This window comes from Microcoleus sp. AT3-A2 (assembly GCF_036705685.1).
In the GTDB taxonomy this organism is placed as follows: Bacteria; Cyanobacteriota; Cyanobacteriia; order Cyanobacteriales; family Microcoleaceae; genus Microcoleus.
The window spans coordinates 115,343-173,013 of sequence record NZ_JAUBVF010000006.1 but is presented as its reverse complement, the minus strand read 5'-3'; the positions used below and the strand labels follow the sequence as shown (position 1 = coordinate 173,013).

The 57,671-nt window shown below is 46.3% G+C and carries 49 protein-coding genes and 1 tRNA gene (2 of these 50 running past the window's edge); 27 read left to right on the top strand and 23 right to left on the bottom strand.

Annotation, left to right across the window (positions count from 1 at the left end):
- Nucleotides 1–922, top strand: partial view of a C39 family peptidase gene (locus QUB37_RS06305; protein ID WP_333160168.1) — the 3' portion only. It extends 1,733 nt beyond the left edge of the window; the window shows 922 of its 2,655 coding nt (coding positions 1,734–2,655); its start codon lies beyond the left edge, outside the window; the stop codon is at nt 920–922.
- Nucleotides 923–1,018: 96 nt separating this feature from the next.
- Here QUB37_RS06305 and QUB37_RS06300 read toward each other — a convergent pair whose 3' ends face one another.
- Both QUB37_RS06300 and QUB37_RS06295 read right to left on the bottom strand, forming a co-directional pair.
- A complete protein-coding gene (locus tag QUB37_RS06300) occupies nt 1,019–1,921 on the bottom strand; it encodes a PEP-CTERM sorting domain-containing protein (RefSeq protein WP_333160166.1) in 903 nt (300 codons plus the stop codon).
- Nucleotides 1,922–2,867: 946 nt separating this feature from the next.
- Nucleotides 2,868–3,083, bottom strand: coding sequence for a hypothetical protein (locus QUB37_RS06295; protein ID WP_333159210.1), 216 nt, complete (start codon nt 3,081–3,083; stop codon nt 2,868–2,870).
- Between the two features lie 562 nt (nt 3,084–3,645).
- Between QUB37_RS06295 and QUB37_RS06290 the strand changes: the two genes are divergently transcribed.
- From QUB37_RS06290 to QUB37_RS06250, 8 genes are all read left to right on the top strand, one after another.
- A complete protein-coding gene (locus QUB37_RS06290) occupies nt 3,646–5,577 on the top strand; it encodes a ferredoxin--nitrite reductase (RefSeq protein ID WP_445300007.1) in 1,932 nt (643 codons plus the stop codon).
- A gap of 91 nt (nt 5,578–5,668) precedes the next feature.
- On the top strand, nt 5,669–6,991 hold the full coding sequence (locus QUB37_RS06280; RefSeq protein ID WP_333160164.1) for a CmpA/NrtA family ABC transporter substrate-binding protein: 1,323 nt from the start codon (nt 5,669–5,671) through the stop codon (nt 6,989–6,991).
- Between the two features lie 176 nt (nt 6,992–7,167).
- Nucleotides 7,168–8,037 carry a nitrate ABC transporter permease gene (gene ntrB, locus QUB37_RS06275; protein WP_333056182.1) on the top strand — a complete coding sequence of 290 codons (870 nt, stop codon included), beginning with the start codon at nt 7,168–7,170 and terminating at the stop codon, nt 8,035–8,037.
- Between the two features lie 160 nt (nt 8,038–8,197).
- Nucleotides 8,198–10,222, top strand: coding sequence for a nitrate ABC transporter ATP-binding protein (locus QUB37_RS06270; protein WP_333160161.1), 2,025 nt, complete (start codon nt 8,198–8,200; stop codon nt 10,220–10,222).
- A 107-nt stretch (nt 10,223–10,329) separates the two neighbouring features.
- The gene (locus QUB37_RS06265) at nt 10,330–11,928 is read left to right on the top strand and encodes a nitrate ABC transporter ATP-binding protein (protein WP_333160159.1); all 1,599 of its coding nucleotides are present in this window, start codon (nt 10,330–10,332) and stop codon (nt 11,926–11,928) included.
- 374 nt (nt 11,929–12,302) lie between these two features.
- Nucleotides 12,303–14,474: a nitrate reductase gene (locus tag QUB37_RS06260; protein ID WP_333160157.1), complete on the top strand. Its 2,172-nt coding sequence runs from the start codon at nt 12,303–12,305 to the stop codon at nt 14,472–14,474.
- Between the two features lie 743 nt (nt 14,475–15,217).
- Nucleotides 15,218–15,532: an RNA-binding protein gene (locus tag QUB37_RS06255; RefSeq protein ID WP_333143949.1), complete on the top strand. Its 315-nt coding sequence runs from the start codon at nt 15,218–15,220 to the stop codon at nt 15,530–15,532.
- Between the two features lie 360 nt (nt 15,533–15,892).
- On the top strand, nt 15,893–16,351 hold the full coding sequence (locus QUB37_RS06250; RefSeq protein WP_333160155.1) for a phosphate-starvation-inducible PsiE family protein: 459 nt from the start codon (nt 15,893–15,895) through the stop codon (nt 16,349–16,351).
- A 69-nt stretch (nt 16,352–16,420) separates the two neighbouring features.
- Here QUB37_RS06250 and rimM read toward each other — a convergent pair whose 3' ends face one another.
- The 3 genes from rimM to QUB37_RS06235 form a co-directional block, all read right to left on the bottom strand.
- Nucleotides 16,421–17,062 carry a ribosome maturation factor RimM gene (gene rimM, locus QUB37_RS06245; protein ID WP_333160172.1) on the bottom strand — a complete coding sequence of 214 codons (642 nt, stop codon included), beginning with the start codon at nt 17,060–17,062 and terminating at the stop codon, nt 16,421–16,423.
- A 134-nt stretch (nt 17,063–17,196) separates the two neighbouring features.
- Nucleotides 17,197–17,829 carry a response regulator gene (locus QUB37_RS06240; RefSeq protein ID WP_015179099.1) on the bottom strand — a complete coding sequence of 211 codons (633 nt, stop codon included), beginning with the start codon at nt 17,827–17,829 and terminating at the stop codon, nt 17,197–17,199.
- Nucleotides 17,830–17,967: 138 nt separating this feature from the next.
- Complete coding sequence (locus tag QUB37_RS06235) at nt 17,968–19,242, bottom strand: molybdopterin-binding protein (protein WP_333160153.1); 1,275 nt, start codon at nt 19,240–19,242, stop codon at nt 17,968–17,970.
- Nucleotides 19,243–19,359: 117 nt separating this feature from the next.
- Between QUB37_RS06235 and QUB37_RS06230 the strand changes: the two genes are divergently transcribed.
- From QUB37_RS06230 to cobO, 3 genes are all read left to right on the top strand, one after another.
- Nucleotides 19,360–19,977, top strand: a complete 618-nt coding sequence (locus QUB37_RS06230) for a hypothetical protein (RefSeq protein ID WP_333160151.1) — start codon at nt 19,360–19,362, stop codon at nt 19,975–19,977.
- A gap of 156 nt (nt 19,978–20,133) precedes the next feature.
- Nucleotides 20,134–20,712 carry a Uma2 family endonuclease gene (locus QUB37_RS06225; protein ID WP_333160149.1) on the top strand — a complete coding sequence of 193 codons (579 nt, stop codon included), beginning with the start codon at nt 20,134–20,136 and terminating at the stop codon, nt 20,710–20,712.
- Between the two features lie 58 nt (nt 20,713–20,770).
- Nucleotides 20,771–21,397 carry a cob(I)yrinic acid a,c-diamide adenosyltransferase gene (gene cobO, locus QUB37_RS06220; protein ID WP_333160147.1) on the top strand — a complete coding sequence of 209 codons (627 nt, stop codon included), beginning with the start codon at nt 20,771–20,773 and terminating at the stop codon, nt 21,395–21,397.
- Nucleotides 21,398–21,447: 50 nt separating this feature from the next.
- Here the strand turns inward: cobO and QUB37_RS06215 are convergent, their stop codons facing one another.
- The 7 genes from QUB37_RS06215 to ribBA all read right to left on the bottom strand — a co-directional run bounded on the left by QUB37_RS06215 (nt 21,448) and on the right by ribBA (nt 33,565).
- Nucleotides 21,448–23,985 (bottom strand): CHASE4 domain-containing protein, encoded by a 2,538-nt coding sequence (locus tag QUB37_RS06215; protein ID WP_333160146.1) that lies wholly within the window; start codon nt 23,983–23,985, stop codon nt 21,448–21,450.
- A 322-nt stretch (nt 23,986–24,307) separates the two neighbouring features.
- Nucleotides 24,308–24,805, bottom strand: a complete 498-nt coding sequence (locus QUB37_RS06210; protein WP_333160144.1) for a hypothetical protein — start codon at nt 24,803–24,805, stop codon at nt 24,308–24,310.
- A gap of 391 nt (nt 24,806–25,196) precedes the next feature.
- Nucleotides 25,197–26,201, bottom strand: coding sequence for an RNA polymerase sigma factor, RpoD/SigA family (locus QUB37_RS06205; protein WP_333160142.1), 1,005 nt, complete (start codon nt 26,199–26,201; stop codon nt 25,197–25,199).
- Nucleotides 26,202–27,075: 874 nt separating this feature from the next.
- On the bottom strand, nt 27,076–28,806 hold the full coding sequence (locus QUB37_RS06200; RefSeq protein WP_333160140.1) for an ATP-binding protein: 1,731 nt from the start codon (nt 28,804–28,806) through the stop codon (nt 27,076–27,078).
- Nucleotides 28,807–28,872: 66 nt separating this feature from the next.
- Complete coding sequence (locus tag QUB37_RS06195) at nt 28,873–30,168, bottom strand: transposase (protein ID WP_333160138.1); 1,296 nt, start codon at nt 30,166–30,168, stop codon at nt 28,873–28,875.
- A 189-nt stretch (nt 30,169–30,357) separates the two neighbouring features.
- On the bottom strand, nt 30,358–31,797 hold the full coding sequence (locus QUB37_RS06190) for a pentapeptide repeat-containing protein (RefSeq protein ID WP_333160135.1): 1,440 nt from the start codon (nt 31,795–31,797) through the stop codon (nt 30,358–30,360).
- Nucleotides 31,798–31,825: 28 nt separating this feature from the next.
- Nucleotides 31,826–33,565 carry a bifunctional 3,4-dihydroxy-2-butanone-4-phosphate synthase/GTP cyclohydrolase II gene (gene ribBA / locus QUB37_RS06185; protein WP_333160133.1) on the bottom strand — a complete coding sequence of 580 codons (1,740 nt, stop codon included), beginning with the start codon at nt 33,563–33,565 and terminating at the stop codon, nt 31,826–31,828.
- Nucleotides 33,566–33,972: 407 nt separating this feature from the next.
- Between ribBA and QUB37_RS06180 the strand changes: the two genes are divergently transcribed.
- The 3 genes from QUB37_RS06180 (at nt 33,973) to QUB37_RS06170 (ending at nt 36,020) form a co-directional block, all read left to right on the top strand.
- Nucleotides 33,973–35,346 (top strand): DUF4339 domain-containing protein, encoded by a 1,374-nt coding sequence (locus tag QUB37_RS06180; RefSeq protein ID WP_333160131.1) that lies wholly within the window; start codon nt 33,973–33,975, stop codon nt 35,344–35,346.
- Between the two features lie 111 nt (nt 35,347–35,457).
- The gene (locus tag QUB37_RS06175; protein ID WP_333160130.1) at nt 35,458–35,724 is read left to right on the top strand and encodes a hypothetical protein; all 267 of its coding nucleotides are present in this window, start codon (nt 35,458–35,460) and stop codon (nt 35,722–35,724) included.
- Nucleotides 35,721–36,020: a type II toxin-antitoxin system RelE/ParE family toxin gene (locus QUB37_RS06170; RefSeq protein WP_333160128.1), complete on the top strand. Its 300-nt coding sequence runs from the start codon at nt 35,721–35,723 to the stop codon at nt 36,018–36,020. The genes QUB37_RS06175 and QUB37_RS06170 overlap by 4 nt, the downstream gene beginning before the upstream one ends.
- A 158-nt stretch (nt 36,021–36,178) precedes the next feature.
- On the opposite strand, the gene QUB37_RS06165 is transcribed toward QUB37_RS06170, so the two are convergent.
- Nucleotides 36,179–36,325 carry a hypothetical protein gene (locus QUB37_RS06165; RefSeq protein ID WP_333160126.1) on the bottom strand — a complete coding sequence of 49 codons (147 nt, stop codon included), beginning with the start codon at nt 36,323–36,325 and terminating at the stop codon, nt 36,179–36,181.
- Nucleotides 36,296–36,368: transfer RNA gene (locus tag QUB37_RS06160), tRNA-Phe, on the bottom strand. The genes QUB37_RS06165 and QUB37_RS06160 overlap by 30 nt, the downstream gene beginning before the upstream one ends.
- Before the next feature lie 133 nt (nt 36,369–36,501).
- On the opposite strand from QUB37_RS06160, the gene QUB37_RS06155 reads away from it, so the two are divergent.
- Nucleotides 36,502–39,165 carry a phospholipid carrier-dependent glycosyltransferase gene (locus QUB37_RS06155; RefSeq protein ID WP_333160124.1) on the top strand — a complete coding sequence of 888 codons (2,664 nt, stop codon included), beginning with the start codon at nt 36,502–36,504 and terminating at the stop codon, nt 39,163–39,165.
- A gap of 66 nt (nt 39,166–39,231) precedes the next feature.
- Nucleotides 39,232–40,185 (top strand): cobalamin-binding protein, encoded by a 954-nt coding sequence (locus tag QUB37_RS06150; RefSeq protein ID WP_333160122.1) that lies wholly within the window; start codon nt 39,232–39,234, stop codon nt 40,183–40,185.
- Between the two features lie 124 nt (nt 40,186–40,309).
- Here QUB37_RS06150 and QUB37_RS06145 read toward each other — a convergent pair whose 3' ends face one another.
- The 6 genes from QUB37_RS06145 to QUB37_RS06120 all read right to left on the bottom strand — a co-directional run bounded on the left by QUB37_RS06145 (nt 40,310) and on the right by QUB37_RS06120 (nt 44,533).
- A complete protein-coding gene (locus tag QUB37_RS06145) occupies nt 40,310–40,918 on the bottom strand; it encodes a fasciclin domain-containing protein (protein WP_333160120.1) in 609 nt (202 codons plus the stop codon).
- Nucleotides 40,919–41,083: 165 nt separating this feature from the next.
- Complete coding sequence (locus tag QUB37_RS06140) at nt 41,084–41,866, bottom strand: MBL fold metallo-hydrolase (RefSeq protein WP_333160117.1); 783 nt, start codon at nt 41,864–41,866, stop codon at nt 41,084–41,086.
- A 265-nt stretch (nt 41,867–42,131) separates the two neighbouring features.
- Nucleotides 42,132–42,719, bottom strand: coding sequence for an aminodeoxychorismate/anthranilate synthase component II (locus tag QUB37_RS06135; protein WP_333160115.1), 588 nt, complete (start codon nt 42,717–42,719; stop codon nt 42,132–42,134).
- Nucleotides 42,720–42,897: 178 nt separating this feature from the next.
- Nucleotides 42,898–43,410 (bottom strand): diacylglycerol kinase family protein, encoded by a 513-nt coding sequence (locus QUB37_RS06130; RefSeq protein WP_333160113.1) that lies wholly within the window; start codon nt 43,408–43,410, stop codon nt 42,898–42,900.
- A gap of 161 nt (nt 43,411–43,571) precedes the next feature.
- The gene (gene ybeY / locus QUB37_RS06125) at nt 43,572–44,108 is read right to left on the bottom strand and encodes an rRNA maturation RNase YbeY (RefSeq protein WP_333160111.1); all 537 of its coding nucleotides are present in this window, start codon (nt 44,106–44,108) and stop codon (nt 43,572–43,574) included.
- 206 nt (nt 44,109–44,314) lie between these two features.
- Nucleotides 44,315–44,533: a DUF3285 domain-containing protein gene (locus QUB37_RS06120; protein ID WP_333062727.1), complete on the bottom strand. Its 219-nt coding sequence runs from the start codon at nt 44,531–44,533 to the stop codon at nt 44,315–44,317.
- Nucleotides 44,534–44,967: 434 nt separating this feature from the next.
- Between QUB37_RS06120 and QUB37_RS06115 the strand changes: the two genes are divergently transcribed.
- Together QUB37_RS06115 and QUB37_RS06110 are read left to right on the top strand one after the other, a co-directional pair.
- Entirely contained in the window at nt 44,968–45,786 is an 819-nt protein-coding gene (locus QUB37_RS06115) for a hypothetical protein (RefSeq protein ID WP_333160108.1), read from the top strand.
- A 99-nt stretch (nt 45,787–45,885) separates the two neighbouring features.
- Nucleotides 45,886–46,821 (top strand): DUF1350 family protein, encoded by a 936-nt coding sequence (locus tag QUB37_RS06110; RefSeq protein ID WP_333160106.1) that lies wholly within the window; start codon nt 45,886–45,888, stop codon nt 46,819–46,821.
- Here the strand turns inward: QUB37_RS06110 and QUB37_RS06105 are convergent.
- The 3 genes from QUB37_RS06105 to QUB37_RS06095 form a co-directional block, all read right to left on the bottom strand.
- The gene (locus QUB37_RS06105) at nt 46,818–47,024 is read right to left on the bottom strand and encodes a DUF4058 family protein (RefSeq protein ID WP_333160105.1); all 207 of its coding nucleotides are present in this window, start codon (nt 47,022–47,024) and stop codon (nt 46,818–46,820) included. The genes QUB37_RS06110 and QUB37_RS06105 overlap by 4 nt on opposite strands.
- A 162-nt stretch (nt 47,025–47,186) precedes the next feature.
- Nucleotides 47,187–49,016, bottom strand: coding sequence for a threonine--tRNA ligase (thrS, locus tag QUB37_RS06100; protein WP_333160103.1), 1,830 nt, complete (start codon nt 49,014–49,016; stop codon nt 47,187–47,189).
- On the bottom strand, nt 49,009–49,158 hold the full coding sequence (locus tag QUB37_RS06095; protein ID WP_333160101.1) for a hypothetical protein: 150 nt from the start codon (nt 49,156–49,158) through the stop codon (nt 49,009–49,011). The genes thrS and QUB37_RS06095 overlap by 8 nt, the downstream gene beginning before the upstream one ends.
- A 277-nt stretch (nt 49,159–49,435) precedes the next feature.
- On the opposite strand from QUB37_RS06095, the gene QUB37_RS06090 reads away from it, so the two are divergent.
- The 8 genes from QUB37_RS06090 to trpE all read left to right on the top strand — a co-directional run.
- Nucleotides 49,436–49,765 (top strand): DUF2605 domain-containing protein, encoded by a 330-nt coding sequence (locus QUB37_RS06090; protein ID WP_333160099.1) that lies wholly within the window; start codon nt 49,436–49,438, stop codon nt 49,763–49,765.
- Nucleotides 49,766–49,923: 158 nt separating this feature from the next.
- Entirely contained in the window at nt 49,924–50,235 is a 312-nt protein-coding gene (locus tag QUB37_RS06085) for a DUF2973 domain-containing protein (protein ID WP_333160097.1), read from the top strand.
- A 487-nt stretch (nt 50,236–50,722) separates the two neighbouring features.
- Nucleotides 50,723–51,919 carry a transposase gene (locus QUB37_RS06080; RefSeq protein WP_333160095.1) on the top strand — a complete coding sequence of 399 codons (1,197 nt, stop codon included), beginning with the start codon at nt 50,723–50,725 and terminating at the stop codon, nt 51,917–51,919.
- 129 nt (nt 51,920–52,048) lie between these two features.
- Entirely contained in the window at nt 52,049–54,037 is a 1,989-nt protein-coding gene (locus QUB37_RS06075; RefSeq protein WP_333160093.1) for a DICT sensory domain-containing protein, read from the top strand.
- Between the two features lie 812 nt (nt 54,038–54,849).
- Nucleotides 54,850–55,350 (top strand): peptidoglycan-binding protein, encoded by a 501-nt coding sequence (locus tag QUB37_RS06070; RefSeq protein WP_333160091.1) that lies wholly within the window; start codon nt 54,850–54,852, stop codon nt 55,348–55,350.
- A gap of 299 nt (nt 55,351–55,649) precedes the next feature.
- The gene (locus QUB37_RS06065; protein WP_333160170.1) at nt 55,650–56,075 is read left to right on the top strand and encodes a photosystem I reaction center subunit II PsaD; all 426 of its coding nucleotides are present in this window, start codon (nt 55,650–55,652) and stop codon (nt 56,073–56,075) included.
- A gap of 163 nt (nt 56,076–56,238) precedes the next feature.
- A complete protein-coding gene (locus QUB37_RS06060; RefSeq protein ID WP_333160089.1) occupies nt 56,239–57,099 on the top strand; it encodes a GNAT family N-acetyltransferase in 861 nt (286 codons plus the stop codon).
- 131 nt (nt 57,100–57,230) lie between these two features.
- On the top strand, nt 57,231–57,671 hold the start of the coding sequence (gene trpE / locus QUB37_RS06055; protein WP_333160087.1) for an anthranilate synthase component I. It continues 1,107 nt past the right edge of the window; 441 of the gene's 1,548 nt are visible here — the first part of the coding sequence; it begins with the start codon at nt 57,231–57,233; the stop codon falls past the right edge of the window.

Here is a 57,671-nt window from a genome sequence, read left to right as displayed (position 1 = left end):
AATAACTTTAGGCAGCACCTATGCCATTACTGGTTATGCCTGCATTTTGGGGCATTTCCGAGTAACTCTCGCCGAATCTATTCCCGGTTTCGGCAATATCGGATTTATTTATTGGCAGGACGTTAAAATTAAAAAAGACGGCAAAGAAGTTCCCTTTGACCCCGATGCTTTGACGATGACAATCCTGCAAGCAACTGTCTTTAAAAAACAGCCGGTAGATTCTGCTAGCCTGAGCAGTACCGAGAAAACTACGCTGCCTTTAGGTCGAGTTTATGGCGTGAACAGCTACGGTGCAGAAGGATCTCACCTGAAAGTTTCCCTGACTGAAGAACTGCCGAATTTGGGCAATACAGGTTATGTTTTTCCTAGTTTTGTTCAGTTCAAGCGGGGAGATAAAATTTTCGATCCGGTTCCGAACAATGTGGAATTGAACGTGCCGTATTTTTCCCAGCGGGACAATCCGCGTTTTGACTGGTCTACTTGCAACGTAACTTCGATCGCGATGGTACTTTATTACTACGGCATTCGTTCTGAGGGGGGCGGACAGTTGGAGGATGAGTTGTTGCAGTGGTGTTTCGATTATGCCGGCCAGGGTTCTCAAACCGATCACAGCGTGCTTTCGGCGCTGATTCAGGCTTACGGGTTTAAGACGAGTTTTAGTACGACTCGCACGTGGGCCCAGGTGCGATCGGAATTGCTGAATCGGCGGCCAGTAGTTTTAGCAGGAGATTTTACTGCGGCCGGTCACATTCTTACTGTAATTGGCTACAATTCTCAAGGTTATATAGTGCAAGATCCTTGGGGAAATGCACTCACTGGTTACAGCGATACTGAAGGGAGAAAGTTGATGTATCCCTACAGTTACGTCAATCAAGTTGCTGGGCCAGATGGGAATGTTTGGGCGCATTTTATCTCTCGATAGTCTACTCTACTGTTTGCAATTTGTGAGGCACTACGGCTATTCGTAAGGTGTGCATAACAGCTATTCGTAAGGTATTTAATGCACACCCTACCTAACTTAGGAAATCTTGCGCTGAATTTTGCGTTTCGCTGCGCCAATACCTAAAAAGCTCAATCCTACTAAAGTACCGAAGATAGTAGCAGGTTCTGGCACTGGTTCAGCAGAACCTTGTTCAAAAGAGCCTTTAATGGCGATCGCATCGTTAGCGCACTCGGCAAAAAAGTTAGCAATATAGTTCCCCGAAGGCATTGAGGATTTATTAAAACTGAATCCAATTGTTTGAGAACCCACGGCATTAAACTGAGCGAAATTAAGACCGAGGACACTCAAAGTTGCTGGCGTTAAAAAATTGATCTCTCCTACTTTTGTACCCGTAACTATGGAGTTGAGAATAGTCGAGTTTCCTGTTTGTTGAAAATATGGGTCTGTGGCCGCTAAATCGCCCATTGATGGGGTTCCGCCTTGAGATGCCACTACCGTATTGAATTGGTTTAAATTGCTAAAGCCAGAGTTAGTTTGGGTGACGTTTTTAGCAGTAACGTTACTGTAAACGCCTGTTGTCGCCACGCCGGAGTCATTTCCTTCGGCAAAGCGGATACCAAACAAGCTGCTGTTTGCGTTAGCTATATTGAAATTTTGACCGGAAAAATTGAAGAATAAATCGCCGTAGTTGATGTTGCCTCTTTGAGCTAGTGGGTCGGCATATCCTGCTAAACTTAGATTAGAATTGATGGCGATAAAAGCTGTATCTGATGTTTCTTTGATGGCGATGCCGTAAAATTCAAATTCCCCGCCACCAATTTGGGGCCCTGTCACGCCGTCGTTGAAGGAATCGATCGCATAATTCCAGCCGTTAGATAGCGTTGCTGCTGTAGCTTTTTGTTGCTGTAGTGCGAAAATGGCACAGAAAATAGCCACTGAGTAAGTCCAGTGGATGCTGTTTTTAGCAATGGATTTCATAAAATGCTCCCTGGGAATCATTGTTAAATTGTCCAGTCTGCTCGCTCGACTGTTTTTAATTTTTATTTAGTAAATCATACATTCGGGCCGAATTCCTTAAAGTTTTGCTACATATTTGGTCAGGCTAAATCCTATCAACTAGATTGGTTAAAACAACGAACTCATGCGAGTAGCTAAATACAGCAATCCTCACATCAGTTGTAAAAATATGTAGGGGTAGTGCTAAAAGTGCCTACCTCAGCCTGCATCGGGGCAACCGGGCGTGGGGAGAGCCCCCTACAAGAATTACACAAATCATTTAGGATTGCTATATAGGACTGACGCAGGCACAGTATTATAGTGGGGCTGCATAAGTGCTGTAGGTGCAAATAAACCGACTACCGGGTTTGGGCGGTTGAGAACAGCAATAAACTGCCGGCTAGTCCACATATAGGCGGTATCCGCCTCTACAATATCTTATAGTTTTTTCATGCCGATCGACTTAATTGATTTTTTATCAATTACTAATTAATTTTGACAATTGGGGGCGTGATGTTGTTGTAGATGCCGAGCCCGGATTCTATTAATAATTCGATTGTTTGATTAATAATTTTCATAAATAGTCTTTCATCCCCAGCGCTGTTCAATAATTATAATTACGTTGGTTGGGATGACTTCATTCCTCCAACTCCTCAAATGCCGATCGCGCACAACAATTTTACTAATTTTACCATCAGCGTTCAACCCAACAGGCTCTCATGAATCAGCACTTTTTCTGTAAGTGCCGCACAAAGCGAGAATTGGAGAATCAAAAAAAATCATACGGCAAGAACGATCGCACGTTTTTAGAACACCGAAGAAACTTCCGGTTCTACATCCGCTGCAGGCATCGTGGGTCCCTTCTAACTCGGCCGATGGTTTCTGCACTCTTATGCGCTGCATAAATCAATCAAATTTTTAAATGCTGTTAATATATCGCCGACAGTTCGTTGACTATCTTGACTCTTCCCTTGATCACAGAACGCAGCAGGCGGTTGATCGAATGTCTGTATTCATCGTCGAGAGAGTCGTCCAAAACAGCGGCCATCAAGCCGTAGCGATCGGCTAAAGTCAAACAACCTGTATCCGTAACAGAGGCAAGCATTTCGGAAATAGCGCCGGGGATAAGTTGAACTAAAAGCATGAGACGTTCACTGAATTCGATACTTATATCATCTCTCGTTCTCCAAAAATTAATAGTGACGCTGGCATAGCACATAATGTGATGTTTTGAGGCAAACTGTGTGACAGCGACCGCTCTAATTTTGTGACTATCTCGTTTTAAGTCTGCGATCGCACTCACAACCTTAATCTTAGATATTCCAATTTCCCCCTCTTCCGTCCTAAATCTAAAGATTTAGAGAGATTTTTCGGTTTTAGGGGTGTCTTTACCCATTACCGATGTATAAAACGCATGAGCTCTATGCGAAATATTCATAAAACTCAATCTTTTGTAAAAATAGCTACGAATATTTACAATCGTGGGCTTTACATTAGCTCATAACAAAGGTGCATCGAAACAGAGCGATCTACCGAATCATCGGTAGCAACTATAACCATAAATAGTTTGGCGACGTTCGAGCCAGCGCCCAGTCAAACTCAAGTTTACAGAAGACCAACCATGCTTAAAAGAAATTCCATCTAGTAACTAAATATACAGTTTTAAATCCATACAGTCACTAAGGTTAGCAGGAAACACACACTTTATGCTCCAAGTCAATACCTCCCCACAAGCCAGCAGCGAGGGTAAACCGATGACCCAAACAATAGAACCCAAAGCCCAAGCGAGCCTGAATAAGTTTGAAAAACTCAAAGCCGAAAAAGATGGCTTAGCATTAACAGCCGAACTCGACCACTTCGCCGCGATCGGCTGGGAAGCAATGGACGAAACCGATCGCGAGCACCGCCTCAAATGGCTCGGCATCTTCTTTCGGCCAGTCACTCCTGGCAAATTCATGATGCGGCTGCGCTTGCCCAACGGCATCATTACTAGCAATCAAACCAGAACGCTAGCAGAAATCGTCCAACGCTACGGCGAGGACGGCAGCGCCGACATCACCACCAGACAAAACCTGCAATTGCGCGGAATTCGCATCGAAGACGTACCCGACATCTTCCGCCGCCTCAAAGAAGCGGGCATGACCAGCATCCAGTCTGGCATGGACAACGTGCGTAACATCACGGGTTCCCCAGTCGCTGGCATGGACGCCGACGAACTGATTGATACGCGGGAACTGGCGAACGAAGTCCAAGACATGATTACGAATAGCGGCGAAGGCAACCCCGCGTTTTCCAATTTGCCGAGAAAGTTTAATATTGCGATCGCAGGCTGCCGCGACAACTCAGTCCACGCAGAAATCAACGACATCGCCTTCGTACCCGCTTACAAAGACGGCAACATCGGCTTTAACGTTTTAGTCGGCGGTTTCTTCTCCGCCAAACGCTGCGAAGCTGCAATTCCTCTCAACGCATGGGCAAGTCCCAGCGACGTTGTAGATTTGTGCAAAGCAATTTTAACTGTGTTTCGCGATCAAGGCCCGAGAGCAAACCGCCAAAAATCGCGGCTGATGTGGCTGATTGACGAACTCGGAATCGAACAATTCCGAGCCGCAGTCGAACAAGAATTAGGGCGCACTTTGCCCGCCGCCGCGCCCAAAGATGAAATCACCTCGGACAAACGCGACCACATCGGCATCTACCCCCAAAAACAATCAGGGCTCAACTATGTAGGGCTGCACGTTCCAGTCGGACGGCTGCAGGCATCGGATTTGTTCGATTTGGCGAGAATTGCCGAGGTTTACGGCAGCGGCGAACTCAGGCTCACCGTCGAAGAAAACGTCATTATTCCCAACGTTCCCGACTCGCGGATTGAATCGCTGGTCAATGAACCGCTGTTGCAGCGTTTTTCGATCAACCCCGCACCTCTAACGCGAGCATTGGTTTCCTGTACCGGCGCTAAGTTTTGCAACTTCGCCCTCATCGAAACCAAAAGCCGATCCGTGGCAATGATTGAGGAACTCGAAGTCGAACTGTCAGTTCCCAAACCGGTCAGAATTCACTGGACGGGTTGCCCCAATTCCTGCGGTCAACCCCAAGTAGCAGACATCGGTTTGATGGGAACAAAAGTTCGCAAGAACGGCAAAACCCTCGAAGGTGTAGACATTTACATGGGAGGCACAGTCGGCAAAGACGCTCATTTGGGTACTTGCGTCCAAAAAAGCATCCCTTGCGAAGACCTCAAACCAGTGCTGCGCCAACTGTTAGTCGATAACTTCGGGGCCGTTCCCAATCCATCTCAAGAAAATGTAGTTTCGCTGAACCGGCAACTACAACTGACGGTTGATAGGGACGAAACGGCAGTCCCGGCAGCCAAACCTCAGACATCTACTGTCATTTTCGCTCGATCGGGCAAAGAAGTTGCTTGCAGCGAAGATGAGTTCATTCTCGATGTTGCCGAACGGGCCGGAATCGAACTTGACAGCAATTGCCGGTCGGGAAGCTGTGGCACTTGCCAGCAAAAACTCCTAGAAGGCCAAACAGTCTACGACAGCCAACCCGACGCGGCCCGAGACTTAGAACCAGGGTTCATTTTAACTTGCAGCGCACGGGCGATCGGCAGAGTGTCGATCGACGCCTAATCTCATCATGTGAGATGCGATGCCAAGGTCGCGAATCAATCTCACATCTCACATTTCCAAGATCTCAAAGTACAACAACAATTCAAGACAAATGAGCAACCTTTCTAGAAGAAAATTCATCATCACCGCTGGAGCAACAGCAGCCGGCACCCTCCTAGCCCACGGTTGCAGTTCCGGTCCCACCACCTCTAACGCAACTCCCGGCGGCGCTTCGCCCACCGCCGCCCCAGCAGTCAACATCAACCCCGCCGACGCCCCAGAAGTTACCGCAGCCAAACTCGGATTCATCGCCCTCACCGACGCAGCACCCTTAATCATCGCCCAAGAAAAAGGGTTATTTGCCAAGTACGGCATGAAAGACGTACAAGTTACCAAACAAGCATCTTGGCCAGTTACTCGCGACAACTTAGAACTCGGTTCCGACAAAGGCGGCATTGACGGCGCCCACATTTTATCCCCGATGCCTTACCAAATGACATTAGGCACTGTTACCAAAGGCAATCAGCCAGTGCCGATGTACATTCTCGCCCGGTTAAATACTAACGGTCAGGCAATTTCGCTCAGCAAAAAATACCAAGATTTAAAAGTAGGTACAGACAGCGCACCCCTGAAAGCAGCTTTTGGCAACCAAAACCTTCCTGTTGCTATGACTTTTCCCGGCGGCACCCACGACTTGTGGCTGCGCTACTGGCTAGCAGCCGGCGGTATTAATCCAGATACAGATGTTTCCGTGATTCCCATACCCCCGCCCCAAATGGTAGCGAACATGAAATCTGGCAGCATGGAAGCCTTTTGCGTAGGCGAACCTTGGAATGCTCAGCTAGTTACTCAAAAGGTAGGATACACCGCCTTAATAACTGGAGAAATGTGGAAAGATCATCCTGAAAAAGCTTTAGGTTTAAGAAAAGATTGGGTTGACAAAAACCCCAAAGCTGCCAAAGCACTTACAATGGCCGTACTGGAAGCCCAGCAGTGGTGCGACAAGCCAGAAAATCACGATGAAATGTGCCAAATCATCTCTCAAGATAGGTGGTTAAAAGTTCCAGTAGCAGATATTATCGGTCGCTCTAAAGCTCAAATTGACTACGGTACCGGCCGCATTGAAGCCGCCAGCCCTGTGGCGATGAAATTCTGGGCTGATAATGCTTCTTATCCCTACAAGAGTCACGATGCTTGGTTTGTCGCTGAAAATATTCGCTGGGGTTATATCCCGGCAACTACCGACATCAAAGCCACGGTTGATAAAGTTAACCGCGAAGATATTTGGAAAGCAGCAGCGACAACACTTGGCGTCCCCGCCGCCCAAATTCCTACTACCACTTCTCGCGGTGTCGAAACCTTCTTTGACGGTGTGAAGTTTGACCCAGAAAAACCCGAAGAATATCTGAAGAGTCTGGCAATCAAAAAAGCATAATTAGTGAACAGTTGACTGTTGAATGCTGACAGTTGACTGCTGATAGTTGACAAACCTCTAAAAGTGATGGTGTTGGACAGAGTGGAACGGATAGTTCGTTCCACAAACCAAACCTGTTGAACTCTGTTCAAAGTATCTAGAAATAATCGATTATTCACAAGACGGCACAAACAAAAATGGCAACAAACCTCGCTGTTACTAAAAGCAAAAATCCAGTAAATTTCGTTCTGGATCAGGTTCAAAAAAACCGCAGAAAAATCATCCGCCCGCTGGTAGCAATTGCAGTTCTGCTCATAATCTGGCAAATCCTCTGCAACAGTCCAGAGTCGAGCTTGCCAGGACCAATCAAAACTGTCCAAGAAAGCTGGAATCTGATTATCAATCCTTTCTTCGACAACGGCGGTACAGACAAAGGCTTGTTCTGGCAAATTTTGGCTAGCTTGCAGCGGGTGGCGATCGGCTTTACTTTGGCAACAGTTCTTGGCATCAGTTTAGGAATCCTGATCGGCACAAACTCCCTAATGTTCGATGCTTTAGATCCGCTGTTTCAAGTATTCAGAACTATCCCGCCCCTAGCTTGGCTGCCGATCGCCCTGGCTGTATTTCAACAGTTCAATCCCTTTGAAGGCATGGGGGTGAAAGCTAACGAAGTTTCTGCACTCTTCGTAATTTTAATTACAGCAATTTGGCCGATTCTAATTAACACCACAGTAGGCGTTCAACAAATACCCCAAGACTACAGAAACGTCGCCCGCGTCTTGCGCCTCCCCAACCAAAAATACTTCTGGAAAATCCTGCTTCCTTCTTCTGTTCCTTACATCTTCACTGGCTTGAGAATTGGGATCGGTTTGTCTTGGCTGGCGATCGTAGCTGCGGAAATGTTAGTCGGCGGCGTCGGCATCGGCTTCTTCATCTGGGACGCTTACAACAGTTCTCGACTCAGTGCAGTGATTATAGCAGTGCTTTATGTAGGAATCGTCGGTTTGATTTTAGACAGAATCGTTGGTTTCATCGCTTCCAAAGTTGTTCCCGAAGAACAGAAATAGGATTTGGGCATCGGGCATCGGGCATCGGGCATGGCGAATGGGGAATGGTTGCCAACTACAAACTGGTAGAAATGAGTTGTAAATTAATGCCCAATGCCCAATGCCCAATGCCCAATTAATAATCAGCATCATACAAATTACAAACTAACCTAAAATTACCATGTCAGTATTTGTTGAAGTAGACCACGTTGACCGCGTATTTAACTTGCCCAATGGAGAGCAATACATCGCTCTTAAAAATATCGAACTGAAAATTAAAAAAGGAGAATTCATCACCTTAATCGGCCACTCGGGCTGCGGCAAATCTACACTGCTAAATATCATCGCCGGTCTCGACAAAGCAAGTCAGGGCGGGATTACTTTAGAAGGGCGCGAAGTCCGCGATCCAGGCCCCGACAGAATGGTGGTGTTTCAAAATTACTCGCTGCTACCTTGGCTGACGGTGCGCGAAAATATCGCTCTAGCAGTCAATGAAATTTACAGCGGTAACTCTCAAGAAGATCGCGAGTTGGTGATCGAACACCACATTAAATTGGTCGGACTCGGACACGCCGCCGACAAACGTCCAGGCGAAATTTCTGGGGGGATGAAACAAAGAGTTGCGATCGCCCGTGCCCTGGCGATTCGCCCGAAATTGCTGTTGCTAGACGAACCCTTCGGCGCCCTAGATGCTTTAACTCGCGGCGGTTTGCAAGACCAGTTGATGAAAATTTGCGAAGAAAGTAAAGTCACCAGCGTGATGGTAACTCACGACGTGGATGAGGCTTTATTACTGAGCGATCGCATTGTGATGCTCACCAACGGCCCGGAAGCCCAAATCGGGCAAATCCTCGAAGTGAACATTCCCCGCCCCCGCAAACGCATGGAAGTTGTCAACCATCCGAGTTACTACGCCCTGCGTAACGAAATGGTTTACTTCCTCAACCAGCAAAAGCGGGTCAAACAGCGCAGGGCCCAACAACAACCCGCTGTCATCGCCCGCAACGGCCTGGAAAAAATAAACCTGGACATCGGCTTTATTCCCCTCACCGACTGCGCCCCCTTAGTAGTAGCCAAAGAAAAAGGATTCTTCAAAGCACACGGCTTGGAAGAAGTCACTCTCAGCCGCGAACCTAGCTGGAAAGCGATTGCCAAGGGAGTCACCGAAGGACGGCTTGACGCGGCGCAAATGGTTGCAGGAATGCCGATCGGGATGCTGTTGGGCCTGGATGGTGAAGCCCCTGTGCCCGTCTGTAGCGCCATGACGCTTTCTCGCAACGGCAATTCGATTATTTTCAACAAAGACCTTTACAGACAAGGCATTCGGACATTAGAGGATTTCAAAGCTGCGATCGCCAAGAGTCCCGATAAAGTTCACACCTTGGGCATGGTACACTCCGCCTCCATGCACAATCTGCTGTTCCGCTACTGGCTGGCAGCCGGCGGCATCGACCCCGACCTCGACGTGGGCTTGACCGTGATTCCGCCCCCGCAGATGGTATCGAATTTAAAAGCAGGCAACATTGACGGCTACTGCTCAGGCGACCCCTGGAACTCCCACGCAGTCAACAGTGGCACGGGTTTTGTCATGGCCCGTTCCCTCGATATTCTGCCCGGACACATCGAAAAAGTTCTCGGTGTTACCGAAGATTGGGCTCAGAAATATCCTCAAACCCACCTCGCCCTAGTCAAAGCGCTTCTGGAAGCCTGCGACTACTGCGACGACCGCCGCAACCGCGAAGAAATCCTAGGATTGATTAGCCAAGAACAATACATCGGCGCCGATCCCAAAGACATCCGTCCGGGGTTCCTCGACCCGTACAACTCCGGTACAGAGGCAGAACCAGAAATGCTCTACAGTTTCAACCAGTTCTACGTTGACAAAACCAATTGTCCAGACCGCCTAGAAATGGTGTGGGTGATGGCGCAGATGGCTCGCTGGGGGCTGATCCCGTTCCCAAAAAACTGGGTGGAAGTGGTCGATCGAGTTTTGCGGCCCGATGTTTTCGGTCAAGCAGTGCGCGAATTGGGTTTGCCGGATATTGCCAGAGATCGCCGGACGATCGAGCTATTTGACGGCACTGTGTTTAATCTCGACGACCCGATCCACTATCTTCAAAATGTCAAAATTAAGCGCGCCGTCCGCATTGAAGAAATCTTAATTGAACAAATAGGCAGTCAGTGTTCCATCAAACTGCTAGCATAGCCAGCCAATAGGAAGAGGGAATGAGGAGCAAGAAATCAGGAAACAAGACTCCACATTTCCCCCTTCCTAACTCCATAATTTCAAATTATCAATCGAAAGCTGTCGTCATGTCTAATTCCTCAACCCAAAATCCAAATCCTGAAAATATGCAAACTCTAAAAACCCCCCAAACAACCAAAATTCAAACGCCTAAGCAAGACTTTCTTACTATTAAAGACGTATCGAAAGTCTACGAAACTCCTAAAGGCCCTTACGTGGTTCTCGACGGTGTAAACCTGACTATTAATGAAGGCGAATTTATTTGTTTGATCGGTCACTCTGGCTGCGGCAAATCAACTTTGCTGAATATGATTGCGGGATTCAACGGGCCGACAAACGGAGAAGTAGCCCTGGAAGGTTCGCAGATTACTGAACCAGGGCCCGATCGCATGGTGGTGTTTCAAAACTACTCCCTGCTACCGTGGCTGACTGCTACAGAAAATATTCACCTCGGCGTTGAAAATGTTTACCCGGAAAAGTCCGCAGACGAACACAATACGATCGTCCAGGAACACTTGGAATTAGTGGGGCTGACCGAAGCTTGTAACAAAAGACCGGGCCAATTGTCCGGGGGGATGAAACAGCGGGTGGCGATCGCCAGAGCTCTGGCAACTCGTCCTAAACTGTTGATTTTGGACGAACCTTTCGGAGCTCTAGACCCGATTACCCGCGAAGAGTTGCAGGAAGAATTGCTGAAAATTTGGCGGAAGGAAAAAATTACCGTCATTATGATTACTCACGATATTGATGAGGCTTTGTTTTTGGCCGATCGCATCGTGATGATGACCAACGGGCCTGCTGCTTCCATCGGCGAAGATATGCACGTTCCGTTCAGCCGTCCCCGCAACCGGGCGCGGATTATGGAAGACCCGAAATATTACGAACTTCGCAACTTTGCTTTGGAGTTTCTGTTTTCTCGCTACGCCCACCACGAAGAAGGTGAAGAAACGGACTCGGAGACAGAAGCCGTCGCGCTACCGATGCCATTACCTGCTAGCAAAAAGCCTGCGGTTGCTGACAGGCCTCTTGCACCTGCACCTTTTGTGCATCATACTGCGGAACCCCCAGAAGCCTCGTCGATCAAACGCGGCATCCTGGCAGTCTCGTGGTTCGTAGCAATGTTTACTTTAGCTGCCGTCAATATGTCTGTTGTTTCCAGCCAGCTAAAGCAAGCGAAACTAGCAGAAACTGCACCGCAGGCGCCGAATGCCGGGGCGGTTGTGAGTTCTCCCCCCAGCCCGCAAATCGCAGCAAGTTCGATCGCACCGAATCCTAGCCCTGCACCCATCGCTGCTGCAAGTCCTGCACCCATCGCTGCTGCTGCAAGTCCTGCGCCCATCGCTGCTGCTGCCACATCACAGATTTCTGACCAAGCCCAACTCGATGCGATCGGAAAGCAGTTGTATGCACAAATCGACCAAAAATGGAGAACAACTCCGACATTTACCGAAAGCTTGACTTATCGGGTCAAAGTAAAACAAAACGGCGATATCCTACAGTTCGATCCCACAAATAAAGCAGCTAAAGATTTCGTCAAAGAAACTCCTCTGCCGGTTTTGCAAACTCCTGCCGGTGCCGCAGCAGGCGCTGCTGAAAAAACTGCTGAATTCCAAGTAACTTTTAGCCCCAGCAACGGCGGCGTATTAGAAGTTAAAACAAAGAAATAGGCGACATAATACTCCCGGACTAAATCTCAGATTGGTATTAACAACCCGGTCAAAAGTAAGACCTGCGCGCTATTTGAGTCCTGCAAAAATTCTTCCTCGCTCCCCTAGGTGGGGGTGACAAGATTTAGGGCTGGAGTACCTCTGTTTAAGAGGGATTTAGGAGCCGCGATCCACTGAGTAAAAACCAGATGGCTCGCGAGTTTGAGTAAGATAGCGGTTTATTTTAAGTCAGGGTATTGTCCGTTGCTGTGAAGCATTTTTGCGGTAAGTTAGTAATGATTAAAACATTATTTGCAGGAGCCCTCAGTTCCGACTATAATGACGAATTACCAATTACCCATTAGCTTTCAAAAATTAGCATCTAAAATCACCAGATGGAAACTATAAAAACTCTTTGCCCATACTGCGGTGTAGGTTGCGGTCTAGAAGTTGTTCCCGACAAAAAACAAAGTTGGAAAGTGCGGGGCGATCGCAATCACCCATCAAGTCAGGGCATGGTTTGTATTAAGGGAGCAACCGTAGCAGAGTCCATTCGGAGCGATCGGCTACTGTATCCGATGATGCGAGATACTCTCGACCAACCGTTCCGCCGCGCTAGCTGGGACGAAGCTCTTGATGCAATTGTTAACCGAATCCAAACAATTCGCAGCACCAGCGGCCCCGATGCTTTGTGCGTTTACGGTTCGGGTCAATTCGCAACAGAAGATTATTATATTGCCCAGAAACTGATGAAAGGTTGTCTGGGTACTAATAATTTTGATGCGAATTCTCGCTTGTGTATGTCTTCAGCAGTCTCTGGATACGTTCAAAGCTTTGGCTCGGACGGGCCACCTTGCTGTTACGACGATTTAGAATTAACTGATTGCGCTTTTATTATCGGTAGCAATACAGCAGAATGCCATCCGATCGTATTCAATCGATTAGCAAAATACCACAAAAAAAATCCAAATGTCAAGATGATTGTGGTAGATCCAAGGCGGACTCCGACTGCGGAAGCGGCGGATTTGCACTTAGCAATTAAACCAGGTACGGATATAGATTTGCTTAACGGAATTGCATATTTGCTGTTACGCAGGCAAGCAATAGATTCTGAGTTTATTGAAGAATGCACGGCTAATTTTTCAGATTTTGCTGAGGTTATTAGCAGCTACACGCCGGAGTTTGTAGCCTCGCGCTGCGGCATTACTGTCAGCGAGTTAGAAATGGCGGCAAACTACTGGGAACAGTCGCAGCGCGTTTTGTCTCTGTGGTCGATGGGAATGAACCAGTCGTCGGAAGGTACGGCAAAGGTGCGATCGCTGATTAATTTGCACTTGATGACCGGTCAAATCGGCAAACCGGGATGCGGCCCGTTTTCCCTCACCGGCCAGCCAAACGCGATGGGAGGGCGGGAAGCCGGAGGACTGTCTCACTTGCTCCCAGGCTACCGATTTGTGAAAAATGCTGAACACAGAACCCAAGTCGAGGAGTTTTGGGGAATCGCACCGGGAAGTATTTCCCCGAATCCAGGCCGCACAGCTTGGGAGATGATTACCGGTTTGGAAACTGGCGAAGTCGAGTTGCTGTGGATTGCAGCGACTAATCCGGTGGTGAGTATGCCGGATTTGGAGCGCACTAAAGCCGCTTTGCTGCGATCGCCCTTTACTATTTATCAAGAAGCTTACTATCCCACTGAAACCTCCGCCTACGCTCACATCCTGCTGCCGGCAACGCAGTGGAGCGAAAAAACCGGAGTAATGACGAATTCCGAACGCCGCGTTACCTTTTGTCCCGGTTTCGACACTCCCTCCGGGGAAGCCCGTGACGACTGGAGAATTTTCGCCGAAGTGGGACGGCGGTTGGGTTTTGCTGAACACTTTGCTTTCGAGAACAGTGCGGAGGTTTTTAAAGAGTACGTGCAGTTGACGCGGGGCCAGCCTTGCGACATGACTGGCCTCAGCCACGAATACATCCGCCAAGAAGGGCCGCAGCAGTGGCCTTGCCGGGAAAACGAGCCTGTGCATCCAGCGAACGAAGCGAAACGGCTGTATACTGACAGGCGTTTTCACACTCCTGACGCACGGGCGAGATTTTCGGCCTATCACTCGCGGGGACTGGCAGAACCTCCCGATCCGAATTATCCGTTTGTGTTGACGACAGGGAGAGTTTACGGACACTGGCACACGATGACGCGGACGGGTAGAACAGAAAAAATTAATCAATTGCACCCCGATCCGTTTTTGGAAATTCATCCCCGCGATGCTGCCAAATTGCAGATTAAGGAGGGGGATTTGCTGGAAGTTCGATCGCGCCGCGGCAAGGCGCAGTTTCCGGCCAAAGTCACAAAGGCGATCGCCCCAGGTACGCTATTTGTACCGATGCACTGGGGTTCTCTGTGGGCAGAAGTGGCTGAAGCCAATGCCCTGACTCATGCTGCAAGCTGTCCAGATTCCAAACAGCCCGAGTTAAAAGCTTGTGCGGTGCAGTTGGTGCTGGTTGGGGCAGAAACTGCCGCAGAAGTTGAGGAATTTAATTGGGCAAAATCCACCCTCGCCGTCACTTCTTGAGCAGCCGTCCAACTAGGGGATGTTACCAAGAAATTGGGTCTAAAGCCCCGTCCTTCTAGGACGGCTTTAATTAATTATCAACTTTTGTTAAGTGTTTTCTTGAACTTTCTTGCATTGTGTTCATTGTATAGCGCAATAACTATACTACAGGTAGAATAACCGCCGATACACATGAGACACCACGCTCAAACGACTGGTGGGAAAACAATAATGGTTAGTGGGTGGCGAAAACCACGAAAAACATAGCTGGGCTAACTAATGTAAGCCAAAATCAGAGACTAAACTTTTTATTTCTAAAATGTACTGTGGGGCACACAGAAACAAGAGAAGCAATTCTCGAAAGCTTGGGGAGACAAACCCTCGCTCGGCTATCTAAATTAAGCTCGATATTGGGTTCTTTTGAACGGATACCTGGTTTAAACACTGCCGCAAGGATAGATAAGTTTTAAGGTATGTCGCAGAACCAAGAATCCCCTCGCCTTCAAGCAGGGGAATGTCAAAAATCACCGAAGAACCAGCGGGAAGCCGCGGGCGATCAACATGGGGGGGGGTTTTCCTTCGGGAGAACGTCTTCTGGCGAAAGCCTTCTGCCTTCTTTTTAATTAATCGAGTCAGACAATTGCAGTTTGCACCCATAGGTGCTATAATTGTTTTACAAGGCTTTATTTTCGGCAGTACAGTTCGTTCTATCGGCGTTCCTCCGGATTTAAATCTCTACACCCTCTGATTCTGGAGAATGTTCAATGTCAATCTATGTCGGCAATTTATCCTACGAAGTAACGCAGGAGCACCTCAACCAAACTTTTGGAGAGTACGGTACAGTAAAGCGCGTTCAGTTGCCTGCTGACCGGGAAACAGGTCGGATGCGGGGCTTCGCTTTTGTAGAAATGTCTACTGAAGCCGAAGAAGCCGCAGCCATTGAGGCTCTTGACGGTGCTGAGTGGATGGGTCGCGACCTTAAAGTCAACAAAGCAAAACCCCGTGAAGAACGTGGTTCCAATTCTGGTGGTGGTAACTGGGGCAACAACGATCGCGGTGGCAATTCTCGTCGCTACTAAACCACCCGAGCTAAATTTTTAGCTATCTTGTATATTGCGTCGGAGCAAGCTGGGAGTCAACAATCATTCTCTGTTGAGAATAGATAGTTATTTCAGTGGTAGCACCGCGCCTTAAAAGCCTCAAAATATTGCTAGACAATAGTTTGAGGTTTTTTTATGGCAAAAATTATTAATCAGGAGGTCGATGGCGTGCGATCGATCCCTAGCTGACACGAAAAACTAGAAAATATAAGAGGCAGAGAGAGTCGCCTTCCCCAGTGCCCGGGTGGCGCCGTAAAACCAAGCAATCACAGAGTTTTGCCCTTGCAAAGTGTACCGAACAATGACAGAATCATTAAGAATCAAGACTAAATCACTTTTATGCTGAAAAAAATATTTAAGCAAATTTCCAAGTCAGGCAGTGATGAAAATTTTCTGCATTTTACAGAAAGTGTAGAAGTAGCAATATCGAAAATTTTATCACTGGCGATGATTTGGGTAATTCTCCTCAGCGTTTGCGATTTGCTGATTTTTTTAGCAAAAGAATTTGTAAACCACAGTGATAATTTGTTAAAAGACACGTTGTTTGTCATATTTGGGTTATTTTTAAATGTTTTAATTGCTCTAGAAATATTGGAAAATATTACAGCTTATCTGAAAAAGCACGTAATTCAAGTAGAGCTAGTTATTGTAACTTCTTTGATAGCAGTATCTCGAAAAATCATCATTCTTGACCTAGAAAAGAAAACAGCAGCCGACTTGATTGGTTTGGCTACTGCAATTTTCGCGCTTTCCATTAGTTACTTGATAGTGCGGTTCACAAATAGAGGAAATAATTAATATTGGGAAGTGGGGATGGCGAATTTTTAATGAAAAATATCCTATCCGGTCGCTCGACCGGACATGATATTATTCCAACAAACCAGGAGGAGGCACAATTTCAATTCTGCCTTGTTCTAAGTCAACAACTGGCACAATCTCTTCCACAAAAGGAATCAATATTTTTGTTGATTTAGGCTCTTTAACGCGAATTTTCCGTGGTTTGCGGGTATTTCTGGGGTCAGCATTTGCTTTGGGAGTTTCAGGCTGTTTCGGCTTTTCCAATTCTGCGGCGACAGTTTCCGGCGGTGTTAGATTCGTTTCTACTTCTAAAAGGTCGTTACCTGCGGGAATAATATCACTTACCTTGCCTAAGATTTCCCCGGTTAACTGGTTAAAAACTTCCATACCGATCAAATCTTGGACGTAAAACTCATCAGATTCAAGGTAAGGTCGATCGGTCTTTTCAACAAACAACTTACAGCCCCGCAGCGCCTCAGCACCATCGCGGTCTTCCACACCCTCTACCTCTACAGCATACAGCCCTTTGCCCGGAATGTAGCGACCGCCCAAAAACTCGATCGGTTCCGGTTCACTTTTGTTAGGGCGCAAAATCCACCGCTTTCCCGGTTCGATAAACCTTTCAGGGAAATCCGAATCGGGATAGACTCGCACTTCCCCGTCCAAACCTTGAGCTGCTACAATTTTACCGATTTCTATCCATTCAGACATAAACTTTTTGGGAATTGGGAATTGGGAATTGGCAATTGGGAATTGGGAATTGGGCATGGGGCATTGGTAGCAGAAAAGCCTTGGTAGCAAACAACAAATAACTAATGACTAATCACTGATGACTAATGACTTCTTTACACCAATCCAGTTCTCAGCGCTACCACTGCGGCTTGCACGCGGTCATCCACTGCCAACTTATTCATAATACCGCGAACGTGAGTTTTAATAGTATTTGGACTCAAGTAAAGCGCCGCTGCTATTTCTGGATTGCTATTACCTTCCACCATTAATTTTAACACCTCCAACTCCCGCTGCGACAACTGACCAAAAGTAGTTGTAGAGGCAGGTATGGGGGGTTTCAGGTGTTCGATGACAGTCCGGGCAATTTGAGGGTCAAGATATGTAGCGCCCTCTGCTGCGGCTGCAATCGCTGCTAACAGCCTGTCTACGGAAGCACCTTTAATACAATAAGCATCAGCCCCGCTAGAAAGGGCAGCAATAATTTCAGTTTCTGCCGTGTGAGAAGTTAACATTACTACTCGAACTTCTGGCAGTTGTGCTTTAATTTGCTGCGTCGCTGCTATGCCGTCGAGTCGTGGCAAACCGATATCCATTACAATAATATCAGGTTTGAGTTTCAGTGCGGCTGCTACGCCTAAATAGCCGTCTTCTGCTTGTCCTACTATTTCTATTTCTGGGGAATCGGCTAAAACTTGCTCTAATCCCAGTTGCATCATCGGGTCATCTTCAACAATTAAAATTTTCATAATACGAAGGAAGTTCGGCAACGAGCAATGTACGGGATGTAACGGATGTCAGGAAGAAGGAAGAAGGAAGAAGGAAGATTACTTAGTTGTTAATATTTTACAGGAACTTATACCGAACCAATAACAAATAACAAATAACTAATGACTAACTTTTAAAACCTCCACGAATTCGCCTGGTACAATCCAGGTGTCCGTTGGTGGCAAAACTGCTAAACCACTTGTATTTGCGAGGTTAATTAAATTCGCTGAATTTTGGCTGCCACTAGCAGGTTCAAATTCCCACACTCCGGCAACTAAATGCAGTTTACCCCAAACATAAGTTTCGCGCTTGCCCTGCGATCGCAATTCAGCATTACACCTAGCTTTGAGAAACTCCGGCCCCCAAGCATCCGGGGCAAGCCCAGACATCTTTCTCAAAGCAGGCACAACAAACCGCCAACAGCAGACTAAAGCCGAAACCGGATTTCCCGGCAAACCAAAATAGAGACAATCCGAACTCAAACTCGGCGAATCATCATTTTTTTCACCTCGTTTAAACTCAGCAACAGTTAAAGGTTTCCCCGGCTTAATCGCCACAGAACTAATGTGAACTTTTCCTCCCAAATCTGCCAAAATTTTCTCGACATAATCGTAGTCTCCTACCGAGACGCCGCCCGTAGAAAGCACCACATCCGCTGTTGCAACAGCGTCGGATATCGCCTTGTTTAACGCTTCTTCATTATCAGGAACAATGCCCAATCGAATCGGTTCAAATCCCATTTGTGCCAACAAAACTGTCAAAGCATACTGATTCGAGTCTACCAGTTTCCCCGGTGTCAAAGGTTGGTCAGGCGATACCAATTCGTCACCCGTAGAAAAAATTGCCACCCGCAGTCGCCGATAAACGGGAACTTGAATGCACTGGGCAGTTGCTAACACCGCCATTTCAGGGGCATTGATAACTGTACCGGGAGTTAGCAAAGTTGTTCCTGCTTGATAAAAAGCGCCTCCCGGCCTGACAAATGCTTGCGGTTTTTCAGGAGAAACTAAGATAAAAATACGATCGCCCTCACGCCTTGTTTCTTCCTGCATTACCACCGTATCAGCACCCTCTGGCATCATACCACCCGTAAAAATTCGCGCCGCTTGCCCCGATTGCAAGGTATTTTGAGGCTGATATCCGGCTGGAATCTCTTCTACTACTTCGAGTACCGCTGGTTTTTCGGCGCTGCAATTTTCCACATCCGCAAACCGCACCGCGTACCCATCCATTGCTGAATTATCCCAATAAGGAAAATCCAGGGAACCAGTGACGGGTGCCGCCAAAATGCGCCCCGATGCTGCCAGCAAGTCTACAGTTTCTACATCCCGCTGACTGTCGAGGGGTTGCGCCAAATTTAGAACGATCGATTCTGCTTCTTTCACTGACAGCATGACTGTCTCCTTGTTTTGATAACACTCATGATTAAGTTTAGCAAAATATCCAGAGATATTGGTGATATAATTTTTTTGTATTTGGGCAGTCAACCTAATTTTTGGTGTTAATTGCTTATGACTCTTTCTCGTTTGGTTGTTAGACTCAATTGTTTATCCTTATTTGTGGTGGCGATACTGATATTTTTAACTCAACTTTCAGGGTTAAAAGTCAGCGATTTATTCTTGCCGCCTTATTCTTATCCCCATCCCAATGTCGCCTTGTTAACTCGGACTTTCCAAATTTTATGTTCTGTACCCGTCATTGTTTGTACTTTCACCTATAAATTAGCTCAAAGTATTCAACCGCGCACTTCAGAAAATCGATTTATTCTGTTTTCGGCTTTGTTAACAGGTGGATTTTTACTAAATGAAATTTACAGAATTCATATATATATGGTGGCCGGGGGAATTCCTAAGCTAGGAGTAAGTCTTTTATACGCCGTTGTTTTGTCCTCCTACGGATGGTTTTTTCGGCGAGAACTAAAGTTGACTCCCTACCAAATATTGTTAGCGGGTGTAGGCTTGTTGTTTTTTGCGATCGGCGTGGATTCCCTACATTTAAAAAACAAAATATTCTCCAGTTTACTAGAGGGAGTACCTAAACTATTTAGCGAAATTAACATTGCATTTTATTATTGGTATGTCTGTAAGTGTTTCCTCCAAAAAGCTTTTTATAAAAATATTGATGGCTAGTTATAAGTACATGATATAATGAGTAAAAGTGCATCAAAAAATATTCCTAAAATCCTCTTAACCATTAATATTTACAGCATCTGCATCGATCGGCATTGAGCTGCATTTATATACATAATCTGGCTTAAAAGTCCCAACGCATCCTGATAAAATACCATGATAGCAGTTACCCTCAACTTCAACTCCATAGTTAAACTAACCGACGACCAATTTTATCAATTGTGCCGCGAAAACCCCGATGTCAAATTTGAACGCAACGCCAAAGGAGAAATAATCGTTATGTCACCCACAGGAGGAGAAACCGGAAATTACAATTCAGAAATTAATGCGGATTTTGTGATGTGGAACAGACAAACTAAACTGGGAATTTGTTTCGATTCTTCAACTTGCTTCAAACTGCCAAGCGGTGCAAACCGTTCTCCCGATGTCTCTTGGATTGAAAAATCAAGATGGGATGCACTCACTCCCGAACAAAAACAAAAATTCCCTCCCATTGCCCCGGATTTTGTCTTAGAGTTAATGTCGCCGACAGACAGCCTCAAAGATACTCAAGATAAAATGCAAGAATACATGAATAATCAAGTCAAACTAGGCTGGTTAATCAACCGCAAAACCCGGAGAGTCGAAATCTATCGCCAAGGACAAGAAATAGAAGTTTTGGAATGTCCAACAGAACTTTCAGGAGAAGATGTTTTGCCCGGTTTCGTGCTAAACTTGAAAACACTGTGGCAATAACTAGACATCTTCCATCTATCAACGTTTATTTGCGTTTATCGGCGGTTTTAAAAAAAATATGGAAACCAATACAGAAACTACTGGCTTAACAGCGGAACAACACAAACAGAAAATGCAGCGGCGCCAAGAAGTGCAATCACAGCGAATCGCTAACTCTTCCAAAGAAAAAGGTTTAATTATAGTCAATACGGGTAACGGTAAAGGCAAAACCACGGCTGCCTTGGGAATGGTTGTGCGATCGCTCGGTCATGGATACCGCGTCGCCATAGTACAATTTATCAAAGGCGCCTGGGAACCCGCAGAGAAAGCCGTTTTTCAACTCTGGGAAAAACAGCTAGAATTTCATGCAATGGGAGAAGGCTTTACCTGGGACACGCAAGACCGCGATCGAGATATCGAAACAGCTCAAAAAGCCTGGGAAAAATCCCTAACTTTTATCTGCAATCCCGAATTTAAATTAGTTCTTCTAGATGAAGTCAATATAGCATTAAAACTAGGTTATTTGCAAGTCGAGCAAGTGCTTTCCGGGTTAGACCAAAAACCCGAAGAAACCCACATTATTTTAACAGGCAGAGGCGCCCCGCCAGCGTTAATTGAACGGGCCGACTTGGTGACAGAAATGACTTTAGTTAAGCATCCATTCCGAGAACAAGGGATTAAAGCTCAAGCAGGTATTGAGTATTAATGTTGTTTGTAGTCAATACTTTGGCGTCCATCTAAAATTTCAAAAAAGAGCTATGCTGGCAACATCAGAGTAAAAGTTGACCCCTTGCCAAACTCGCTACTCACAGTAATTTCTCCCCCCAGCATTTGAGAGTATTTCTGCGCTATTGCCAAACCCAAACCCGTACCTCCGTACTTGCGGGTAGTCGAAGCATCAGCTTGCGTAAAAGGTTGAAATAATTTTTGTAGTTGTTCAGGAGTTATCCCAATTCCCGTATCAGAACACTTAAAAATTAACTGTTCAGATTCCCAACTATTTTCGTCATTTTTAATTTTTTCAACGCTGAGTGTAACTGTTCCTTTATGAGTAAACTTAGCTGCATTACTGAGCAAATTAAACAAAATCTGAGTAAACTTAATTTGATCGGAATACAATTCGCCAATATTATTAGGACACTCTACATTCAGGCGATTAGTGTTTCGCAAAAATAGCGGTTCAACAGTTCTCGCTACATTTTGAACTGTCTCCGACACGTCAAAAGTTTCTAATTCAAGTTCCGCATGACCGGCTTCAATCTTCGACAAGTCGAGAATATCATTAATTAAGGAAAGTAAAAGCTGGCCTGAATGGTGAATTCTCTCCAAATCCGACACAAAATCTTCTTCGCCCAAATCTAAAGCCTCTTCTTGCAGAATCTCGCTGTAACCGATAATCGCATTCAGAGGAGTTCGCAGTTCGTGGCTCATGTTAGCTAAAAACTGACTTTTAGCCAAATTAGCTGCTTCTGCGGCTTCCTTTGCCTTGTAGAGTTCTACCTCTGCTTGCAAGCGGTCGGTCACGTCTTGAGCCAGCACTAATTCAGCATTCCTGCTATCAAAGATCATGGTATAAGAAGTAATTTCTACATCAATAATTGTTCCGTCTTTTTTCTGGTGCTTCCACACACCTGCAAAGTCAATACCGGCATCTAGTTGGGTTATATTTTCTAGGAATTTCGGCAACTCTTGGGGGGGACGAATGTCCGCAACGGTCATGTTGAGAAATTCGTCGCGAGTGTAGCCGTAGTGTTGGACAGCAGCCTGATTGACGGCTATAAATTCTAGAGTTTCTAAATCGTAAACCCACATCGGATGGGGGTTATTTTTAAACAAAAGTCTGTAGCGTTCTTCCGAGGCTCGCAGTTCGGCTTCGGCTTGCTTGCGCTCGGTAATGTCGCGGACAACCGTGCAAATAATCTCGCGGCCGCCGTAGGAAATCACGCTCCCGCTCACTTCTACATCCACGCAGGAACCGTCTCGGCGACGGTAGAGAACTTCGCCAATTCTGAATTGTTTGTCCGTCAGCAGCAACTCGATATTGTTGTCAATTAGGTCTTTAGAGTAAGCGATGATATCGTAAATAGTTAGTTGCCAAATCGCATCAAGACTGTAATCGAGCAGGTCTCTAAACGCTGTATTGGCTTCCAAAAGGCGTTTGGTTTGAGCGTCCCACAGGAATATACAATCTGTAGCTTGCTCCACTACGGCTCGGTAGCGGGCTTTTTCCTCAAGTTGTTCGCTTTCGGCTTGGGCGATCGCACTCAACATTCCGTTGATAGCATGGGCAAGGTCGGACAACTCATCTTCGCCCGTCACCGGTAGTCGCACCGAAAGGTCTTGGCTGCTACTGACGCGCTTCACTGTTTTCGCCAAACCGCTCAACCGAGACAGCACCAGACGCTCTAGCAGTAGCAGAGTACAGCCGACCAACCCAACTCCCGCTAACGCTACAGACCCCAGCAGGTACAGCAAACTAATTTGACCTTGCCGATATATTTCTCTGGGGATATCCACCCGCAATAGCAGCGCAGGTTGGTTGTAAATATCGCGGATTAGGGCGTAACCCGCGATCGACTCTTCGCTTAAAGGACGCACAAAAATCGGTTGTTTTTCCGACAGTTTCTCCCGCGCTTTCTCGAAGTCTGCAGGCAACTGAGCCTCATTAACGCTGTGTACAATGAGGGGCAAGCGAGTAATTTTAGAAACCCTCGCAATGCTCGCAGCATCCAAATTGCGCCCGAATACCAGCGTACCCCGAATGGGACCGGTGCTTTTAGTCGTGAGAATTGGCCGGGAAGTAATCAGTATCGGCCCTGACGGTAGCAGCATGATACCAGCGAGGCTGCTCTTGGGGTTGGGGTGCTGCAACAGCGGGTCATTGAGAGAAATGCGGCGTTTTAATGCTTCTGGAACAGGCGTTAGTTTCAGCTTTTGGCTGTCGAAACCCGTACCGTAAAGTATTTTGCCAGAAGTATTGACAAAGACCGCTATATTAACTCTCACATTAGCCAGCCCTTCTGGAATTAAATTGGAGGCAATGAATTTTGAGTTGCCGTTTTGCATGAAAGTGTAGGTGTCGTCCCAAGACGACCAGTCGGCAAAGCGCGAGTTGAAGTCATCTGCGGTTTGCCCGAACACGCTGAGCACTCCCTTGACAACCTGTGTGGCTTCTTGTTCCTCTGCTTTGATCAGGCTGCCCAAGAGGATGCTTGAGGAGGTGGCATACAGAATGCCAGTCAATCCAGCGATGGTAATACCAATGATCGATAGGGTTTTCCGACGCAGTTTCATCTTGCCATGTGTGTGGTGTCCGTCCGAAATCTCAACTCAGGAGCAATTTTACTACTGTTTCCTGAACCCTGACCGAAAGCAATTTGCTCCGGGGCGTCCGATGTATCAGTGGGGTTGCTTTCTTCAATTCTAAAATCTAAAATCTAAAATCTAAAATCTAAAATTGATAATTCTCAACTCAGGAGCAATTTTACTACTGTTTCCTGAATCCTGACCGAAAGCAATTTAGTCCGGGCGCACCCGATGTATCAGTGGGGTTGCTTTCTTCAAATCTAAAATCTAAAATCTAAAATCGATTGACTGGTGGCGCAGCGTGTGTTTCCTACTTTTCCCACACCTGCTCTTTGTGAGATTCTTTGCAAATTCCCAAGATGCGCCGATCGTTCTCGCTGATGGTGGAAATTGGGTAATACTTTTGCAGGTTTACCGAGTAGGGAGAGCGACTGCCGTCGTAACTATCCACTACTGTTAAATTTAACTGAGTTCGATCGCCCGTGCCGTAAAAACAGTAAAAAGCAGACCGAGGCAGGTAAAAAGCGCCGACTACCTTACTCTGCCGCATTTCAAATACAAAATATTCTTGTTTAATTTCCTCTGGCTGGCTCGACTGACCGTAGAGGTAAATGCCATCTGCTAAACCTGTGCTAGCTGTATCTGGCCCAGAATTGGGCGGAGATTGCGAGCTAAAAACGCCGGATTTGATGTCCGAGTGGTGTGATCGGCGTGCGGGGAATGCGATGCTCAAGTTACCGGGCGAGAGAGCAAGCAAGATCGCGATCGCTTCTAAACTTCCTGTTAATATCAAATAAGTCAAAACCACTCCAGACCCCAAAATTTCAAATAGCTGGTTTCAAGCGCCTCTTGTACCAGTTTCACAAAGATTGTAGAGAAACCGGGTATTTGGCTTAATGTTGGCTATAAACTTGAATGAACGATCGCCCGCCCGATGCCTGAACTTAAATCTAAGATTAGTTTTGACAAATTTTGCGTCCGCCCCGATCGCGAGATCGACCCCTCAAATAATACCATTTTAGATTTTTAATTTTAGATTAAAGAATTGAATAATTTGGCGTGACCTATTCCATAAGGGTTTGGATCACGGGTCTACAGTTGCATTCTTTTTTTTAACTGGCATAAAATTATCCTTCCCAGCAGCGCCAACACGAAAAAAAAAGTTGAGATTTTGGGAAAAATCTCAACTTTTTTAGTGACTAACTCGCCAAGTATTCTCGGACTTGAGATTGGCGGCGGCGCAGGTGGGCAAGGGCTTGATGTTCTAGCTGCCGCACCCGTTCCCGGCTGAGATTTAACCGTTCTCCGACTTTCGCCAGAGACATTTCTGTGCCGTCTTCCAAACCGAAGCGCAGAATTATTACATCTCGCTGCTGGGGGGTAAGTTCTGATATCAAAGTATTGAGGTCTTGCCGCAGTAATTCCGAGGTAATGTAGTTGTCTGGAGATGCCGTTTCGTCTTCTAAGAGTTCTTGCAGTTCGGTATCTTGGTTGTCTCCTACCCGCAAGTCCAAAGAAACTGGATGTCTTGCCATCAGCAGGTATTCCCGAATCTGGGAAGGGTGCAGTTCCAAGGCGGTGGCAATTTCCCCAGGGGAGGGAGACCGGCCCAACTGCTGGGTGAGTTCCCGCTGCACTTTTTTGATTTTGTTGAGTTTTTCGGTGATGTGAATTGGCAATCGAATTGTGCGGGCGTGTTGGGCGATCGCGCGGGTAATTGCTTGCCGAATCCACCAGTAGGCGTATGTGGAAAATTTGTATCCCCGCATCGGGTCAAATTTTTCGACTCCTCGTTCTAAACCAAGAGTACCTTCTTGAATTAAATCCAAGAATTCCATATTGCGTTTCTGGTATTTTTTGGCGATCGCCACTACTAGCCGCAAATTCGCTTCAATCATCTTTTGCTTGGCGCGCCGCCCTAAATGCAATATCCGGTTAAGTTCAGGTTCGGTCAACTCCATTTCGGCAGCCCACTCTTGATCCGTCAGATCCCGCTGCCATTCTTTAGCAAGTGCTTGTTTTGCTTCGATTAATTTCATCATTTGCTGCACTTGCTTCCCGAAAACAATTTCTTCTTCTCGGGTTAGCAGGGGTACACGACCGATCTCGTGCAGATAGGCACGAACCGTATCCGTTGAGGAGTATGGCCGGCTGCCCATGCGATCGGCTTTCACTGTTTTGTTTTTGGGGGTTGTGGTGGACATGGGTGAGTATTGCACTCCTTGTAACAACAGATAAAAAGTTGGTGATACCCTGTCCCACTTTTGCAAGTGGGATAAAGACTGCGACAAAGGGGATGTTTCCCCTCTTGTTTATCGGTGACGATCGGTAGAAGCTTTTTGTTTGGGATTACTTTTGTGCTTGATTTTCCAGTAATCGCCGTCGATTTTCGGTAGCTCGCTAGCTTTAACGGCTAGTTCAAGGCGAAGTGAAGCAAGAGTTTAGTTTTCTCAATATTATTCCCAATTTTGAGGATCGTAAAGAGTAAAAACCTCTGTCTTAAGGTCAAGATTCTACATTTTTCCTTAAGGTTTTGAATTCCCTGTTAGTTTTAACTGCCACTCAACTTCACAATACTCATGCAGACTCATGCTATTCGAGGGCTTTGTTTTGCTCTCTGTTCCATCATCGCTTGAAATTTTCTCGCTGCCTAGATGGTGGGATGCGAGATAACCGAACTGGATCGCCGTATTAGATGGGAGTAACTGTTTAAAATATTTATTGACATTTTTATTTAAATATGCTAACCCAATTCTGCTACGAGTAACGACAAGGTGTATAAAGGCTGGCTGTTGCCCTGTTTGACTTTCATTGTGCCTCTAGGCTCCATCATCTCCATCATGTTTAAGCTTAAGCAAATTTTGGGCCTTTAGGGATGAGGGGTGAGGGGGTGAAAGGGGAAAAGCTTCTGACTGAAAGCTGGGGCCTAATTTTTTTGACGTTCGATCGCACTTTTTCGTTTATAACTGAGGCAAAAATCAGATATTTCTGTCATTGCCAGCGATCGCCAATTGTTCGCAAAGACTAATTTACAGTAACCTTTGCTTAAGTTCTGTAATAAATCTAGCAGTTTTTAATCTAAAATCCCAAATCCATTTTAGCAGATTCTGCCTCGGCAAATACTTGTTCATCCGGCATTTCTTGCCAGTCAATATCCCCAATTTCTCTGTAGAATTGCTCGTCATAGGGGCGAGTTTGCACGACTACGGGCATGGGTACGGCGTGCCCCAAAACTAATGCTTGCTGTTTGGAGTCGAGTTTTGCCAAAACTGAACGCAAACTCTGCCCTCCAGAAACGCCGGTAAAAATAGCCTCGATGTCTTTATCATCGTTTAGCAAAGCTGTGATCCGCGTTCCGACTTGCGACATGACTTCGGCGTCGATGCCGGAAGGACGTTGGTCTACAATCAGCAGGGTTACGAAGTATTTTCGCATTTCTCTGGCGATCGTACCGAAAATAGTCGATCGCACGATCGCCGGATCGAGAAAGCGGTGAGCTTCCTCAATGGTAATCACCAATGGCTGCGGCTTGTCGCACGGATTTTTGCTCATCAAAAACTTCTCAGCTTTCCGCACGTAAGAGGCGTGAATGCGGCGAGTAATCACATTTGCTGCTAACATATACGACAGCAAATCCGAGTGCGAACCGAACTCAATTACTACATTTTTCCCCGCATCCAAACACTGCAAAACTTCAGTTACATAATTTTTTGGACAGCGTTTGCGAATATATTTCAAATCATTTAAACGCTCTAATTTGCGCTGCAAAGCCATAATCGAAGACTTATTTCCCCGCTTTTCTTCACAAAACATTTGAATATCTTCGTTGGTCATTTCCAGCAACTTGTTAATCCAACCCTTGCCCAACTCATTGCGTAAAATAATCGCATTTTCGATACTAGCTTCCGACAAATTTAACTCCCGCTGCACCAGCGAGATATCTTCCACTTCAATTTCCTCGAAACTCAAAAACAACTCTTGAGCATCGCGGACTCCCCGGCGTTTTGTCGATTCTGGATCGAGAGTATAAATCTGAATTTTATCGGGAAACAACTGCCGCAAACCTTTAACAGTGCTAAATTGTTTCCCTTCCGAAACAGCTTCCCACCCGTACTCCGAGTGCATATCAAAAATTAAATTAACAGCAGCTTGCTTGCGAATAATTCCCGATAGAAGCAAGCGCGTCAGAAAAGATTTTCCCGTTCCCGACTTGCCAAAAACCCCGTTGCTGCGTTCCACAAATCGGTCTAAATCCAAGCACACAGCAACGTCCATGTCAATCGGTTTGCCGATCGCAAAATTGCAACGGTACGGGTCATCTTCCCAGCCAAAAACCGCCCTAAAATCGGTTTCTTTGGCATCAAACACCTGGGAAAAGTGACTGGGAATCGTTTTAACCGGCAGCAGTTCCATATCGGCGCCACTTTGCGCCTCAAAAGAGCCCAAATTTCCTAACGCCACCTTTTTCTCAGGGACTCCGTTACCTGTTGGATTGAAGATTGCTTGAGATTTTTCTTTTTCCGCAGTCAGCATCAACATGGGCGCAAGCTCGATCGTACCGTAGGTACTGCTACCGGCTAGCACTGCGAGAAGAAAATCGTCGTCGGGATTGGGAGGATTCGATAAAATGCGGGCGCTAGAAGTTCCCAGAGACACGTCGGTGAGCATACAGAAAAAGTGCGATCGCACCCCCCGCACTACTAGAAATTTCCCCACCCTCATATCTTCCACCGAAACATCGGCGTGCAGTCGCACTTCTAATCCCTTGCTCAGGGAACCTTGAATAACAGAGCCTAACGGTCGATCCATTTTAGATTTTAGATTTTAGATTTTAGATTGTTATTGACACTCCCCGGTCTGAAGACACGGGGATTCTTAAGGACAAACTTTGGGGGATGAATCCACCCAAAGTTTGATTCTTAAAGGGTTTGTCAGCAAGCCACTACCCACTCGCTCAACAATTGAGTCTATGGCTACATTTGATTTTCGGATGATATTGGCAGCACCATTTACATCTGCATTCAGTATTAATCCGCTCGCCGAACGGTACAAACCTCTTTTGATTCTTTTACCTGATGGTTGCCAATTGTCAGGTTTTTCACCAACTTTCACTGGCAGAAAATCTCGGTCTAAGAAGCTGGCTTTTGAAGTGTAAGATTCATCCTGTTCTACAAATCTCCATCCTAGAGAGTCGCATTCTTGTTGTAATCTTTCTTTAACTTTAGCTGTCAGTATTTGGACAAAGTTCTGATTAGTTTTTCCTCCCATATTGAGCTCTTGCTTCTGTCCTTTATTCCAACCAAATGCTATGACATTTATTTGGTGACTTTCGCAATAATCTATGATATTTCTGACAGCTTTATTAACCGCATCTCTCATTCTTCGGGCGCGAGTTTCCGATAACTGTTGCAGTCTTTTTGACGAAAAACCTTGAGGTAGATTATGTCGGGAATGTTCTGATTGAACTCTGGCTTTTTGTTTGTTAAACTCTTGGTTCCAAGATTTCAGCTTATGACCATCAATAATAAATGGCTTACCATTGCTAGAAACACAAGTTAGCCAGTTGTTGATACCATGATCTATGCCCAGAATCCCTGTTACTTCCAGACTACAGCTAGGAGCTTGCTTGGTAAGAGATTCATGGACGTATTCAATCGAGACCTTACCATTTCTAGGGATTAACCTGAGTTCTTTAATCTGGCAACCCTTAAGCCTTTCTGGTAGTGGAATCCACAGAGCATCTGTTCCGAAGTGTTCTTTCCCTTGCTTTCCTAGAGGGAGTCTTACCCTACTGCCGACTATTTTTAAGGCTTGTCCCGGATAGGAAACTTGGTACATACCGCCTTGGGTTCTGTACTTAGGCAATCTGGGTTTTTGATTGATTTCCCCTTTTTTGGCTAACCTTTCTAAGGCTCGGAAAGAGCTGAAAGATTCAGCAACAGATTTAAGAGATTGTTGCGCGACTTGCGAGTAAAGTAAGCTGTAATTATCGTTAGTTTTAGCAATCCTGTACAAGGCTGGATATTTAACCGCACTTTTGTCTTGAAAGTATCGTTGCCGACTTTCGTAAGTCCCGACATTAAACAGATTGTTTGACCATCTCAGCAGTTGCTCTACAATGGATTTGTCGAATCCCTTTAAATGCCAGATATCTTTTTGTACTGCATACATTTGACTTTCACCTCCCTTGATTAATTTTACTGCATTTGGTAGTTGGGAAATTGGTAGGCAGGATAAATCTTGCGATGCCCTTTCATCCCTGCACTAAAGTCACAGGGTTTTCAGGGAGTTTTTTATAATCGAGCAATTTTCGCTGGGCGGTTTTTTATTTTAGATTTTCGATTGTTAACAGTCAACTAATTACCATTCCGATTCTAATGGCAATTCAAAAAAACTCGGACTCAGATGTAGATCGGTCAAATCCGTTTCGCTCAAATAAGCGTCGGTCAAAAATACCCCTTTTAAACTTGCGCCTTTGAGGTTAGTACCTTTCAGGTTAGCACCTCTGAGATTAACTCGGAATAAATGAGCATCGCTCAAGTCTGCCTCAGTTAAATCTGCTCCCTCCAAATTTACTCTCATCAAATCTGCTTTTCTGAGGTCAGCTTCGTTTAACTTAGCGCCGCTGAGGTTAGCTTTTGTCAAGTCTACACCTCTCAAGTCTGCCCCGCTCAAGTTAGCGAACAGCAAAGTAGCTCCGGTGAAATCTGTCTCCCTCAAATCGGCATCCCTTAAATTAGCGCCGCTGAGGTCAGCCCTTGTTAAGTCTACACCCCGGAGGTCAGCAGAACTCAAGTTTACTTGGTGTAAAATTGCGCCGCTTAAATCGGCTCCTCTTAAATCCGTTCCCTCCAAGTTTGCACCTTTGAGGTAAGCTTTTTTTAAGCTAGCTCTGCTGAGGTCTACATTTTTGAGATTGACCGAAGTTAAGTTGGAAGCGCTCAAATTAGCTCCGCTTAAATCTGACCCGTTTAAGTCGGCTCCGGTTAAATTTACCCCTTGCAGCGATACATTGGGAGCAATTAAATAAGCTCCACCCAGAGCGGGGTCAATGCCTTCTGAAAACAAAGTCTTGTTGCTGTAAACAGCTTTTTCTAAAATCGTGGCGTTCAAACTGGCTTCCCTCAAGTCCGCTCCGCTGAGGTTGGCTCCTGCTAAGTTGGCCCGATCGAGTTTTGCGCCAAATAAAATAGCTTTGTATAAGTTTGTCCGCCGCAAATCGGCTCCTTTTAAATCGGCTTCGGTCAAATCTACCATAGCCAGATTTAAGCCAGGGAGCGAAGCATTGGGAGCTAGCAAAAATGCTCCCATTGCACCCGGATCAATATCATCGGGAAAGATAGTCCGGTTGTTGTATACCGCCTTGTCTAAAATGGCACCGCTCAACTGAGAACCGCGCAAATCGGCTCCGCTGAGGTTGGCTCTGGTTAAGTTGGCTTCGTGGAGATTTGCTCCAACTAAATTAGCCTTGATCAAACTTGCTTGTTTGAGGTTGGCGCCCGTGAGCTCTGTTCCTACGAGAGTAGCTTCTCGGAGGACAGCACCGGTCAAATCGGCTCTAGTGAGGTTAGCTAAATTGAGAAATGATTCAGCTAAATCTGCCCCGCTGAGATTGGCGCCAGTAAGGTCGGCTTCGATCAGGTCTGCATACCTGAGAATAGCGTTGCTGAGGTTGGTTTCTCGGAGGTCGGTGCCTCTGAGGTTTGCTCCCCGGAGTTCCGCGCCTCCGAGGTTGGTGCCTTTAAGTGCTTGTCCCCTGAGGTCGAGTCGGTGCAGAAAGTCACCAACGTTCATTTCCATGTCAAATTCGCTCTCTTTAATGCTGAACCTAGCTTGACATTCCGAGGGCTGAATCGGAAATAGGACCAAAACTATAAATTTTTTGAGGTTGAAGCTTGGCGCACACGGACGCGACTTGTTCGAGGGGGAAGGTTTCGCGATCGAGCTGGACTTGCAGGGTTTTGAGCGGATCTGCACCGGAGGAAACCATTACTTCTAATGTTTGCAAATTCGGCTCTGTGCTGATTTCGCTCAGAATTTTGCCGATCGCCTTGACGTAAGGATGGTTTGGATCTTGGTACCAATCGGGGCCTGCGAGTCCGGCTTGATCGAAGCCTAGGTGAACAATGAGGGAGCCTTCTCCGAAAAGGGCTATTCCCACCGGCCGCGCTTCTTCTTGCAGCAGCAAGTGCTGGTTAGCCGCCAAATGCCGCAGTTTTTCGAGGTGTCCGTACCGATTTTGGATTGCAGAATCTTCCTCTTTTCCCTCTGACGAATGTCTTCTACCTTCTTCCTTCGTTTCGTTCCACTGAATCGCCACTGTTACTAAATAAGTTTGCAGTAGCATATGACCGAGTTTTTCGGCTTTTGTTGCCAGATAGATCGAGTTGTAATCTGTGGCTTCAATTAGTAAGGGGACGCGATCGGCTACTTCAATGCCGTAACCTTTCAAACCGGCAATTTTGCGCGGGTTGTTGGTAATTAAGCGAATTTTTTTAACTCCCAAATCGTTGAGCATTTGCGCTCCGACGCCGTAGTTTCGCAAGTCGGCGGGGAATCCCAACCGTTCGTTGGCTTCGACTGTATCGAATCCCAAATCTTGCAGCGAGTAAGCTTTTAGTTTATTTACCAATCCAATGCCGCGACCTTCTTGGCGCAAGTAAACTATGACGCCAGAACCGACATTTTCGATCATTTTCAGTGCTGCTTGTAGTTGCATCCGGCAGTCGCAGCGTAGGGAACCCAAAGCATCACCTGTCAGGCATTCGGAATGCACCCGCACCATCACGGGTTTGTCTTTAAATTCGGCCGGGTCGCCCTTGACAATAGCAACGTGTTCTGAATTGTCTTGGGTGTCGCGGTAGGCGTAAATCATAAACTCGCCGAATTGAGTGGGCAATTGGGCGACGGTTTCGCGGCGGACGAATCGATCGTGCTTGAGTCGGTAGCTAATTAAGTCAGCAATACTGATTATTTTAAGGTTGTGGGTTTTGGCGTACTCGATTAATTCGGGCAACCTCGCCATCGAACCGTCGGGGTTTTGAATTTCGCAGATGACGCCGCTGGGATACAGACCGGCGAGTCTGGCGAGGTCAACCGAGGCCTCGGTGTGACCGGCGCGTTTGAGGACGCCACCGTCGATCGCCCGCAGGGGAAAAATGTGACCGGGACGGCGCAAGTCTTGAGGTTTGGTGTCCGGGTGGATGGCGACTTGAATGGTGCGGGCTCTGTCTTCGGCGGAGATGCCGGTACTGACGCCGTTGACTGCATCGATGCTGACGGTGAAGGCAGTTTGGTTGTTGTCAGTGTTTTTGCTGACCATCAGGGGCAGTTCCAGGCGATCGAGCCTTTCGCCACTCAAGGCTAGACAAATCAAACCCCGCGCGTTCACGGCCATGAAATTGATGTTGTCGGGGGTGGCGAATTGGGCGGCACAAATCACGTCGCCTTCGTTTTCGCGATTTTCGTCATCGACTACTACCACCATGCGACCTGCTTTGAGGTCTACGAGGGCGCTGTCAATTGAGTCAAATTGAAAGGATTGAGTTGAGGTGTTGTTATTTGTCACTGAGGAGTTCAAGCTATAAACAGTAATGTTATGGAAATAGAATGTATTTTCGATTGTAACCTTTTGTTTCCGACAGGGCGATTCCCCAGTCCAGATGAGTTTGACAATCTTTTTAAAGTCACTTACTATAATTATTGCATCTTGTCAACAAAATCTCTCCCAAATATTTCATGAGCTTGACTGAGATCGCGAATATTTTAAGTAAACCGTACTTCTAAGCTCCTAATTGCTTAATTATAATGTTGATTGTTGGGAGACAATGTGCGATCGGGCAAAAGCAATATTGAAATTAGGGTCGATTACTGCAAGATTGTGGCTAATGGAATAGATGATTTTTTGAGGAAGGCTGACATTTTAAAGCTCCGCCCGATGGGACAATATTGATATCCCGTCAAATTATCCCAACCATGAATAATTGGCCGAAATTCCTCCCCGATCCTACATCGTGCGCGAGAGGGTTTGCCTTAAGCATTAGCTTTTGGCTGATTGTTTCTTTACTATGGCCCAATGCTTACTACTATTCCTACAGATTTAGCAGGACGTACTGGTACACCATCAGGAACTCTGACTGGGAATCCCCGATCGTACTTGCTTGGTTGTGCCAAATCTGGTTATTTGCTTTCTATCACTGGGGGGTAACTAAGTTTGCCGAGTGGGTGGAAATTCGCCGGCACAATCAGCAACCACAGGCAATATCGGCATGGCAGCATTGGAGGGAAGGCATTATCGCATTTCTGACGCTACCTGCTGCGATTGTAATGGGAATTCCGGCGATCGCGCTTTTTATGCTGCCGCTCAGAAGCTTTTCGGGCGCGCTCGTTGCTTTAATTCTAGGAACTGCGATCGCATCTGCTTACCTGTATCACTTCCGCTTTGCAAAGCTGCTTAAAACTCTTCTTAAATTCTTATGGATTTTCTATGCAGAGCTTCTAAAGATACTTGAACTTTTGTTAGTTCCAGTAGTAACTGGTACTCCGTTTTTTCTGCTAACTGTTGCGACGGCCGAAATCGTGCCAATACAGCTACTGCCGCTGACAACCTTTCTGTTAGTTATTTGCGTACTGCTGAGCGGGATAGTGGGATATGCAGCTTTGCAGTATTGGTCAGCGCATCTAGTTAATTGGGCTGCGACGTGGTGGCCCGCTGACTCTCCTGGTTACAGTCGCCTTCAAGCCCGAAAAGCCTGGAAACACAACAGGACAGCAACCAGCCAATCTTTTGTTCGGCACACAACCAGTTGGCACTTAGCGGCTAACGACACTACCAACCTAATTTACCTAAACCTCATAGCCAGCGTACTCGGTGCGATCGCTTTTCTGTTGTTTGGAGAGTCTTCAGAAGGGTCAGAAACACAAGAAGAGATTTTAGGATCTGCCGTGGCGCTAGTGTGGGTGGCGGTGTGGCATTTCTGGGGGTGGCCGCGCGAAGTAGAAATTGCTAGAGGTAAGCCGGAGGCTAAGAAAAGTCAGAGTTCAGCTAAGAAAAAGCGATCGCCCAATTCTAATTCACCGCCTCCCAATCCGGTAGAACAAGAGCTAAACCAGCTCAAAGCCTCAACTGGAATGAATCGGATGAAGCCTGTGAGACGATCGGCCCAGCCAACTCCTGAAGTTCCTCAATGGTACGTGTTTCGCAGCGGTGAAGCCAAAGGGCCCTATACCAAATTGCAATTATGGGAGGTTCAGGAAATCACAGCCCGAACCAAAGTGCGGCGCGGGGAAGCCGAGTGGCAGCGCGCCGGTGAAATTCCAGAATTAGCGTCGTACCTCACTCAAAAATAAGACAGTACACGTCACCCCACGTCCATCGGCGTCTAAGACGATCGCACTGCCCAGAAAGTAGCGCTATTCTTAGAAAAGGGATTTGTGTCAGCGAGACTCCCGGAGATTTTTATGAATATTACTTTGAGTCCTGAGCAGGTGAAATTGATCGAAGCGCAATTAGCACTGGGGCAGTTTACCTCGCCGGAAGAGGTGATTACAAAAGCCCTCCAGACTTTGACTCAAACGCGGAAGCTTTATTGCGAGTGGGTGGAAGAGGTGCGCTCTTCGGTGGAGGAAGCGGAGGCGGAACTATCGCGGGGTGAGGGAATTCCTTTAGAGACTGCGATCAAGCAATTGCAGGAAAAGTTTCGCAAGGCACGAGAGGTTCAGGGATGAGCCGATGCTTTGTCTCTCCAACAGCAAGCCGAGACTTGGATGCCATTGGTGATTATTTTGTTGGGCGCAATATTGAGGCTGGGGAGCGATTGCTTCGGGAGTTGGTCAAAAAGTGTGACAATTTAGTCAAATTTCCGAATATGGGGCGCAGTTACGATCAAATTAAGTTGGGACTCCGGGGAGTACCGCTCGATGGCTACATTATCTTTTATCGGGTGGTTGAGAATGGTATCGAAATTTTGCGTGTGATGAGCGGTTTTCAAGACTTGGAGGCAATGTTTCCCGATGAAAACTGAGCGTTTGGAAGGACGGAACGAGAAGTTGGAAACGCTTTTGTGTCAATCTTATGTAGCCGTCCCATCTTTTGTATCTTAACTTTAAGCAGTTAAATAATTCACCCTAAAAACTATTCTCGGCGGGCTTGAACGCTTCTCAACAGCTTTAAATATTCAGGTCAAACAGATTCACCAATCTCGTCAGCTAAACTTTTAGGCAAATCGAGTTCGATAATTGACTGCATTGTCCGCATTTTTCCTAAAAAAAAACCCTCAACTTTGTGAGGGCTTTGCGATGCCAGGAACGAGACTTGAACTCGTGACACGTGGATTTTCAGTCCACTGCTCTACCAACTGAGCTATCCCGGCTTGTTTTTTCGCGCTTTACTATCTTAGCAGACACATACGGAATTTAGCAAGCACTTTTCTCAATTAATTTTTCGATCGCCCGGAACCGCCCGCCTGTAAGCTAAAAGCTGCAACCTAAAATCCAAGAATCGCAATGGCACAGCAACATCGGGACAGCGAGGGCAAGAGTCTGCTTGTCTTAGGCATAATTTGGCTGCTGGGGGCAATTAGCGATCGCCTCTGGTTTGCCCTCGATCGATCTGTCCCGGCGTGGGATCAAGCAGACTACCTGACTAGCACCCTGAAATACTTGCAGGCGTTGCAGCATCCTCAGTGGTTTTCCGGGGAGTGGTGGACAAACTTCTGGCTGCTTTCGACGAAAATCCCGCCCTTGGCATACATCTTAACGGTTCCGTTTCTTCAGGTTTTCGGTACTGGGGGCGATCGGGCAACCCTCGTTCATTTATTATTTAGTGCAATTCTCCTCGCCTCAGTCTACAGTCTGGGCGTCCAATTATTTAACCGGCAAGTCGGTTTGTGGGCCGCTGCAATTTGCGTTTTGTTACCGGGACTTTATCGGTTCCGCTTACAATTTTTGCTCGACTATCCCCTCACTGCTGCGATTACTTTTGCTTTCTATTGTTTGACCATGTGGAAGGCTTCTGAAGGAAGAAGGAAGAAGGAAGAAGGAAGAAGGAAGAAGGAAGAAGGAAGAAGGAAGAAGGAAGATTTTCCCCATTCTCCGGATCTCCCCCTCTCCCCCTCCCCCACTCTCCCCCTCTCCCCGTCGTCTTTCTTTTGGGCGATCGCTTTTGGAATTTCTCTCGGTTTATCAATATTAGTTAAACACACTACCGTATTATTTCTATTTACCCCGATTGTGTGGTTGGCTGTGGGTGCTGTGCGACAAAAAGCTTGGGGAAGATTAGCTCAATTAGCAGGTAGTTTGTTGCTGTCGGTAGCGGTGTTTGGCCCGTGGGCGAAAACCAATTGGCTGTTAATTTTGACCGGGGGAAAACGGGCAACAGTGGATTCTGCGATCGCCGAAGGAGATCCGGCCCTCAATACGATCGACGCTTGGATTTACTACGGTAAACACTTACCAGAACACATTTCTTGGCCTCTGTTACTTATTCCCTTAGTAGGATTGATACTTTATTGGCGTCGTCGGCAAGAGAGTTCGTCCATCTTTTATCTCAACTCCTGTCGCTGGCTAGCTGTTTTCTGGGTAGGAGCTTATTTAATTAATTCTTTCAATATCAACAAAGACGACCGATATGGTATACCTTATTTGCCAGTTTTATCTATTTTCTTAGCCTACTGTTTAACGCTGTGGCCTTCTCGGTGGGGACGACAAATTCGCTGGGGTACAATTGGCTTGGCAATTTTGGCGATGCTGTTCCATATGTGGCCGCTGGGAGGGGCTTTTGGACATAGCTTAGTCCAAATTATCAGTCCCGGCAATTCTAACTATCCTTACTTGGGAAAAGAGTGGCCGCACCGAGAGGTAATTGCAGAAATTATTGATAGGGAACCTTATTTGCAATCTACTTTAGGCGTGTTGCCTTCGACGCCGGAAATTAACCAGCATAATTTGAATTTTTACGGGGCTTTGGCGAATTTTCAGGTTTACGGGCGGCAGGTGGGAACGAATTTAAAAGAAGTGCCCCAAGATGTGCGATCGCTCTCTTGGTTCGTAACTAAAACTGGCCCGCAAGGTTCGATTCGCGAACGGATTAAAAAAGCTCAAAATGCCGCCGTTACGGCGATTGAAAAAGAAGATAAATTTGAGTTAGATAAAACTTGGATTTTGCCAGATTATACTAATTTAAATCTTTATCGCAAGCGAGTGCAGCCTGTCGAAATACAGCCGTTGAATGAAGCGCGATCGCAAGTACAATTAGATCGAGTTACTGTCGCTGCAAAAGCAGTTCCCGGAGTCGCGCTGCCGGTTACTTATACTTGGTCTGGGCCTTGGCAGCAGTTGCAGTCTGGTTTAGTGTTGGTAACGTGGAAAAATCAGCAGTCTGGCGATATTCCACCGGGACAGACTTTCAGGATTTTACACGATCGCGCGATCGCCCAGGGGACTTTGCATCCGGGGATGCTGGAAGCGGATAAATTTGCTGTGGGGTTTCGAGTTGTCGATCGCACGGCGATGCTTCCTCCTGCTAATATTGCACCGGGAACTTACAATCTGCAAGCTACTTATCTAAATCGGAAAACCGGCGAAACTTATCCGATTAATGTGCCTGCCGTTAGTGTTAAAATCGAGGCAGAGCCTCTGGATATGCGTTCTCAGGCAGAGCCGGGAAACGAGGATAATACAGATAAGCCTGAGTTAGATTTGGTAACTCAATTGCGGGCGATGGCGGTTAATTTACCGAAAGGATTGCCAGGTTTAGAACCCGTGTTCGAGCAGATTGGGCGGATCAATCAGTACGATCCAATTCAAGATTATACCGTGCAAGCAGAACAAGCATTAGAATATCGGTTGAAACAGGAACCAAATAATCTAGAATTGGCTTATGCTTTGGCATTTTCGCGAGTATTGCAGCAGAATGTCAAAAGTTCGATCGCTGCCTTAGAAAAAGTCACTCAACTCGACTCAAAAAACCCTTACGCTTACGCCTATCTCGCTTTCGTACACCTGTACGGCTGGCATCCCAAAGCCGCTGAAATAGCCTTAAAACCTGCTATCGCTCTCAACTCCAATTTACCGGAAATTAGAGTTTTAAACGGTGTAGCGGAACTGATGCAAGGTAATCTCATCCAAGCATGGCAAGATTTGCAATACTTAAAAAAACTAAAAATTTAACAATCCCTTTTATTGTGGCACGGGCGTCCCGCCTGTGCTTCCGAACCGGTAAAAAACAGAAAACCAATGAACCAACCAAGAATAATCTCTCTAATTCCCAGTGCCACGGAAATTGTAGCACTTTTAGGATTAACCGATGCAATTGTGGGCCGTTCCCACGAATGCGATTATCCCCCAGAAATCCAAAATTTACCTGTTTGCACTCAGCCTAAATTCAATCCCGAAGGAACTAGCAGCGAAATTCACAACCGCGTGACAGAATTGTTGCAAAATGCCCTCAGCGTGTATAAAGTAGAAATAGATACTTTGGAAAAATTGCAGCCGACTCACATTATTACTCAAGCTCAATGTGAAGTCTGCGCTTGTTCTCTGACAGAGGTTGAACAAGCAGTAAGCACGCTGGTAAATAGCAAGCCGGAAATTATTTCTTTACAGCCGAATCTGCTAGCAGAAATCTGGACGGATATTCAGCGAGTTGCTGATGCTTTGGGCGTAAATGGCAAAAGTGCGATCGACCTTTTGCAATCCCGCATCGATGCTATTACCTCGCAAACACAAGCATCCTCTATTATTACCACAAAAGAGAGACTTCCCAAAGTAGCTTGCATCGAGTGGATTGAGCCTTTGATGGCTGCGGGTAACTGGATTCCCGAATTAGTCGCAATGGCGGGAGGCAATTCGCTGTTTGGAATTGTCGGCGAACATTCCCCTTGGTTAAAATGGGAATCGCTAGTAGAAGCTAATCCCGATGTAATTATTTTCATGCCTTGCGGCTTTGATTTAAGCCGCACTCGCAGCGAAGCAATGCAGATAACTAAATACGCAGAATGGCATAATTTGCAAGCAGTAAAAACGGGGAAAGTTTACATAACTGACGGCAATTCTTACTTTAATCGACCGGGGCCGAGATTGGTTGATTCGTTAGAAATTTTAGCAGAAATTCTCCATCCCGAAATCTTCGATTTTGGCTACCGGGGTAAGGGTTGGCAGCCATTTTTGCCAGTCCCCACAGCTAGCTAAAGCTTTATCAATCAATACCAATTCTGAATTGCCTGCCATACAAATAAGGACACAACATTGTTATGTCCTTACTTCGCCTTCATTTAACCGAATCTGACATCAATTGATGCAACAACGGCTATTTTTACATTCCATCAGGCGGCATCAACACCTTGTCAATTACGTGAATAACGCCGTTGCTAGCTTTGATATCAGCTTTCACAACATTAGCGCCACTGACAGTAACTTTGCCTGCGTTAACTCCCACCTTCAGCGAGCTGCCTTCAACACTTGTCACATCGCCGGATTTCAGGCTAGTAGATACAACCGAACCAGGAACAACGTGGTAAGTTAAGATCTTTGTAAGTAGGGCTTTGTTTTCCGGTTTGAGCAAATTCTCCACAGTTCCTTCTGGCAAAGCAGCAAATGCCGCATCAGTCGGAGCAAAAACAGTGAAAGGGCCTTTTCCTTGTAAAGTTGTCACCAAACCTGCAGCTCCCAAAGCCTTCGTCAACGTCTCAAATTGAGCGTCGCCTGATGCAATAGCGACAATATCCTTCGCCTGAGCCATTGGTGCGGGTGAAGCAGTGGTTTTTACGTTTCCTGCAACTTGTGAAGTTTGAGTTGCATTAGCAACATTGGTGCTGGAGGTGATGTGAGCCCAAGCCGGGAAACCAATCAACGCGCTAGCGCCGATTATTCCTGCGAAACCTGTCAGTTGTTTCATCCAGCTAGGTAAATTTTGATTTTTCATTGCGCTTGCATTTCCTTATGAGATAAAACAGTGAACATGAATTGTTATGTTAGCCAAATCTCGACAAAAGGCAAGGTTGCCAGAGGCTAAGATAGCAAGAAAATTCTCTTGCATCCCCGATCGAACAAAACTTCCTTAATATAACGCAACCTAAGAAATCTGGCATCAACCGCTAAATCTGTAACTCAAAACCTCAATCACCGAACCAGTTTGGGGTAAGTCACTAGATTTGATCGAAATCGTGTCATTATTCACTCGGCGCACCGGTGTACCATCCATCAGCGCCAAGAATTCATCTAGCGGCACCAAATCGCACGTAGCAGCATCGGCGGCTTGGGTTTTGAAATGTGTCGGAATCACCATCTTTGGTTTAAGAAGTTGCAAAGTTTGCTTCGCTTCCGCCGGAGTGTAAGCTTTCGGCCCGCCGCCCACGGGAATCAGCACTACATCGGGCCGCCCGATCAAGATTTGTTCTTCAATGCCGATCGGGCCAGCAACTCCGCCCAAGTGTAAAATCTTAACGCCCGCTTGCTGCCACAGCCAAGCCACATTGACCCCAAATCGCCTTCCTCCCTCACGGTCTTTTTCCGTCCGAATCCCTTGAATCCGCAGCCCGTTAGACTTGTAAGCCCCCGGTTCGTACAAAAGGCCGGGATTGCCCGCAAATCCCTCGATCGCTCCTTCATCGAGCAACCGGCTGCTAATCAGAATCAAATCTGTAGGCACTTTAGGAGAGCGATAGCCTGCCGTACAGCCCAGGGGCCGAAAAGGATTCACCAGCACCCTCGCACCGCCTCCGGCGAACAAGAAGCAAGTGTGGCCCAACCACTGAATCGACAAAGAATCAGCAGTTTGAGCTTGATAGCTTTCCCATCCAGATGGTAAACCAGTTGCTAAAGCTGCTAGCAAACCCGTCTGTGCGTAACGTATTAATTGTCGCCGTTTCATCTTGTGGTTGGGGTTGTCGGGTGTTGGTCGTTTGTTGTTATATCACAAAACACCGTCAGTCGATTTTAGATTTTAGATTTTAGATTTTAGATTTACTTGCAGCATTGAATCTGGAATCTCGAACAGGAGTCTAAAATTTGGGGTTCACCACGACAGGAGTGGGGGGCTTGTATCCTTTTTGAGGCGGTTCAGGTGCGAAAATGTGTACCCTACTCTCACCGTAAGGTGGTATGAGAGCGAACCCTACAAATTCAGAGAAATTTAACTAAAGTCTTTCTAAGAAATTTCGCAATAATTGCTTTCCCGAAGTCGTCAAAATACTTTCCGGGTGAAACTGTACACCTTCAATGTGCGGATATTCCCGGTGTCGCACTCCCATAATAGTTCCGTCTTCAACCCAAGCCGTAATTTCTAAAACTTCTGGACAAGTCTGCTTTTCAATTACTAAACTGTGATAGCGAGTTGCAATCATCGGCGATTCCACGCCCTGAAAAACTCCGACTCCTGCGTGTTCTACCTCTGAAGTTTTGCCGTGCATCAACACGGGTGCAGAAACAATTTTGCCGCCGAATACTTGACCGATACTTTGATGTCCGAGGCACACGCCTAAAATTGGTAGAGTCGGGCCTAATTCTTTGATTAATTCCAGAGAAATTCCCGCATCTTCCGGCCGCCCCGGTCCTGGAGAAATAACCACTGCGGCAGGCTGCAATTGGCTAATTTCTGCTAAGGAAATTTGGTCGTTGCGGTAGACTTGCACTTCGCGGGCTACAGGCAACTCAGCACCTAGTTCTCCTAGATACTGTACCAAATTGTATGTAAAACTGTCGTAGTTATCGATGACTATAATCACGGGTTAAGTTAGATTTTAGGTTTTAGATTTTAGATTTTAGGTTAACTCGCTCCCTGAAAGCAAGGGGTTTCAAGATTTTAGATAGATGCTGAAGATAAAAATAGCTGCAATATAGACGAATAAAACTAAAAATCTCAAATTGGTCATCTAAAACCTAAAATTTGCTGAACCCAATAAGTTACTGACGGGCGATCGCAATTTGAACGACTGCCCACAAAGGAGGAAGCAGAAGTGCAGCACCGACGATGATCGCAGCCATTGCCGATACCATAACTGCTCCGGCAGCGCAGTCTTTGGCAATTTTGGCTAGTTCGTGATAAGATTGCCCGACGGTCAAGTCTACCACCGATTCGATCGCCGTATTCAACAGTTCCATTGCTAAAACTATGCCAATGGTGACGCCGATCACAGATATTTCTACAGGTTGGAGTTGCAAAAATAGCGCGAGTCCGATCGCCAAAGTGCCTATAACTGTGTGAATCCGAAAATTGCGCTGAGTTGAAAAAGCATAACTCAGACCCCCCCAAGCGTATCTAAAACTCGTAGCTAAGCTAGATGCGATTTTCCAGGACAGCTCTCGGTTGTATTTCAAGGCTTTTTTCGGCTCCTGGACTGTCTGGCTAGAAGAGTCTTGAGGCATGGGCAGAAACTGTGCGATTTGTGATGAAATTGAGGGTCTATCTAGTGCCATAAAGAACCAACTTTAATTTACAGAGATGAATGAAAGCTAAACTTTTCAAATTAACTTCATCAAGTCTAGGTAACTTTTCTAAGTTTTTACTAAAGTTTTGGTTTAATTTCAGAAAGTTATGTTGGGCTTGACATGATTTTTTAAATCAACATCAACTTCAGTTATGCTGTTTGGATCGCAAGACCGATCGCCCGCAGCAATGTTTCTTGTTGATCGAGCATTTGAGTCAGACTTTCTTCATCCGGGTGATCCCAGCCCAAAAGATGCAGAAAACCGTGGGCTGCGAGCCAAGCGAGTTCGGTCTTCAGGGGATGTCCTTGCTGCTGGGCTTGTCGGTTAGCTGTATCGATCGATATGACGATATCACCCAAGTATAAGGGTTCAGATGACTGCATCTCCTCTAGCTGAGGACAGTCTACCTCTAAAGATGCGAAAGCTAGTACATCGGTTGGTCGATCGAGCTGGCGGTACTGGAGGTTGAGGGCTTGCATATCGGGATCGGCGGTTAAACGCAGACTGACTTCGTAGCCCGGAGCGACTGGCACATAATCTTCCTGGTTTTCCAGCCAAACGCTAAACCAATTTTCCCAGGTTTCGGCTGAAATCTCCCCGCTGGCTCTACTCTCAGGGAGGTTGGAAGCGTCGGCTGACTGGTGGGCGAGCCCGTAACAGTCTTCGACGTTCACCTCAATTAACATTTTTTTGCTCTCCTGTCAAGGGATATATTCTATTTTTTTACAAATTCCAATTGCGCGATCGAACGGCAGGGGATTTTGCTGTTGCTGGAAACATACCGTAATCTGTTAGAGATGGCAACAGGCAGGCAGAACAATCAGCTTAACTCTCTATTTGTGAAAAATGAAAATAGAGATCGAAATGAGAGGCTGATTGTTGGCATCCCGGATTAAGAATTGAAATAGCGATCGAGAAAAGCCAAACCGACGAGTACGCCTAAAAGTCCTGCGGCTGTCAAGGCAAAATGAAACAGAGAAGTCGCCCGCTTGCGAACCATGTTCCGCATCGCCAGCTTGACATAACTCGGTGGAGGTGCAGTGTTTGTCGGCGCTGTCTGGGTTTCGGCGGACTCTTCGGAGGCGGGAATTGCTGAGGGAGGTTGACTCATAGTGGTTAGTTTAGAAGGTTAACAGAGGGGCTGCTGAGAACAGACTCGCCCCGATGTTAACAAATATGTAACGTTTTGTGTAGGTGTTTTGAGTTTTTCGATCGCCCCGGGCCCATTAAAGGGGGATTATACCAACAGATTAATGTGCGATCGGGCTGATTATCAATTCGATATTTTATTTTTATCTTCAGATACACGAGGATAAATTTAATTCCCGATCCGTGTTCATCAGCGCTTTAACAAAAATTTTTAAATTGTCAAGACGCACAATCAAGCGACACTCATTTGAGTTAACTCAAATGAGTGTCACCAGAAAAAGCGACTGTTAACCAACCGCGACTGGCAGTTATTCATAGATATAGCCACGGAAAAACAGAAACAAAATTTTCCGGCTAAATAACCCAAGCTAAAAGTTAAATTACTCGCACAAAAACATGGAAGTTTCCACCTTTGAAATCCTCACCGCACCGATCGCACCTGTGATGGGCATCCCTCCACAACTCATCCCAGTGGCTCGTCGAATCGTTCAGGGATATTTTCTCACCATCTCCAATCTCGAAGCGATCGACTTGCGATATCGGATTGAGTTTACCATCAGCTTACCCGTGCCGGCAGATCCTAATAAAATCTTGCTCAACAACGCTTTCTTAGTTGTTGACGTTGAAGGCACTAACATCGAGGTACCTCTGACTCAGCAACCTGGGAAACCGAAGGTATATCGCGCATTTTTCACAATACCCGCTCACAAAACTGCATCTGTTCAATTGTTGCCCATTCTGCCAAAAACTCTGACTCCAGGTTTGTTGGAAGTGCGCGGCTATGTCTCGCTATTTGTGCCAGCGCGCTCCATCTTTCCAAAGCCTCAACCCCAAAGCAAGAAACCAGTCAAGGTGTTATTGAATCCCGAAATTCGCGGTACTTTCTTACCAAACGATTTCCCATCACCAACTTCAACTTTACCAGACTTCGATCAAATTAATTACACTTTAGCGATCGCCAGTGGAAAAGGCTTGAACGAGATTACCCCTGAACCAGGTAAACCAATTATCATCGATTTACAAATTGTTGGTCCAATTTTGGAAGAGTTACGCAACGGTAATTTGGACTTGGCTACTTTGGAATCAGACAATTCAGAAAAAGCTCAACTGCTAGTGCAACTGCTGGCCCAACTCGATGCCAATGATGTCAATTTGAAAGAGCTAAATACAGTGATGGATAAATTTGATATTCCTGTCAGAATGTCTCGCGGCTAGAACTGTTAAAGGGTAAGTAACTGTAGGGTGGGCATGGCCCACCTTACGTTGGATTACGTTTAATTACGCCCAATTATACACTCAGTGAGCTTTCTTCAAATGTCGAACTCATTTAAATTTCAGCCTGTTTCTTTTAGTTGGGTGGCTGTTCATCCGCAGCCCAAAGGAGTTGTTCAATTTATTGGTGGAACTTTTTTTGGTAGTTTGCCAACTTTGTTTTATCGATATTTTTTACAGCAGTTGTTTGAAGAAGGTTATACCGTAGTTGCTTTGCCGTTTAGATTTACTTTTCGTCACTGGCCGATCGCTATTGGGTTATTAAAAGAGCAGGAGGTACTGAGAACAGAACTGACCGAGATTGCTCAAAGATTAGGCTATGAAAGCGAAATTTATCAAGAACCATCGAGTTATTTTTGGGTTGGTCACAGTCTGGGATGCAAGTATATTGCTCTTTTAGAATTTTTAAGCGACGATCGGTATCCAAATATTGTGGAGAAATTCTGCGATCGCCCTGACTACGAACGGATTCAAAGGTTAATCGAAAATCTGGGCATCGACAGACCTTCAATTAAAGACCAGCCGTCCTTATTAATTGCTCCTGATATCAGCAATACAGAGAGCGCTATTCCAGTGCGATCGCTAGCAAAACTGTTAGACAAATTCCGCTTAGGAGTGCTACCAACCCGAGAACAAACTCAATGCTTTATTGCTAATAGTTCTCTGTTTAATTTGACGGCAATAATTTCTTTCGAGCGAGATGATATTGCTGGTTCTACCAGTGATATCAAGAAAAGTCCAGAACAACAAAAAAACAGCGATGTACTTTGGCTCCTACAACAGCTAAGTAATAGAAAATTGCCTTTATTGAGCCAGGAAATAGAAGGCAAACATTTAGAGCCGATTGGTATCAAAATCGGTTATTATATTGTTGACCTCAATCCTTGGGATAAATTCATCAAACCTCTGAAAAGCCGATTTCTTGAATATTGGTCTGTTCATTTTTTGGATGCTTTGAAAAAGCGGTTAGGCGCTTAAATATCGGTTGTTATTTGCGATCGCCCTTTCAATTCCCTCTCCTCCAACCAAACATCCACCCAAACAGCATCGGTTTCCGACAGTGGGGGAACTGGTGCGGCGGTATAATCTATTCTAAAGTCATAGGCGGGGCGATCGTAAACCCCATTTAATAACGCTTGTAAATCTACAATTGGTTCCGCATCACCCGCGCGCAAAGGCAACGCAGAGGATTGTGAAAATTAAATACACAACAGCTTATCATTTGCCTTAATTGTGGAACGGGCGTCTCGCCCGTTAAGTGAATCGTGGAACGGGAGAGACGCCCATTAAGTTAATTGTGGAACGGGCGAGACGCCCGTTATAAAATATGCGGTTAAAATGACCTAAAAATCGCCGTAACTACTAATAGCCGCCTGCAACCTCCCAATCACTTCATCAACCGAAATCGCCCCCAACTCCCCAGAAGCACGAGTCCGAATATTCAAACTATTCGCCTCAACTTCCTTCGCACCCACAACACCCATCACCGGAATTTTATCCTTCTCAGCATTGCGAATCAACTTGCCCAAACGCTCGCTATTCTCATCAGCTTCAGCGCGCATTCCGAGCAGTTTCATCTTCGCGGCCACTTCCTTCGCAAACGGCAAAAACTCCGCGCTGACAGGCAACAACCGCACCTGAATCGGCGCCAACCACAGCGGAAAATCCCCCGCATACTGCTCGATCAAAATCCCGATCAAGCGTTCCAAAGAACCGAAAGGAGCGCGGTGAATCATCACCGGACGCTTGCGAGTGCCGTCTTCAGCAACGTATTCCAAATCAAAACGTTCTGGCAAATTATAATCTACCTGAACTGTTCCTAATTGCCATTCTCTATCCAAAACATCTTGGAAAATGAAATCGAGTTTCGGCCCGTAAAAAGCCGCCTCCCCAATTCCCTCAAAATAATTCATTCCCAAAGTTTCCACCGCGCGGCGGATTGCACCTTGAGCCTTTTCCCAAGCTTCATCGGAACCGATGTATTTCTCTAAATTGTTCGGATCGCGGAAGCTCAAACGCGCCTTAAAGTTTTTCAGTTGGAGACTCTTGAAGACTGACAGAATCAAATCCACCACATTCAAGAATTCAGCATCTAACTGTTCCGGCGTGACAAATAAGTGGGAATCATCCACCGTAAAGCCGCGCACCCGCGTTAAACCGCCCAATTCTCCCGATTGTTCGTAGCGGTAAACTGTGCCGAATTCCGCTAGACGCATCGGCAATTCGCGATAGGAACGCAATTCGCTTTTGTAAATTTGAATGTGAAAAGGGCAATTCATGGGTTTCATCACAAAACCCTGTTCGTTTGCTGCCGCTTCCTCATCCTCCGCCATCAGCGGAAACATATCTTCTTTGTATTTCTGCCAGTGTCCAGAAATTTTGAACAAATCGACTCTGGCAATGTGCGGAGTCACTACTTGCAAATAACCGCGCTTGATTTGTTCTTGTTTCAAGTAATCTTCTAAAATACTTCTCAAAACAGTGCCTTTGGGCGTCCACAAAGGCAAACCTGGCCCAACTGGATCGGCAAAGATAAACAAGCCTAATTCTTTGCCTAATTTGCGGTGATCGCGCCTTAATGCTTCTTCTTTGCGGTGTTTGTATGCTGCTAATTGTTCGGGAGTTTCCCAAGCAGTGCCGTAAATGCGCTGTAATTGAGCTTTGGTTTCGTCGCCGCGCCAGTACGCACCTGCTAGGCTTTCTAGCTCGATCGCCTTTGGATTCAACTCACTGGTATTATCCAAGTGAGGCCCGGCGCACAAATCCCACCATTCCTCGCCCAAATGGTAAAGAGTAATCGGTTCGATCAAACCTTCTAAAATTTCTAATTTGTAAGGTTCGTTAATCTCCTTAATTCTGCGTTCCGCTTCCTCGCGGCTGACTTCTTCTCGAATTACAGGCAATTTACGGTTGATGATTTTGATCATCTCTTTTTTAATGGCTTTTAAATCCTGTTCCGTAAAAGGTTCGGGAGTGTCAAAGTCATAATAGAAACCGTTTTCAATCCAAGGGCCAATTGTCACTTGCGCCTTGGGAAATAACTTCTGCACCGCCATCGCCATAACGTGGGAGGTGGTGTGGCGAATTTTTTTTAGTGATTCCGACTCACTCGTGCGGGGCAACTCAATTTTAGCGGACTCTTCTGGAGGGGACATGGATTCTGAGCTAGACATCGGCTGAATTAGCAATTAATTTAGTGGCAGTTGCTTCTATATTACTCAGATTGCGACAGCAAGCGCCGACTTCAGGTTGGGGGACACCCTGGGAAATTAGGTCATTCTGGGCATTGGGCATTGGGCATTGGGCATTGGGCATAGTTTTTTTCTTCCTTCTTTCTTCTTCCTTTCATCTGTTACATCGGAAGAAAGCGAATCCTTCGCCGAACTTCCTTCTGCTATGAGCTATTGCTAGCGAGTCTGAGCCGATATTGCACAATTTGGGGATTTCGACTCAAAAATCGCTGCTGGCACAGTTAAATTTATTCACACCCACCGGCTAATTGTTATTAAATTATTGAATTTTTGTTAAAAAAATGTTACAATTTGTAAAGACCGTCTAAGACTATAATAGATAAATAACCCAATTTTGATCCATGCTTAATTCCAACTTGCCCGAATCAGAATTGCTCAAAGCGTTACTGGAACCGCTGTTAGAGGATTTCAATTACTGGTTCGACCGATCGGCAAAACTCTTAGAAACTGAGGAAATTCCCTTTCTCAGCGACGAAGATCAATCTGACTTGCTGGCGCGAGTCAAACAGGCTCAGCAAGAAGTAGGCGCGGCTACAGCTCTATTTCAAGCAACCGGAGGTCAAGTTGGGATTGAAACAGCAGCACTGATGCCCTGGCACCGACTACTCGCCGAATGCTGGCAAGTATCGGCGCGCTTTCGCTCATTGCAGTCAGCTCCCCCTGGAAAATAAGGAACCGAGTTCAAGTTAAATTTGCAGTCAAATCCCCAACTTTTGGAAATGTGGCTGCTGACTTGACAACCTCAAACAGATTTCCAGTTAATAAGTTATTACTTGCTGAAACACTTTTGTAAATTGCTGTGTGGCTGTTTAGCCCGGAGGAGAAGAGAATGTTGCACTTGCTTTATATTTTAGCTTTTACCGTTCTTGCCTTTCTGGCAGTCGGTAACTTAATCCGCAGTCTAGTCACCGTAGGTATGGAGTCCCAGCGCCCTCAACAGTTTAGGGCAAATAATCCCTACGCATCCTATCCTCGCTATCAATCGGTACCGCATCCAGAACTTTTAGACGAATACGGAAACATAGTTAATGAGCCGCTTTTAGTGATGCGTTCGCTGACTGTCCAAGACGCCCGCGAACAATTAGATGCTCTCTACAAATCATCTCCGGGCGGCAGCGATGAAGGGGGCGAACTAGCCTAAGACAACCACAGCCACAGCATTTATACTTAGGCGCGATGCCTCAAAAAAAATATAGGACTTACAAGCTAGGTGTCAGAAGCCCGATTTATTCATAGATGGTGGGTAAAAACCGGGTTTCTTGGGCTCAGTCGTCAAAATAATTGGTCGTTAGTTTTTAACTAATGGCTAATTATTTGCGCTTTTTTAAAGTTTAATTACCGATTAACCAGATCGATAGCCAAAAAGCGATAATTATGGCACTGATCTCCAATAGAGCGAGGATAGTTTGACACTCAAGTACAGGGAAACTAGGAATCTGGGCGGGAACGGCGGAGCGAAGTTGGGCGAACACCGGGGTACCCCAGGAGAGCGAAACCGATTTCTTTGTACTTTACTTACCGAGAAAATGGGTTTAAAGCCCTGCCCTTCTAGGGCGGCTTTTTTCTTATCAATCGTGTTGTCCCTTTGTAACAGTATGGTACAATACTGAGACAAGGAGGTACTACAAGTGTTTTCTCTAACCTACGAGTTTAAGCTCAAACCTACCGTCAGCCAAGTTTCACTGTTTGAAGACTGGCTAGAACAGTGTCGGCGGGTGTATAACTACGCACTTGCTGAACGGAAGGCTTGGTATAAGTCTCGTAGTTGCCTGGTTAATGCTTGTTCCCTACATTCCGAGTACATTATTCCTGCTGATGCTAAGCGTCCTACTTATGCTTCTCAGTGCAAAAGTTTAACAGCAGCAAAAGAAAAAATCCCCGCTTTGAGGGTAGTTCAATCGCAAGTTCTACAACAAACACTTAAACGGTTAGAACAAGCTTTTGTTTCAATGTGGGAGAGAAACTTTGGCTTTCCTCGGTACAAGAAGCCTGGTCGCTGTAAATCTTTTGTTTTTCCACAACTGGGGAAATCGCCTTTGAAAAACGGGATGATTAACCTACCTAAAATAGGTTGGGTTAAGTTCCGACAATCAAGGGAGATACCTGGTGATGCCTTGGTGAAACAAGCTCGAATTGTTAAACGAGCTAGCGGTTGGTACGTGATGCTTAGTTTGCAATGGGGTGTATCTGTACCTCAAGCAACAGCATCAGGAGAAGCAGTAGGAATCGACGTAGGATTAATCAGTTTTCTCGCTACATCATCTGGGCTAACACTACCAAGACCGAGGTTTTTTGTAGACCTTCAACGCAAGCTTAAATTGCTGCAACAAAGAGTCAACAGAAAGAAACTTGGGTCAAATAATTGGCGTAAAGCTCAAACGAAAGTGGCAAAACTCCATGAACATATAAGCAACACCCGCAAGAACTTTCATTGGCGTACTGCTCACTTGCTTTGCAATGAGGCAGGAATGATATTTGTTGAAGACTTAAATTGCAAAGCTCTAGCTGCGGGAATGTTAGCCAAGCACTGCCTAGATGCGGCTTGGGGACAATTCTTCAACATTCTGAAACAGTGTTGTTTTAAGCGTGGAGTCTTTTTCAGGGAAGTTGACTCTAGAAAAACAAGTCAAATTTGCCCTAAATGTGGAGTTGAGACAGGTAAAAAAGATTTGTCAGAACGTATCCACAAATGTAATAGCTGCGGGTATACAACTGATAGAGATGTTGCCGCAGCCCAAGTAGTTCTACGACGAGGACTTGCAGCGGTAGGACATACCGTCAAGATGCTTAATGAGGGCAAGGTCGTTGGACTCCCTACGAGTTAAGAATCTTCGCGCTTATAGGGCGGAGAGTGTCAACAAGTGCTGTAAATCTATCAGATACTGAAGAAGGAGCGCTCTAAAGCTCCTATCAATCCTGTTTTGTCATCGGCAAAAATGCACGTTTAAGGCTAGATGATCGTCCCTATTTCGCTACTGGCAGAACTTCTGCAAGCTTTGCCCCAACTGCGGGCACAAATTTATTTCAAATCTTCCATGACAGCCTTGTCTCACGCGATGGAAGACTTAGTTTTGGCGGGTTCCGACGACGAACCCCTAGTCATTGCAAGCTTTCAGCGAGAGCGCTTCTACCGCCAGGAAGCTCACCGCTACCGGCGAATTGCCTCACGCTCGTCTCAGGTATACGTGCTGGCAGCACCGGAAACTGACTTTAAAAATGCTTCGGAGTATCACGAAACTGTGGCGTTTGCACCGGATGACGGATTAAGTAAAGAGTGGCACTTAGTGGTGCTGGGGCAAAACTACTCAACTTGCCTGATTTGTCAAGAAAAAATTGTGCCGATCGACAACCAGGACGATCGCGGGCCACTGTTGATGGATCAAGCTCGCAGATTTGAAGGAATTTGGACGTTCGATCGCGAGGTAAGCTCCAAAGCTGCCGCATTGTTGCTCGATAGAATTGTCAATTATCGCCCGGAATTGGCCGAAAAGATCGATCGAGCCCGAACTACTTACAAGCTCAAAACACCGAAAAAAACGCGGAAATCCGCCGCTTCCAAAGCGACCAAACCCGACATCAGTAGGGGGAAAAACTCAAAAATTCCCAATCCCAAATTGAGCGATGCTTTTACCGAACGCTTAGTAACCTACTTGCAAGCAGGCCAGCACAAACTGCTTAAAGCATACGCCGCCATCGCCGCCCAGGAACGCAAAGAACGCCTCGTAAACTTAATTACAACGGCAATGCGGCAGTCTCTCAACCCACAAGAAATCGTCGAAGTTGCAGTCCAAGAACTGGGCACTGCCCTGTCAGCAAGCCGATGTTTGATTTATCGGTGCAAGGCCACAGATGTGGCGGTCAAAATCGATCGCGAGTTTTTGGCTCCCGGCGCTAGTTCCATGCTGGATCAGACTTGGCTGTTGCAGGAAAATCAAATATGGAGCGACGCGGTGGGGCGGCAAGAGCGAGTTTACATCCAAGACACAGCACAACACCCGTTGATTGTCAATACACAATTCCTGGAAAAAACTGTAAAAAATTGGCAAATTGTCTCTTGGTTAATGGTGCCAGTGCTTTATCAGGGGCGGGTTTTGGGAATGGTGGAAATGCACCAGTGCCGAGCGGTTTTACCTTGGGAAGAAGACGAAATTGCTTTAGTAGAGGCGATCGCCACCCAACTCGGAGCCGCCTTAATTCAAGCCGAAACCTACGCTCATTTAGAAGAACTTAACCAACAATTAGAAGCATTAGACCGCACTCGCAGCAATCTAATTGCCATCACCGGACACGAACTCCGCACTCCGCTTTCTACGATTCAAGTTTGTTTGGAAAGTTTGAACTCCGAACCGGATATGCCCCCAGAATTGCGGCAAATCATGTTAGAAACTGCCCTCGGTGATGCCGATAGAATGCGGAAACTCGTGCAGGATTTCTTAACTCTTTCTCACTTAGAAAGCGGGCGAGTCCAATGGAATGTAGAATCGCTGACGCTGCAAGAATGCGTTGATTTGGCCCTCAGCAGCGTGCGATCGCGCACGGTCGATCGACAGTTACCGGAAATTATCGCCGAAGTGTCCGCAGAATTGCCTTTAGTGCAAGCTGACGGAGAGTGGTTGGTGGAGGTGCTCTCCAAACTATTAGACAACGCTTGCAAATTCACCACACCTCAAGGAAGCGTGACAGTGCGAGCCAAATGCAACGGTTCTCAGATGGTGGAAGTGCTCGTAGCTGATACTGGGAGGGGAATAGAGGCGAACAGTTTAAAAGTAGTGTTCGATCGATTTTATCAAGAAGAAGGAGCTTTGCGCCGCAGCGCCGGCGGTACCGGTTTGGGATTGGCAATTTGCAAGCAGATTGTTGCTGGCTGGGGCGGTAAAATTTGGGTAGATTCCGCAGGGAAAGACCGAGGAAGTGAATTTCACTTTACTATTCCCACTGTTTAGACTCAATTGATACAGCGTATTCCTGGTTTATGAATTACACCGCGCAAAACCTGGTTTCTCTTTACAGTTCTCGCATCCTTACTGATTCTGTTGCTCGAAACCCGGTTGATCGCGATCTACATCTACATGAAACATAGTGTAAAAAACCGGGTTTCTGGGAGTCTGATCGCGCAAGAATCGATCGAGTTATATCAAATCCGCGCTTCATCGTCGGACGTAAAGCCGAATCAAGCTGCCAACAAATAATTCGCGCAATTTTGATTTTTTTGACCCTTCCTTCAACAGTCAACAGTCAACAATGGTGAGGAGTGCAACTGAAATCGATATTAATTGATTGACCCAGATGCGATAGCACAGAAAAGTTTTCACTGCAGAACCAGGCTCCGCTGCTACACCCTCTCCCACCCTGTGATATCGGCCTTAAAGGTGAGGTGGCCACGCGGTGTTCAGCTTTAAAATAGAAAGTATCAAAGCAGATTTAGGATGCGCTTACCGTCTTAAACCCGGTTTGGCGACAGAATATCTAGGGAGGCTGCCGAAAATTAATATTAGTTTAAAATAAGAATCCAACTGTAGGTACGCTGCAAACCCCGATAGTAATCAGTCATGCCGAATCTAAAATCTAAAATCTAAAATCTAAAATGGTATAAGTCTCTTGTCCACAAGTCGTGAGATGGTAAAAGGCGCTCGAATCTGTTGAGGCACTGCCGACGCCAGTGTTGATTCGTGAAAAGTTGAAAATGCAAATGTTTCGCCCGGAAAAACTTTTTTTCCAGAAGAATACTCAAACCTAGAGGGGAGGAAAATCGATTATGTCACCTACAACCCAGATGAAATCTACTCAACCTATGGCCAACAAGCCACAACTACAATTAGGTTCTGAAGGTAAAGCGGTATTGGAACTCGAACAACTGCTAACAAAGTTGCAACTTTATCGGCATCCTGCTAAAGGAATTTTTGACAAAGCAGTTGAATTTTCTGTGAAACTGTTTCAGTTTCGGGTTTTCTTGTCGCCGGACGGTATTGTCGGGCCGCTGACTTGGCAGGCGCTTTATACTGGAGCCCCAGTTAATATGCCGGTACTCAAATTCGGCAGTTCTGGGGAAGCAGTCGCTACTGTTCAGGAAGTTCTCAAAATTTCCCAGCATTATGGCGGTAAAATTGACGGCGACTTTGCTACTTTGACGGACAAAGCTGTTCGCGCATTTCAAAAAAGCTTTGGGATTGAGGCCGACGGGATTGTCAATCAAGAAACTTGGACTGCTTTGAGCCAAATTCCGCGCGGCTATGACCCTAATTGGTTCTTGACTTAGGGTTGACGCGGTAAATTGTTCGATCGTGTGTGGGGAGAAATGGGGGGAATGTGCGATTATTCGGGTGCCCCACAAGCACCAGAATAATTGCTGTTTTTTTTGGATTATTTTTTCGGAATTCGTGCTGCCTAATTTAGTTTTCTAAGTTTGGTGGAAATTACCAATTATCAATTATCAATTATTAATTACTAATTATCAGAAGAGATCGATCGCCAAAAAACTGTTAACTTTCCTTACAATTTCTACAGCCGTGTCGCCTCATGATGATACGATGCCGTAAAAATCCTTTGGATATGTTTATGGCAGAAGAACTCACTGGACAACCCCCTCTTTTCGGCGGCAGCACAGGCGGCTTGCTGACCAAGGCGCTAGTTGAAGAGAAGTACGCTATCACTTGGACTAGCCCCAAGGAGCAGGTGTTTGAAATGCCTACGGGTGGCGCTGCGATTATGCGTCAAGGCGACAACTTGCTGCATCTGCCCCGGAAGGAGCAGTGCATCGCTTTGGGCGGCCAGCAACTGCGGGCTAAATTCAAAATCACGAACTACAAAATTTACCGCGTGTTTCCAGACGGTACTACTGAGTACCTGCATCCCAAGGATGGCGTGTTCCCTGAGAAGGTGAACGAAGGTCGTCCCTACAACGGTAAGATTGACCGCAATATTGGCAGCAATCCAAATCCGGCTAAGCTGAAGTTCAGCGGTAAGAAGACTTTCGACCCTTAGACCATGACTGCATGGCTGAGCAAAACATAGGTAATCTTCCCTGTAAGGCTCAGCTTGTAAACTTGTTTTTGCAGTAGTATTCTGACGCGGGAGGCTTAGCCCGCAGCGCCAAAATACTACTGCAAACTTCTAATCTTATTAAAAGTTAATAGTTAAATTAAAAATGAATGTCGTAATCAGGCGAGCGCAGCCTTCTGATATCGATGTTTGCGCTGGCATTACTTATGAAGCTTTTAAAGATATTTCCGATCGCCATAAATTCCCTACAGATTTTCCAACGCTGGATTTTGCAACCGAAATAACGGGCTTGCTAATCGAGAGTCCGGTATTTTTTGGGATCGTAGCCGAGAGTGAGGGTGCGGTTGTCGGCTGCGGGTTTATGGACGAACGCAACCCGATTCGCGGTATTGGGCCCGTCAGTGTCGATCGAACTTTTCAAGGCCGCGGCACGGGACGCGAAATCATGAAAGCTTTGCTGGAACGGGGACAGGACGCTGTGGGTATCCGTTTGGTTCAGGAATCTTTTAATATGGCGTCGCTGTCGCTGTACGCTTCCTTGGGTTTTGAGGTGAAGGAACCTTTCGTGTTAATGGAAGGGAAGTTTCGCAGCCAGCCTCCGCATGGGTTTGAGGTGCGGCCGCTGGCTAGTGAGGATGTTGGTGAATGTGCGGCTTTGTGCAAGAAATTATACAGGTGCGATCGAACTAGCGATATTGAGTACGCCCTGAATTTCTTTTCTCCTTGGGTTGCTTGCAAACAAGGTCGGATTGTGGCTTATACTTGTGCGGTGTCGGCTTTGAGCCACAGCGTCGCAGAAACTGAGGCGGATATACAGGCTTTGCTTTTGGGGGCTGCCGCGTCGAACTCCGAAGCACAGGTTTCTTTCCACTTGCCGGTGCGTTACGCAAGTTTGTTTCGCTGGTGTTTGCAAGAGGGGCTGCGCGCGCTCAAGCCGATGGCGGTGATGGCAGTTGGCGAGTATCAGTCGCCGGAGGGATGTTGGTTTCCGTCTTTCGTTTATTGAACCCAAGACGGTTAGGACGCTTTTAATCGCTGAAATCCTAGGATTGCATTTTCCCTCTTCCTGAAATCCGTTACATCCGTTACATCCGTTACAGAATCCGTTGCCGAACTTCCTTCTTCCTTCTGATATATATGATATTTCCCGATTTCTCACAATTCTCGGAACTGGCGAAACAAGGCAATTTTGTACCCGTGTATCAAGAATGGGTTGCTGATTTGGATACGCCGGTGTCTGCGTGGTATCGGGTTTGTGCCGGTCAACCTTACAGTTTTCTGCTGGAGTCGGTGGAAGGTGGGGAAAAACTTGGGCGTTATAGTTTCTTAGGGTGCGATCCGTTGTGGATTTTGGAGGCAAGGGGATCTCGCACAACTCAAGTTTACCGTGACGGTTCCGAAAAAGTATTTACGGGCGATCCGTTTGTAGCTTTAACTGAATGTTTGCAGTCTTATCAACCGGTGAAATTGCCGCAGTTGCCGGCGGGAATTGGCGGGTTATTCGGTTTTTGGGGTTACGAGTTAATTAAGTGGATAGAACCGCGAGTTCCCGTGCATCCAGCAAGCGAGAATGATTTG

Bases quoted from the DNA above. Each gene is read 5' to 3' on its own strand.
- QUB37_RS06300 (WP_333160166.1), bottom strand. From the start codon at position 1,921: ATGAAATCCATTGCTAAAAACAGCATCCACTGGACTTACTCAGTGGCT.
- QUB37_RS06295 (WP_333159210.1), bottom strand. From the start codon at position 3,083: ATGCTTTTAGTTCAACTTATCCCCGGCGCTATTTCCGAAATGCTTGCC.
- QUB37_RS06290 (WP_445300007.1), top strand. From the start codon at position 3,646: ATGCTCCAAGTCAATACCTCCCCACAAGCCAGCAGCGAGGGTAAACCG.
- QUB37_RS06280 (WP_333160164.1), top strand. From the start codon at position 5,669: ATGAGCAACCTTTCTAGAAGAAAATTCATCATCACCGCTGGAGCAACA.
- ntrB (WP_333056182.1), top strand. From the start codon at position 7,168: ATGGCAACAAACCTCGCTGTTACTAAAAGCAAAAATCCAGTAAATTTC.
- QUB37_RS06270 (WP_333160161.1), top strand. From the start codon at position 8,198: ATGTCAGTATTTGTTGAAGTAGACCACGTTGACCGCGTATTTAACTTG.
- QUB37_RS06265 (WP_333160159.1), top strand. From the start codon at position 10,330: ATGTCTAATTCCTCAACCCAAAATCCAAATCCTGAAAATATGCAAACT.
- QUB37_RS06260 (WP_333160157.1), top strand. From the start codon at position 12,303: ATGGAAACTATAAAAACTCTTTGCCCATACTGCGGTGTAGGTTGCGGT.
- QUB37_RS06255 (WP_333143949.1), top strand. From the start codon at position 15,218: ATGTCAATCTATGTCGGCAATTTATCCTACGAAGTAACGCAGGAGCAC.
- QUB37_RS06250 (WP_333160155.1), top strand. From the start codon at position 15,893: ATGCTGAAAAAAATATTTAAGCAAATTTCCAAGTCAGGCAGTGATGAA.
- rimM (WP_333160172.1), bottom strand. From the start codon at position 17,062: ATGTCTGAATGGATAGAAATCGGTAAAATTGTAGCAGCTCAAGGTTTG.
- QUB37_RS06240 (WP_015179099.1), bottom strand. From the start codon at position 17,829: ATGAAAATTTTAATTGTTGAAGATGACCCGATGATGCAACTGGGATTA.
- QUB37_RS06235 (WP_333160153.1), bottom strand. From the start codon at position 19,242: ATGCTGTCAGTGAAAGAAGCAGAATCGATCGTTCTAAATTTGGCGCAA.
- QUB37_RS06230 (WP_333160151.1), top strand. From the start codon at position 19,360: ATGACTCTTTCTCGTTTGGTTGTTAGACTCAATTGTTTATCCTTATTT.
- QUB37_RS06225 (WP_333160149.1), top strand. From the start codon at position 20,134: ATGATAGCAGTTACCCTCAACTTCAACTCCATAGTTAAACTAACCGAC.
- cobO (WP_333160147.1), top strand. From the start codon at position 20,771: ATGGAAACCAATACAGAAACTACTGGCTTAACAGCGGAACAACACAAA.
- QUB37_RS06215 (WP_333160146.1), bottom strand. From the start codon at position 23,985: ATGAAACTGCGTCGGAAAACCCTATCGATCATTGGTATTACCATCGCT.
- QUB37_RS06205 (WP_333160142.1), bottom strand. From the start codon at position 26,201: ATGTCCACCACAACCCCCAAAAACAAAACAGTGAAAGCCGATCGCATG.
- QUB37_RS06200 (WP_333160140.1), bottom strand. From the start codon at position 28,806: ATGGATCGACCGTTAGGCTCTGTTATTCAAGGTTCCCTGAGCAAGGGA.
- QUB37_RS06195 (WP_333160138.1), bottom strand. From the start codon at position 30,168: ATGTATGCAGTACAAAAAGATATCTGGCATTTAAAGGGATTCGACAAA.
- QUB37_RS06190 (WP_333160135.1), bottom strand. From the start codon at position 31,797: ATGGAAATGAACGTTGGTGACTTTCTGCACCGACTCGACCTCAGGGGA.
- QUB37_RS06180 (WP_333160131.1), top strand. From the start codon at position 33,973: ATGAATAATTGGCCGAAATTCCTCCCCGATCCTACATCGTGCGCGAGA.
- QUB37_RS06175 (WP_333160130.1), top strand. From the start codon at position 35,458: ATGAATATTACTTTGAGTCCTGAGCAGGTGAAATTGATCGAAGCGCAA.
- QUB37_RS06170 (WP_333160128.1), top strand. From the start codon at position 35,721: ATGAGCCGATGCTTTGTCTCTCCAACAGCAAGCCGAGACTTGGATGCC.
- QUB37_RS06155 (WP_333160124.1), top strand. From the start codon at position 36,502: ATGGCACAGCAACATCGGGACAGCGAGGGCAAGAGTCTGCTTGTCTTA.
- QUB37_RS06150 (WP_333160122.1), top strand. From the start codon at position 39,232: ATGAACCAACCAAGAATAATCTCTCTAATTCCCAGTGCCACGGAAATT.
- QUB37_RS06145 (WP_333160120.1), bottom strand. From the start codon at position 40,918: ATGAAAAATCAAAATTTACCTAGCTGGATGAAACAACTGACAGGTTTC.
- QUB37_RS06140 (WP_333160117.1), bottom strand. From the start codon at position 41,866: ATGAAACGGCGACAATTAATACGTTACGCACAGACGGGTTTGCTAGCA.
- QUB37_RS06130 (WP_333160113.1), bottom strand. From the start codon at position 43,410: ATGGCACTAGATAGACCCTCAATTTCATCACAAATCGCACAGTTTCTG.
- ybeY (WP_333160111.1), bottom strand. From the start codon at position 44,108: ATGTTAATTGAGGTGAACGTCGAAGACTGTTACGGGCTCGCCCACCAG.
- QUB37_RS06120 (WP_333062727.1), bottom strand. From the start codon at position 44,533: ATGAGTCAACCTCCCTCAGCAATTCCCGCCTCCGAAGAGTCCGCCGAA.
- QUB37_RS06115 (WP_333160108.1), top strand. From the start codon at position 44,968: ATGGAAGTTTCCACCTTTGAAATCCTCACCGCACCGATCGCACCTGTG.
- QUB37_RS06110 (WP_333160106.1), top strand. From the start codon at position 45,886: ATGTCGAACTCATTTAAATTTCAGCCTGTTTCTTTTAGTTGGGTGGCT.
- thrS (WP_333160103.1), bottom strand. From the start codon at position 49,016: ATGTCTAGCTCAGAATCCATGTCCCCTCCAGAAGAGTCCGCTAAAATT.
- QUB37_RS06095 (WP_333160101.1), bottom strand. From the start codon at position 49,158: ATGCCCAATGCCCAATGCCCAATGCCCAATGCCCAGAATGACCTAATT.
- QUB37_RS06090 (WP_333160099.1), top strand. From the start codon at position 49,436: ATGCTTAATTCCAACTTGCCCGAATCAGAATTGCTCAAAGCGTTACTG.
- QUB37_RS06085 (WP_333160097.1), top strand. From the start codon at position 49,924: ATGTTGCACTTGCTTTATATTTTAGCTTTTACCGTTCTTGCCTTTCTG.
- QUB37_RS06075 (WP_333160093.1), top strand. From the start codon at position 52,049: ATGATCGTCCCTATTTCGCTACTGGCAGAACTTCTGCAAGCTTTGCCC.
- QUB37_RS06070 (WP_333160091.1), top strand. From the start codon at position 54,850: ATGTCACCTACAACCCAGATGAAATCTACTCAACCTATGGCCAACAAG.
- QUB37_RS06065 (WP_333160170.1), top strand. From the start codon at position 55,650: ATGGCAGAAGAACTCACTGGACAACCCCCTCTTTTCGGCGGCAGCACA.
- QUB37_RS06060 (WP_333160089.1), top strand. From the start codon at position 56,239: ATGAATGTCGTAATCAGGCGAGCGCAGCCTTCTGATATCGATGTTTGC.